General features: G+C 55.0%; 51 protein-coding genes (2 of these 51 cut by a window edge). 27 read left to right on the top strand and 24 right to left on the bottom strand.

Features of this window, described 5'->3' with window-relative positions:
• Both E1N14_RS21555 and E1N14_RS21550 read right to left on the bottom strand, forming a co-directional pair.
• Window positions 1-1,386, bottom strand: the 5' portion of a protein-coding gene (locus E1N14_RS21555; protein WP_025009097.1) for an alkaline phosphatase D family protein. It extends 96 nt beyond the left edge of the window; the window shows 1,386 of its 1,482 coding nt (coding positions 1-1,386); its start codon is at window positions 1,384-1,386; the stop codon falls past the left edge of the window.
• Between the two features lie 526 nt (window positions 1,387-1,912).
• Window positions 1,913-2,680 carry a hypothetical protein gene (locus tag E1N14_RS21550; RefSeq protein ID WP_152134847.1) on the bottom strand — a complete coding sequence of 256 codons (768 nt, stop codon included), beginning with the start codon at window positions 2,678-2,680 and terminating at the stop codon, window positions 1,913-1,915.
• 262 nt (window positions 2,681-2,942) lie between these two features.
• Here E1N14_RS21550 and E1N14_RS21545 point away from each other — a divergent pair, with 262 nt between their 5' ends.
• Window positions 2,943-5,039 carry a M13 family metallopeptidase gene (locus tag E1N14_RS21545; protein WP_062793663.1) on the top strand — a complete coding sequence of 699 codons (2,097 nt, stop codon included), beginning with the start codon at window positions 2,943-2,945 and terminating at the stop codon, window positions 5,037-5,039.
• Between the two features lie 83 nt (window positions 5,040-5,122).
• Here the strand turns inward: E1N14_RS21545 and E1N14_RS21540 are convergent, their stop codons facing one another.
• From E1N14_RS21540 to E1N14_RS21515, 6 genes are all read right to left on the bottom strand, one after another.
• A complete protein-coding gene (locus E1N14_RS21540) occupies window positions 5,123-12,079 on the bottom strand; it encodes an Ig-like domain-containing protein (RefSeq protein WP_152134848.1) in 6,957 nt (2,318 codons plus the stop codon).
• A 91-nt stretch (window positions 12,080-12,170) separates the two neighbouring features.
• The gene (locus E1N14_RS21535; RefSeq protein ID WP_025009104.1) at window positions 12,171-12,746 is read right to left on the bottom strand and encodes a phage tail protein; all 576 of its coding nucleotides are present in this window, start codon (window positions 12,744-12,746) and stop codon (window positions 12,171-12,173) included.
• Window positions 12,747-12,967: 221 nt separating this feature from the next.
• Entirely contained in the window at window positions 12,968-13,459 is a 492-nt protein-coding gene (locus E1N14_RS21530) for a GNAT family N-acetyltransferase (RefSeq protein WP_025009105.1), read from the bottom strand.
• Window positions 13,460-13,489: 30 nt separating this feature from the next.
• Window positions 13,490-14,383 (bottom strand): pirin family protein, encoded by an 894-nt coding sequence (locus tag E1N14_RS21525; RefSeq protein WP_025009106.1) that lies wholly within the window; start codon window positions 14,381-14,383, stop codon window positions 13,490-13,492.
• Window positions 14,384-14,452: 69 nt separating this feature from the next.
• The gene (locus E1N14_RS21520; protein ID WP_062793324.1) at window positions 14,453-16,003 is read right to left on the bottom strand and encodes an MFS transporter; all 1,551 of its coding nucleotides are present in this window, start codon (window positions 16,001-16,003) and stop codon (window positions 14,453-14,455) included.
• Window positions 16,000-17,016 (bottom strand): HlyD family secretion protein, encoded by a 1,017-nt coding sequence (locus tag E1N14_RS21515; protein ID WP_062793325.1) that lies wholly within the window; start codon window positions 17,014-17,016, stop codon window positions 16,000-16,002. The genes E1N14_RS21520 and E1N14_RS21515 overlap by 4 nt, the downstream gene beginning before the upstream one ends.
• A gap of 108 nt (window positions 17,017-17,124) precedes the next feature.
• On the opposite strand from E1N14_RS21515, the gene E1N14_RS21510 reads away from it, so the two are divergent.
• From E1N14_RS21510 to mog, 4 genes are all read left to right on the top strand, one after another.
• Window positions 17,125-17,745 carry a TetR/AcrR family transcriptional regulator gene (locus E1N14_RS21510; RefSeq protein WP_025009108.1) on the top strand — a complete coding sequence of 207 codons (621 nt, stop codon included), beginning with the start codon at window positions 17,125-17,127 and terminating at the stop codon, window positions 17,743-17,745.
• A 75-nt stretch (window positions 17,746-17,820) separates the two neighbouring features.
• Window positions 17,821-18,336, top strand: a complete 516-nt coding sequence (locus E1N14_RS21505; RefSeq protein WP_062793326.1) for an NlpC/P60 family protein — start codon at window positions 17,821-17,823, stop codon at window positions 18,334-18,336.
• 16 nt (window positions 18,337-18,352) lie between these two features.
• Window positions 18,353-19,192 carry a hypothetical protein gene (locus E1N14_RS21500; RefSeq protein ID WP_025009109.1) on the top strand — a complete coding sequence of 280 codons (840 nt, stop codon included), beginning with the start codon at window positions 18,353-18,355 and terminating at the stop codon, window positions 19,190-19,192.
• Between the two features lie 73 nt (window positions 19,193-19,265).
• Window positions 19,266-19,799 (top strand): molybdopterin adenylyltransferase, encoded by a 534-nt coding sequence (gene mog / locus E1N14_RS21495; protein WP_025009110.1) that lies wholly within the window; start codon window positions 19,266-19,268, stop codon window positions 19,797-19,799.
• 130 nt (window positions 19,800-19,929) lie between these two features.
• Here mog and E1N14_RS21490 read toward each other — a convergent pair whose 3' ends face one another.
• Genes E1N14_RS21490 through E1N14_RS21480 form a run of 3 tightly spaced genes read right to left on the bottom strand, consistent with a single transcriptional unit; the run spans window position 19,930 to window position 23,284 of the window.
• Window positions 19,930-21,066 carry an ABC transporter permease gene (locus E1N14_RS21490; RefSeq protein WP_371872533.1) on the bottom strand — a complete coding sequence of 379 codons (1,137 nt, stop codon included), beginning with the start codon at window positions 21,064-21,066 and terminating at the stop codon, window positions 19,930-19,932.
• Window positions 21,063-21,797, bottom strand: coding sequence for an ABC transporter ATP-binding protein (locus tag E1N14_RS21485; protein ID WP_028780402.1), 735 nt, complete (start codon window positions 21,795-21,797; stop codon window positions 21,063-21,065). Before E1N14_RS21485 ends, E1N14_RS21490 begins: the two co-directional genes overlap by 4 nt.
• The gene (locus E1N14_RS21480; RefSeq protein ID WP_025009111.1) at window positions 21,794-23,284 is read right to left on the bottom strand and encodes an alpha/beta hydrolase; all 1,491 of its coding nucleotides are present in this window, start codon (window positions 23,282-23,284) and stop codon (window positions 21,794-21,796) included. The genes E1N14_RS21485 and E1N14_RS21480 overlap by 4 nt, the downstream gene beginning before the upstream one ends.
• A gap of 83 nt (window positions 23,285-23,367) precedes the next feature.
• Here E1N14_RS21480 and E1N14_RS21475 point away from each other — a divergent pair, with 83 nt between their 5' ends.
• The 4 genes from E1N14_RS21475 to E1N14_RS21460 all read left to right on the top strand — a co-directional run bounded on the left by E1N14_RS21475 (window position 23,368) and on the right by E1N14_RS21460 (window position 28,686).
• Entirely contained in the window at window positions 23,368-23,751 is a 384-nt protein-coding gene (locus E1N14_RS21475; RefSeq protein ID WP_025009112.1) for a GntR family transcriptional regulator, read from the top strand.
• Between the two features lie 383 nt (window positions 23,752-24,134).
• On the top strand, window positions 24,135-25,928 hold the full coding sequence (locus E1N14_RS21470) for an AMP-dependent synthetase/ligase (RefSeq protein ID WP_025009113.1): 1,794 nt from the start codon (window positions 24,135-24,137) through the stop codon (window positions 25,926-25,928).
• A 127-nt stretch (window positions 25,929-26,055) separates the two neighbouring features.
• A complete protein-coding gene (locus tag E1N14_RS21465; protein WP_025009114.1) occupies window positions 26,056-28,260 on the top strand; it encodes a toxin-antitoxin system YwqK family antitoxin in 2,205 nt (734 codons plus the stop codon).
• A 27-nt stretch (window positions 28,261-28,287) separates the two neighbouring features.
• The gene (locus E1N14_RS21460; protein WP_025009115.1) at window positions 28,288-28,686 is read left to right on the top strand and encodes an acyl-CoA thioesterase; all 399 of its coding nucleotides are present in this window, start codon (window positions 28,288-28,290) and stop codon (window positions 28,684-28,686) included.
• 221 nt (window positions 28,687-28,907) lie between these two features.
• Here the strand turns inward: E1N14_RS21460 and E1N14_RS21455 are convergent, their stop codons facing one another.
• Entirely contained in the window at window positions 28,908-29,735 is an 828-nt protein-coding gene (locus E1N14_RS21455) for an AraC family transcriptional regulator (protein ID WP_247600983.1), read from the bottom strand.
• Window positions 29,736-29,821: 86 nt separating this feature from the next.
• Between E1N14_RS21455 and E1N14_RS21450 the strand changes: the two genes are divergently transcribed.
• The gene (locus E1N14_RS21450; RefSeq protein WP_062793327.1) at window positions 29,822-30,520 is read left to right on the top strand and encodes a glutamine amidotransferase-related protein; all 699 of its coding nucleotides are present in this window, start codon (window positions 29,822-29,824) and stop codon (window positions 30,518-30,520) included.
• Between the two features lie 109 nt (window positions 30,521-30,629).
• Here the strand turns inward: E1N14_RS21450 and E1N14_RS21445 are convergent, their stop codons facing one another.
• From E1N14_RS21445 to E1N14_RS21405, 9 genes are all read right to left on the bottom strand, one after another.
• Window positions 30,630-34,124, bottom strand: a complete 3,495-nt coding sequence (locus tag E1N14_RS21445; protein ID WP_025009117.1) for a hypothetical protein — start codon at window positions 34,122-34,124, stop codon at window positions 30,630-30,632.
• Between the two features lie 125 nt (window positions 34,125-34,249).
• Window positions 34,250-35,155, bottom strand: coding sequence for a D-alanyl-D-alanine endopeptidase (gene pbpG, locus E1N14_RS21440; RefSeq protein ID WP_081782865.1), 906 nt, complete (start codon window positions 35,153-35,155; stop codon window positions 34,250-34,252).
• Between the two features lie 91 nt (window positions 35,156-35,246).
• A complete protein-coding gene (gene flhA, locus E1N14_RS21435; RefSeq protein ID WP_025009119.1) occupies window positions 35,247-37,325 on the bottom strand; it encodes a flagellar biosynthesis protein FlhA in 2,079 nt (692 codons plus the stop codon).
• Window positions 37,326-37,336: 11 nt separating this feature from the next.
• Window positions 37,337-38,467 (bottom strand): flagellar biosynthesis protein FlhB, encoded by a 1,131-nt coding sequence (gene flhB, locus E1N14_RS21430; RefSeq protein WP_025009120.1) that lies wholly within the window; start codon window positions 38,465-38,467, stop codon window positions 37,337-37,339.
• On the bottom strand, window positions 38,464-39,243 hold the full coding sequence (fliR, locus tag E1N14_RS21425; protein ID WP_025009121.1) for a flagellar biosynthetic protein FliR: 780 nt from the start codon (window positions 39,241-39,243) through the stop codon (window positions 38,464-38,466). The genes flhB and fliR overlap by 4 nt, the downstream gene beginning before the upstream one ends.
• 1 nt (window position 39,244) lies before the next feature.
• Complete coding sequence (locus tag E1N14_RS21420) at window positions 39,245-39,514, bottom strand: flagellar biosynthetic protein FliQ (protein WP_025009122.1); 270 nt, start codon at window positions 39,512-39,514, stop codon at window positions 39,245-39,247.
• Between the two features lie 4 nt (window positions 39,515-39,518).
• Entirely contained in the window at window positions 39,519-40,184 is a 666-nt protein-coding gene (gene fliP, locus E1N14_RS21415; protein ID WP_229672027.1) for a flagellar type III secretion system pore protein FliP, read from the bottom strand.
• Window positions 40,185-40,251: 67 nt separating this feature from the next.
• On the bottom strand, window positions 40,252-40,605 hold the full coding sequence (fliN, locus tag E1N14_RS21410) for a flagellar motor switch protein FliN (RefSeq protein ID WP_028780412.1): 354 nt from the start codon (window positions 40,603-40,605) through the stop codon (window positions 40,252-40,254).
• The gene (locus tag E1N14_RS21405) at window positions 40,571-41,287 is read right to left on the bottom strand and encodes a flagellar motor switch protein FliM (RefSeq protein WP_051546781.1); all 717 of its coding nucleotides are present in this window, start codon (window positions 41,285-41,287) and stop codon (window positions 40,571-40,573) included. The genes fliN and E1N14_RS21405 overlap by 35 nt, the downstream gene beginning before the upstream one ends.
• 704 nt (window positions 41,288-41,991) lie before the next feature.
• On the opposite strand from E1N14_RS21405, the gene E1N14_RS21400 reads away from it, so the two are divergent.
• The 8 genes from E1N14_RS21400 (at window position 41,992) to E1N14_RS21365 (ending at window position 49,662) form a co-directional block, all read left to right on the top strand.
• Window positions 41,992-42,840, top strand: coding sequence for a MotY family protein (locus tag E1N14_RS21400; protein ID WP_025009125.1), 849 nt, complete (start codon window positions 41,992-41,994; stop codon window positions 42,838-42,840).
• A gap of 70 nt (window positions 42,841-42,910) precedes the next feature.
• Entirely contained in the window at window positions 42,911-44,155 is a 1,245-nt protein-coding gene (locus tag E1N14_RS21395; RefSeq protein WP_051546793.1) for a sigma-54 dependent transcriptional regulator, read from the top strand.
• 26 nt (window positions 44,156-44,181) lie between these two features.
• Complete coding sequence (gene fliE / locus E1N14_RS21390) at window positions 44,182-44,517, top strand: flagellar hook-basal body complex protein FliE (protein ID WP_025009127.1); 336 nt, start codon at window positions 44,182-44,184, stop codon at window positions 44,515-44,517.
• A 9-nt stretch (window positions 44,518-44,526) separates the two neighbouring features.
• Window positions 44,527-46,194, top strand: coding sequence for a flagellar basal-body MS-ring/collar protein FliF (gene fliF / locus E1N14_RS21385; protein WP_025009128.1), 1,668 nt, complete (start codon window positions 44,527-44,529; stop codon window positions 46,192-46,194).
• 10 nt (window positions 46,195-46,204) lie between these two features.
• A complete protein-coding gene (locus E1N14_RS21380; RefSeq protein WP_025009129.1) occupies window positions 46,205-47,191 on the top strand; it encodes a flagellar motor switch protein FliG in 987 nt (328 codons plus the stop codon).
• Window positions 47,191-47,919, top strand: coding sequence for a flagellar assembly protein FliH (gene fliH / locus E1N14_RS21375; RefSeq protein WP_025009130.1), 729 nt, complete (start codon window positions 47,191-47,193; stop codon window positions 47,917-47,919). The genes E1N14_RS21380 and fliH overlap by 1 nt, the downstream gene beginning before the upstream one ends.
• On the top strand, window positions 47,909-49,234 hold the full coding sequence (locus E1N14_RS21370) for a FliI/YscN family ATPase (RefSeq protein ID WP_025009131.1): 1,326 nt from the start codon (window positions 47,909-47,911) through the stop codon (window positions 49,232-49,234). The genes fliH and E1N14_RS21370 overlap by 11 nt, the downstream gene beginning before the upstream one ends.
• Entirely contained in the window at window positions 49,231-49,662 is a 432-nt protein-coding gene (locus E1N14_RS21365; RefSeq protein ID WP_025009132.1) for a hypothetical protein, read from the top strand. Before E1N14_RS21370 ends, E1N14_RS21365 begins: the two co-directional genes overlap by 4 nt.
• Here the strand turns inward: E1N14_RS21365 and flgN are convergent.
• From flgN to flgA, 3 genes are all read right to left on the bottom strand, one after another.
• Complete coding sequence (gene flgN / locus E1N14_RS21360) at window positions 49,645-50,097, bottom strand: flagellar export chaperone FlgN (RefSeq protein WP_062793328.1); 453 nt, start codon at window positions 50,095-50,097, stop codon at window positions 49,645-49,647. The genes E1N14_RS21365 and flgN overlap by 18 nt on opposite strands.
• 7 nt (window positions 50,098-50,104) lie before the next feature.
• Window positions 50,105-50,389 (bottom strand): flagellar biosynthesis anti-sigma factor FlgM, encoded by a 285-nt coding sequence (gene flgM, locus E1N14_RS21355; RefSeq protein WP_025009133.1) that lies wholly within the window; start codon window positions 50,387-50,389, stop codon window positions 50,105-50,107.
• Between the two features lie 77 nt (window positions 50,390-50,466).
• Window positions 50,467-51,213 carry a flagellar basal body P-ring formation chaperone FlgA gene (gene flgA / locus E1N14_RS21350; RefSeq protein ID WP_025009134.1) on the bottom strand — a complete coding sequence of 249 codons (747 nt, stop codon included), beginning with the start codon at window positions 51,211-51,213 and terminating at the stop codon, window positions 50,467-50,469.
• An 80-nt stretch (window positions 51,214-51,293) separates the two neighbouring features.
• Here flgA and E1N14_RS21345 point away from each other — a divergent pair, with 80 nt between their 5' ends.
• The 9 genes in view from E1N14_RS21345 to E1N14_RS21305 are tightly spaced (at most 17 nt apart) and all read left to right on the top strand, a layout consistent with a single transcriptional unit that may run on beyond the window.
• Entirely contained in the window at window positions 51,294-51,644 is a 351-nt protein-coding gene (locus tag E1N14_RS21345) for a flagellar basal body rod protein FlgB (protein ID WP_025009135.1), read from the top strand.
• Between the two features lie 2 nt (window positions 51,645-51,646).
• Window positions 51,647-52,057 (top strand): flagellar basal body rod protein FlgC, encoded by a 411-nt coding sequence (gene flgC / locus E1N14_RS21340; protein WP_025009136.1) that lies wholly within the window; start codon window positions 51,647-51,649, stop codon window positions 52,055-52,057.
• Between the two features lie 11 nt (window positions 52,058-52,068).
• Window positions 52,069-52,734 carry a FlgD immunoglobulin-like domain containing protein gene (locus tag E1N14_RS21335; protein WP_025009137.1) on the top strand — a complete coding sequence of 222 codons (666 nt, stop codon included), beginning with the start codon at window positions 52,069-52,071 and terminating at the stop codon, window positions 52,732-52,734.
• Between the two features lie 11 nt (window positions 52,735-52,745).
• Window positions 52,746-53,945 (top strand): flagellar hook protein FlgE, encoded by a 1,200-nt coding sequence (flgE, locus tag E1N14_RS21330; protein ID WP_025009138.1) that lies wholly within the window; start codon window positions 52,746-52,748, stop codon window positions 53,943-53,945.
• Between the two features lie 10 nt (window positions 53,946-53,955).
• Window positions 53,956-54,687, top strand: a complete 732-nt coding sequence (locus tag E1N14_RS21325) for a flagellar basal body rod protein FlgF (RefSeq protein ID WP_025888436.1) — start codon at window positions 53,956-53,958, stop codon at window positions 54,685-54,687.
• Between the two features lie 17 nt (window positions 54,688-54,704).
• The gene (gene flgG / locus E1N14_RS21320) at window positions 54,705-55,490 is read left to right on the top strand and encodes a flagellar basal-body rod protein FlgG (RefSeq protein ID WP_025009139.1); all 786 of its coding nucleotides are present in this window, start codon (window positions 54,705-54,707) and stop codon (window positions 55,488-55,490) included.
• 5 nt (window positions 55,491-55,495) lie between these two features.
• Entirely contained in the window at window positions 55,496-56,158 is a 663-nt protein-coding gene (gene flgH, locus E1N14_RS21315) for a flagellar basal body L-ring protein FlgH (RefSeq protein WP_025009140.1), read from the top strand.
• A gap of 11 nt (window positions 56,159-56,169) precedes the next feature.
• Window positions 56,170-57,291 carry a flagellar basal body P-ring protein FlgI gene (locus tag E1N14_RS21310; protein ID WP_025009141.1) on the top strand — a complete coding sequence of 374 codons (1,122 nt, stop codon included), beginning with the start codon at window positions 56,170-56,172 and terminating at the stop codon, window positions 57,289-57,291.
• Window positions 57,291-57,671, top strand: the 5' portion of a protein-coding gene (locus E1N14_RS21305) for a rod-binding protein (protein ID WP_025009142.1). 18 nt of this gene lie beyond the right edge of the window; only the first 381 of its 399 coding nucleotides appear in the window; its start codon is at window positions 57,291-57,293; the stop codon falls past the right edge of the window. The genes E1N14_RS21310 and E1N14_RS21305 overlap by 1 nt, the downstream gene beginning before the upstream one ends.

The raw sequence follows: 57,671 nt of genomic DNA, 5'->3' as shown, positions 1-57,671 counted from the left end.
GGCGCGGATATATTTGTTTGAGCCCTGCGGCTTCAACATGTCGGCCGTGATGGAGCGGGTTTCTTCCAAATATTCGAGGTCATCATTTGTGACGGCCAGTATGCCTAACCATTCTAGGTAAGTTGGCGCGGGATGCACAATGCCTGAAGACACCACTTGGTGAATACTTATAGGCTGCTGTGAACGTAAGTCCCGGATAATGCCCAGGCAGCCAACATGCACATCACCTGATAGCAGTACGGTTTTGGTATTTCGTATTTTCGCATTGTCCAAAAGTGCCATGATAAGTTTTAGGCGCTCCCCCTCATGCTCTTTAGCTCGCCAGTGGTCTTTTAAATCATCTGTGAGCTCTTCTTCCCACGGTGTAGAATCGACGACACTTTCTGCAAAAGAAAAATCCCGGTACACCACGGGTACCGCAGTCATAACCAGCAAGTCCCCGTGGTTGCAGTCGTTTTCTAAGTACTGTTTGATGTCTTTCCACTGCTCACTGCTCATGACCTGCAGCAGCGTACGCTCAGAACGATTGTCCAACGCGAGGATGTTATATCCTCTAAAGTGCACCGCCATTGAGAAATGTGTATTGTCCCCGGTTGCCAATAAGCTTGTGTTGTCTCTGCCCCGAACCTGAAGTAAAGAGAAGTGTTTTCTTGCTGCTGCAAAGATGGCTTGATATACGTCACATTTCTTCTGTAAATCGTCCGGGTAACTGCCCCAACCATCAAATATGTCGTGGTCGTCCCACATCATGATAGAGGGAATAGATGCCAACATATGAGCTATGGGTTCTTTGTTCCATCTATCGACATAAAGCTCACTGTAGAACCGATCTAACTGTGTTCGCATGTCTTTCGTTGCTTTGCGATTAACCTTCTCCTCCCGTGGAAGCTCATTCCAGGCTTTCAGCGTGCTCAGTGTCGTCCACATGGAATCGGCATATACCTGATCTCCACCTAATAACAATAGGGAGAACGGTTTAGTAAAGTGCTCTGTGGCCATGTCTTTCCATAAGCGATATGGCTGCTCTGTTGTTGTCAGCATTTTATAGTCGGAGAAACCGTTACATGAGGCGTATGCAAACTTGGGCTTCTCATTGGCACCGGGCACATAAAACGTCCAGAAAGTTCTGCAGGCTTTGTCTTCCGCAGGCTCTGCATCTACTGAAATACTGTAGTTGACGTGGCGCTTGTCCTGCATGGCTAAGGTTAATACAGCACGCCAGACATGCCCTGAGTAGATTTCGCCAATCAGCACCGCCTCTGTCTCTTGGCCATCTGCATAAGTTACAGATGCCTGGCTGGCATTTTTGTCAGAGATAAACGTAACGGTATAGAGCGTATCGGACTCAAGTCCCAGTACAGGGCCGAGTATTAGTTTTTTAGACATTTGTCATATCCTTATATACAAGATTAGAAATAATCCCTACATACAACCCAATTGTTTAAGCAAAGCCGCCGACGAATGCGGCGCTGGTATGGGAAAATTAAGCTTTTGTTTTAAAGTATCAAACGAAATAAAGCTAGCACAGTAACAATCATTGCGCTTGGCCGATTGCTCCATGATAAAAAATTAGTCGTGGCCAATTTTAGTTGACCACTACAATGCCAGCTTTCAATAATCGTAGAATGAAGTACATGTAAGCTCGCTTGCTTAGAGATCTGGAAAAAGTTATTAAAAATACTCACTGACGAGGACCATTTAACACAAACTCTGGAAACCCAAGATTCCGATATCAACACCAAGCATTGTAAGGGTTTCCAGATTTTCTGTGCCGTTGTAATGTGGGAGTAAGCCAGTACTATGCGTTAAGCTGTGACTCGTTGAGTCAAGCTTGTAAAAAAGCGCCCAAGGGCGCTTTTTTGTTGTCTGCGGCGGCTTCAATGTCATTGCCGAGGCGCCATTTTACTCGAGGCTAAAGGCTTTCCGCTTGTGTCGGTGCTTTCGAGCCCCGAGGTTCCAGACAAGCCAGTAATTGCTGTTGGGCTTCATCGCGCTGCGATTTATCTATCATGCCATAAAGAATTCTCAGTTCATGACTGACCCCTTGCTCGTCTCTAACCTTGAGCGCCAACTTGCTGCTGTCCTGATAACCCAGAGTGATTTTATCTAAGGGTAACAAGTAAAACTGTTTGCCACTGGAGTCGGGTGAGAAGGAGATCCCTTCATTGACTATGGCAAACAGGTAGCCGGATTTTTTGATCTGGTATTTGATCATGGCGAATAAAGCGGCGAAAGCCATAAAGCCCCCTACCGCCGACCCGAAGCCCATCATGAGCACGCCTATAGCCATCATGATTGCTGTGCCCCCGGTAATATCGGCATATTTAAACACTGTATGATGCTGCTTCACCTCCTCAGGGTCGCTCTTTTGCAGGTTGCGGAAGCGATAACGCTTCATATCGTTTCCTAGGCCATCGAGGAAAAATATACTCCAGGGAATAAAGGGAAGGCTGGCAATGATTGCCATGGTCAGCGTCAGTTTTTGATAACGACGGAAAGTAAACAAACAGAGGCACAGTACGATAAAGGCACTCAAGAAGAGTAGTTGCAGCTTTTCAGCGCCGCTTTGGCTCATCCCCACTTCTCGAATAAGTACTTCATCTATTATCACGGGAGTTAGGCAGAGAAAGAGTAGCGTGACAGCTAACCCGATCCAGGTTGTGGTTGAAATCCATTTCATGGTTATTTCCTTTGTTAAGCCATCTTGGCTTGAGGTTTCTACAGTAGGTTGAACAGCTTCTCCACAATAAGCCAGAAATCCGCCTTTGCCTATCGCCTTTTGGGTGGGAATTACCTCAGACGCTTTTGAGGTTAAGGGATGCGCTGGGGGCAATCTGCCTCATATCTTGTGACAGTTTTCTGCTTGGCCGCCAAGCGGTGAAATGAGATAGACTCGAAGATTAAACGCCTGAAACCCCATAAATAAGATCAAGGAAATTTGCATGTTCAAGCCCAATGCAATCGCGCTGTTTACCGCCGCGGCCCTGCTTGGCGGCCTGGCTGCTTGCCAGTCTCAAGAGACTGCTTCAACCAAGGTGCCGTCTGTAGCTTCCCGTCAGGGAGAGGCCAATATAGGCATCAATCTGGTGGCCATGGATACCAGTATTAAACCAGGAGATGACTTCTACAATTACGCCAATGGTCAATGGATGCGGGATACCAAGATACCTGCCGACCGAGCTTCCACTGGGTCTTTTCTGGTGGCTTTTGAATCGACCGAGCAGCACAAGGCCGAATTGATTGCTGAGCTGGTGGCCAAGCCCCATGCTGCCGGTAGTGATGAAGCGCGAATTGCCGATTTTTATCTGGCCTATACCAATACTGATACCATCGAAAAAGCCGGCCTGCAGCCATTGGCGAATTACCAAAAGCAGATAGCAGCCCTGCAAACCAAACAGGCGCTATCGGCGGCCTTGGGAGCCAGTTTACGGGCCGATGTTGACCCGCTCAATGCCACTGACTATCACACTGAGAATCTGCTGGGGGTATTTGTCACCCAAGGGCTGGCGACTCCGGGAGAGGTATTGCCCTATCTGTTGCAGGGCGGGCTTGGATTGCCGGAGCGGGAATACTATTTGTCGGGCGATCCCAAGATGCAGCAACTGCGGCAGGCTTATCGCCACTATGTCGAGACCTTGTTGCAAACCGCCGGCATAGACAATGCCGGTGAACGGGCCGAGCGAATATTCGCGCTGGAGCTGAAAATAGCTGCCGCCCACGTCAGCCGTGAAGACAGTGAAGACTTTGCCAAATCATCCGCAGTTTGGAGCCGGGCTGACTTTGACACCAAGGCCCCGGGTATCGACTGGCAGGCATTCTTTGAGGCCGCGCAACTTGGCCAGCAGCCACGCTTTGCCGCTTATCATGGCTCTGCCATCCGCGCACTCTCGGCCTTGGTAGCTTCCGAGCCGCTGGCGAGTTGGCAAGATTGGTTGCTGTTCCACCAGATCAATAGCCACACAGATGTCTTGCCTTCGGCGCTGGATCAGGCGCACTTTGCCTTCTATGGCACGACCTTGTCAGGCACGCCTATGCAACGCAGCCGCGATAAGCGCGCCTTGGAGGCGTTGGATAATTATCTGGGAGATGCTGTTGGCCGCGCCTATGTGAGCCGTTATTTCCCGGCGTCGGCCAAGGCCAAGGTCAGCGAGTTGGTGGATAACATAGTCGATGCCTTCCATGGCCGGGTTGAGGCGATTGATTGGCTGGCACCGGCCACCAAACAGGAAGCTCTGGCCAAGGTTGATACTCTGGTGGTGAGTGTGGGCTATCCGGATAATTGGCGTGATTACAGCCATTATCAGGTGGGGCAGAGTGCTTATGCCAATGCCGTGGCCGGTGAACAGGCCGAATACGCTCATCAATTGGCCAAAATAGGCAAGCCCCAAGATAAAGGGGAATGGTGGATGAACGCCCAGATAGTCAATGCGGTAAACCTGCCGGTGCAAAACGCGCTCAATTTCCCGGCCGGGATACTGCAACCGCCGTTTTTTGATGCCACGGCCGACGATGCCTATAACTATGGTGCCATAGGGGCGGTCATCGGCCATGAGATCAGCCACAGCTTTGATAATAATGGGGCGGCTTTCGATTCCAGCGGCGCTATGCGCAATTGGTGGACTCAGGCGGACTTTGAGCATTTCGCCGCCCAAGGGGACGCCCTGGCCAAGCAGTTCGACAAGTATGCGCCTTTCCCCGACTTGCATGTCAACGGCAAACTGACCCTGGGGGAGAATATCGCTGATGTAGCCGGATTGGCTGCCGCTTACGATGCTTACCGGGCGTCACTCAATGGCAAAGAAGCGCCTGTTATTGGCGGTTTTAGCGGTGATCAACGTTTCTTTATCGGTTATGCCCAAACTTGGGCAACCAAGATGCGAGATCAGGCCATGCGCCAACGCATTGCCACCGATGGTCATGCTCCCGGCAACTACCGGGCCCTGACTGTGCGCAATCTGGATGCCTGGTATAGCGCCTTCGATGTCAAACCCGCAGATGCGCTCTATCTGGTGCCAGAGGACAGAGTCAGGATCTGGTAAGCCTACCGATAAGAAGACCGCCATCAGGCGGTCTTCTTACATCTTGGCGGATCGCTTAAGCCCAATCCTGCGCTAATCCAAACTCAGAAAAAGAACTCCAGACCAAGAAAGACACCGTCTACCTGATTTCTGTCCAACATATAACGACGGTAATCGGCTCTGATCGCCCACTGTTCGGAGAGTTGATATTGGCCACCCAGACCCCAGTAGAAGTCGACGCCAGAGTCGTCATAACGCAACTCTTGCTGTTGCCACTGGCTGCTGAAGTCGCTCTCCCAGACAAATATCCCGCCGTTGAGGCTGAAAGACCAGTCGCGATATCGCCAAAAGCGGTATTCGGCTCCGGCAGTTACCCCGGAGGCCAGTTGCGGCCCAAGGTTGGCAAGTGATTGCTGCAAGGCCTGTGGGTCGAGTGTGCTGCCGGCCAGCATGAGTGAGGTTTCGCCCAAATCAAGATAGCCAAACTGCAGCGCCCACGCATCATTAACCTGGTAGTTCAGCGCCATTGACCAGGCGAAATCATCTTTGTCCAACTCCGTCAGTTTGACCTCTGCCGGTAAGGCTTGGTTGATATCCGACTCTGAGAGGCGGGCATGGCTGTAACCCAAGTTGAGGTTCACAGACCAGCGTGCCTGGGCATTGAAACTGACCCCAATTGCCAGTAGTAGCAACAGCGGCAGGCTTGCCAAACGCAGGCTTAAGCGCCTGAATCCTGCCATCAACAGCATTAGTGCCAAGGCCCAGGGGGCGACCGCCCCGCCGGAAGAGCGGTTTTCCACCACAACCTCTTGATAGGCTCTGACCGTCACCACTACCTGAGCGGTTGCCGAGGCGCCGTTGCCATCACTGACACTGAAGCTGATGATGTCTGTGCCCGCAAAGCCGGTCTTAGGTTGATAGCTCAGCGTCTGTGATGTGGTGATGCTGACGCTACCGGATTGAGCCACAGCGCTTTCCAGCGTCAGGCTGTCGCCATCCGGGTCACTGGCAGTGCTCAATACATCCAGCTCTATCGCCGTCCTGTCATCCGTGCTGGCGATGCTGTCATTCACCACTGGTGCCCTGTTGTAAAAGACAACCAGCTCTGCATGGCTCATTGCCGTACCACCCATGCCGTCGCTGACGGTATAACTCAGCTGCGCGTTGCCGATAAAGTCTTCCGGCGGCGTGTACATCAGGCTGAGCTTGTCGTCACTGACACTGATCTCACCGATAGAGACACTGGCCTGCACCAGATAGAGGCTGTCGTTATCGGCATCATTATCGTTGGCCAGTACGTCCAGCAGATGTTGCTGATTCCATGGCAAACTAAAGCTGTCAGCCTGGGCTATGGGGGCTTGGTTGGCTGACAGCTTCACGGCAACGCCGCCCGGGTCGACTATGGTGCCATTAGCTTGGCCGTCACCGTCGTTGGGGCCACCATCCTGAATAAGCAGTTGCACACACCAATGACCTTCAGTAAGGCCACTCTGCCAGCTGGCATCACCCATTGGTGGACAATATCCGGGTTCTCCCGCGCTGCTAAATATCTGGTTGTTGGCATCTGTTACAAACTCCTGCCAGCCGGAAGCGACATATTTACGGTATTGAGCTTGTGCCGGTATCGCCTGAACTTGCGGGATCACTATGCTGACATTGCCGCCATACTCACTGCCCTCGAGTTCGAAGTCGAATAAACCTCCGACAATTTTCCCTTCACTGTCATCTGGCAACATTGAGCCATCTTCCAGCTCAATACCGTTATCCAGCCGCTGTAGACTTAGCAGCCCCTTACGGGAGCAGATGCCGGGTTGCGCCTCGGCCAGGTAGCTATTGGGACGGCTGAGCTGTTCGGGGATTACATTACAAGGGTGATCGCCCTGCAGATAGGCCGGAATACCATTGCCGTCCGGATCGCCATAGCCTTCGGCACTATCCGGTAAACGGTTGTTGTTGGCGTCTGTTTCCCCAAGAGCCGGTAGCTGTGCCAGCAGCAATAGCTTGAGACTCTTGCTGCTTCCCAGTTGGGGGGAACCATCATCCATGGCGTTCAATGTCAGAGTCATAATCCCTGGAGCCAGCGTTGCGGGGTCAAAGGTGAACTCGTTTGCAGAGGTCGAGAGGTTTGTCATCGCTGGCTCGCTGGACCAACTGAGGCTGATATTGTCTGCCGGGTTGGGGTCAGCGACTTCTGCCGTTACCGTTACCAAGCCATCCGAGCTGCTGACACTGGAGCGCATTTCACCCTGTTGACTGGCGCTCAAGCTGAGGTTGGGCGCCAGATTATTGTTACTGATGCGTATTTCAGTAGCGGCGTTGTGCCCGGGGTTTTGGCCGTCGTCCAGGGTGATTGTCAGCGATTTTTGTTGCCCGGCGGTCAAGTCGGCAAAAACATTGAACTCCAGGCTGGTGGACATTCCCTGACTCAAGAGCAGGCTTCCGCTTGCGAGATCATGGTCTTGACCTGCAATCGCATCGCCGCTGACACTGTAGCGGATTTCCATCGGATACTCGGGGGCCGAGCCGTTGAGTAAAACCGGCACCTGCACCCGAGTGAAGTTGGCGACAGTTTTTGAGGCTCCCAGGTTAATCCTGGGGTACACGGTAACCAACTGCGACGCTGTGGCACTTACCCCCTTACCATCTGTGGTTTTCCAGTAAGCCAAATGTTGGCCGGGAGCAAAAAACGGGAAGCCGTTCAACAAGGATACCGGAATGGGGTTGTCATCGCTGTCGATGGCGCCGACCCGACCCAAGTTTACCCGGGTAAACAGACCTGTGGCGTTGGCTGTGACATCGGCCGGGATATTGATGACAGGGGCTTCTGGATTACTGCCTTCTATGCTGAAGCTTACCTTGGCACTGTCATAAAACTCTCCGTCCGTGATGCTGTAGCTGAGTCGCACCTGACCATTGAAGTTTTCCGGCACTGTCAGTTGCAGCTTATCTCCCAGTACAGTAGCAGTGCCCAGACTGGTGCTGATATCCACAATCGTCAGTGGATCGTCATCTGGGTCACTGTCGTTGGCCAGTACATCGAGCAAATAGATATTTTCCTGGCTGAAGTCTTGGGTTATCCGGTCGTGGTTGGCCTGTGGCGCTTGATTGACAGCCTTTACTTCCACACTAAAGGGCGCCAAATCTGTACTGAGCGCACCATCCGTGACTCGGATAATGATGTTGTCACTAACGCCTACATGCTCCCGCAGTGGAGTACCACTGAGCTCGCCGCTTGCCGTGTTGAAACTGGCCCAGGCCGGTTTGTTGCTGATGCTGAACGTCAGAGGATCCTGATCCGGATCTGTGGCCGTGGGGATAAAGCTGTAATAGCTATCCTGATCTACGCTGCCGGCTGGAGTACCTGAAATACTGGGGGCCTTGTTATCCGGCTCTGGGGTTACCGTATTGGAGGGGCTTGAGGCCGGGCCTGTGCCTGCGATGTTGCTGGCGCTGACGGTAAAGCTGTAGCCGGTGCCGTTGCTCAGACCGCTAACCGTCAGCGGTGAGGTGGTGCCGCTGGCGGTGAGGCCGCCCGGGCTTGAGGTGACTGTGTAACTGCTGATCGCCGCGCCGCCGGTACTTGCCGGGGCACTGAAACTGACTGTGGCGCTGGCATCAGAGGCAACGGCGTTGACAGACATCGGCGCGCCGGGCACCACAGCATTGACTGTAAAGCTCTGGGTCACAGTAGGCGCCGCATTGTAGCCGCTGTCCCCGGCTTGGTCGGCGTTAATGCTGCAACTGCCCGCACTGACAAAGCTGAGAGTGCCGGTAGTTGTGATGGTACAGACTCCAGTGCTGTTGGAGCTGAACACTGGCGTCAGCCCTGAACTGGCTGTGGCCGTAAGGGTTGGCGTGGTACCAAAACTCTGCGCCCCCGGGTTGTTGAAGCTAATGCTCTGGCTTGCCTTGGGGGTTACGGTATTGGAGGGGCTTGAAGTCGGGCCCGTGCCTGCTGTGTTGCTGGCGCTAACCGTAAAGCTATAGTCGGTGCCATTGCTCAGGCCGCTGACTGTCAGTGGAGAGCCGGCGCCGCTGGCGGTGAGGCCTCCCGGGCTTGAGGTGACTGTGTAACTGCTGATCGCCGCGCCGCCGGTACTTGCCGGGGCGCTGAAACTGACCGTGGCGCTGGCGTCAGAGGCAACGGCGCTGACCGACGTGGGCGCTCCGGGCACCACGGCATTGACCGTAAAGCTCTGGGTCACTGTGGGCGCCGCATTGTAGCTGCTGTCTCCGGGCTGATCGGCATCGATACTGCAATTACCCGTGGTGACAAAGGTTAAGGTGCCGGAGGCCGAGATGGTACAGACCCCAGTGGTACTGGAGCTGAACACAGGTGTTAGCCCTGAGCTGGCGGTGGCTGTGAGTGTGGGCGCGCTGTCAAAGCTCTGCGCCCCCGGGTTGCTGAAGCTGATGGTCTGGTTTGCCTTGGGGGTCACAGTATTGGAGGGGCTTGAGGCCGGGCCCGTACCCGCTGTGTTGTTGGCGCTGACAGTAAAGCTATAGTCGGTGCCGTTGCTCAGGCCGCTAACTGTCAGTGGCGAACCAGTACCGCTGGCGGTGAAACCACCCTGGCTTGAGGTGACTGTGTAACTGCTGATCGCCGCGCCGCCGGTACTTGCCGGGGCACTGAAACTGACTGTGGCGCTGGCATCAGAGGCAACGGCGTTGACGGACGTGGGCGCTCCGGGCACCACGGCATTGACCGTAAAGCCCTGGGTCACTGTGGGCGCCGCATTGTAGCTGCTGTCTCCGGGCTGATCAGCATCGATACTGCAATTACCCGTGGTGACAAAGGTTAAGGTGCCGGAGGCCGTGATGGTACAGACCCCAGAGGTACTGGAGCTGAACACAGGCGTCAGCCCTGAGCTGGCGGTGGCCGCAAGGGTTGGCGTGGTGCCAAAGTCCTGCGCCCCCGGGTTGTTGAAGCTGATGGTCTGGTTTGCCTTTGGGACTACCGAGTTGGATGGTGCGGATGGCGAGCTTGTACCCACGGCATTGATGGCCTGCACAGTAAAGGTATAACTCGTGCCGTTGGTCAGTCCTGCAACCCCTATTGGCGAGTTGGCGCCACTGGCGGTGATCCCGCCTGGAGATGAAGTCACTTGGTATGAGGTAATCGCAGAACCACCATCACTTGCCGGCGCCGAGAAGTTGACCACGGCTTGACCATCCAAGGCAGATGCTGTGCCTATGATGGGGGCTCCGGGAACAGTAGGGACGGCAACAGTATGAACATCGCCAGAGGTGTAGGCTGCCGGCCCACTGTTGGCCTGAGCATCGCTGATGTTGGTTGCTGCTTTCAGATCCAGGCGCAGCGAACCGTTACCGCTGATATTGTTGATAGTTACAGTAACGCTGGTGCCTGAGCTGGCGGATACCGACGCAATATTACCTGCGGCAGAGCCAGTGTTGGTCAGGTTAAAGTCGTCGGTCGAGATATTATTGGCCAATTCATTGAAACTAACTGTGTAACTGATGCTGGTTGCGGTATCTGCGGGTGAGCCATCGATAGTAATTCCGGTCACTTCCGGAGCAAGGTCATCCACCACTGTGATGCTAAAGGCTTTTTCAAATGTGGCATTGCCTGAATCTGTCGTCTGCACCCGGATGCTATAACTACCGCCAACCAAGGTGGAGGCATTGTTGGCTCTGAGGGAATCACCACTGAGATTGAAGCTGCCATTGTTGGTGTCACCACTACCGGCAATCAAGGCATAACTGAAACTGTCACCAACATCGGCATCCGTGGTTGTCAGGGTGCCCACCACAGCATTGCTGCCGCCGCTTTGGCTGACGGAGTTGTTGGAAAGCGAGATATCTGTTGGGCTTTGATTACCGCTGAAGGCTCCAGTGACACCCAATGTAACACCACTGCTGCTTCCCTGGAGTATGGAACCATTGGTTTGGCTGTCATTGACAACTGTGCCGCTGGTTTCGTTGAGTTTCCAGTAGCCAATCAAGCCGGTTTCATTGCCCGCCAGCTCGAGCTGGCGGTTATTTTGAATTTCGGTTTGAGTCCGCGCCGTGCTCCAAAGGCGGATGTCATCTATTTTGCCGGTAAAGTTGTTTACCGCACCATGATTTTGACGACCGGCGACCAGGTTGTTGACGTTTGCCGCTTGATAATCCGGCACTGTGTTGTTGCCACCCATGTCGGCAACACCAATACCTGTGGCTTGGCCATCCAGATAAAAATCCCACTGGCCGTTGTTGAAGATAAAAGCAAAGTGATACCAGACATTGGTTGAAATAGTGATTGGATTACTTTGGGTCAAAGAGCTGAAGTCGCCGCTCAGATCAACCGTCATTGTATTGTTATATATGATAAAACCACCGGCATCGAGTGAGCCGGTAATATCCATCAGATTGATGATGCCTGAGGTGCTGGAAAAATTGGCCCACATTTCCAGGGTAAAGGTGCTGTCATTGGCGAGTGCAGAGGCGGCATTGGTGAGGGTAACCGCATCACCGTCGGAGAATTCGTAAGCTGTGTTGGACAATAGCGTATTAAATCCTCTCACGTCACCGGAAAACAATGTTCTGGCAGCCATGGTCGAGGAGGTGGAGTATTCGAGTTGCCAATCACCGCCAAGACGCTTGTTGCCTGTGGCGTTGGTTGAGGCCAATACGGGCCGGGCTAAAATCGAGGCCAGATTATCGACAAAGGCTTGGCCCTTTGGATCCTGAGCCAAGTTACAGGCGTACAGATAGAGGGGGGCACCCGGTAGTAGCAGTTGATCCAACTGGGTGGCTAGTTCCCGCGGCGCCAACTTGTGGCCTGCCAACAGTATTTTGCCGCTTTGACCGTGAGTGATCAAGTGTAAACCCGAGTACTTCTTGTCTTGGGCTATCAAGGCGTTGAGTTCGGTCAGTTCGGTAATGGGTTTAGAGGTGAGGGCCGTGGTAGATGCCTGTTCCAGCAAGGTTTGATATTGAGAGATTGTGGCATCGACCAAGATGAGCTCAGCCTTTGTCCCTGGTTCGGTGACACTCTTTGCTTGTACAAATGGCAACAGCAACAATGTCACCAGGCTTAATATCCGTATTAAAGAGTTCATGGTTTTGGCAGCCCTGAATAGTCCGGTGTTAGCTTGAGCAATTCAACGGCAGCAGGAAAGCACACTTCCAACTGCCGTTGATTGTGATGCTTTATGTTCTGGGAGGGTAAATGCCTTGTAAGGCAATGATGAAGTTCACCACGGTTAACGGCTGGCGCAAGTCGACAGTGTCACTGTTGCCCGTTGTGTTTGTGTTGCCATCCAAGCTGACTGGTGACGGTTGCATACTGGTGTCCGCCGTGGTGCTGTATGCTTCCAGCGCATTGAGACCGCTGGCAATCTTGGCCGGTACCGTATTGGGACCAGGCTCATCAGTGGTGCCGCTGCCGGTGGATGCCAGTGGGCTGACACTGGCATTGATTGAGTCAATGGCGTGGTTATGGGCGGGCAACTGGGCTATTGTCAGATTGGTATCCTCGGCTCCAAGCATCTGCCCTTGGTTGTATAAACTGGTGCCTGGACTCTGGCCAAAGCTGACGGGTACCCGGCCGCGAAGATCCGGCAGCTTAAAAGTGCTTACTCCATCACCGCCATACATAGTGCCCAATAAAGAGAATAAAGCCGTATTACTGGCAATGCTTATTGTCTGTCCGTCGCACAGTGCCCAACCTGGCGGAGCATAGTTGAAGCCCACCATACGAATTTCGCCGATAAAGTTGTCTGCCATGATATTCACTCCTTGAAAATGAAGGCTTGGCTTGAGCAAGCCCTCTTGATGATGTCCATTTACCTAGAGGTGTCGCTGCGAGGCAGTGACTGGTCTCCATAAACACTGGTACACAAGTCTGGAAATAACAAGTTTGTTACTGGATTTTAACTTTGATTGGGTGGTTGGCAGAGAATTGCGGAGGGAGGTAAGTTGTATCTTTGCAGGCCAGCAGCTGGTACTTAGTGGCAGTGCCAGCGCATCAATTCGTGAGTCTCGGTAACATCCTGGGTAACAAAGCCTTTGTTCAAGTACAGTTTTTTCGCTTGCGGATTGTCCCTGGCGACCATCAGGGATACCGCCAGTTGTTTTAGCTGGGCCAGAGATTGAATGGCGTTCAGCAATTCGCTGCCCAGGCCTTGTCCCCGATACTCAGGTAACAAAGCCATATCCAGAATATGCAGTGCATCAGTACCCGTGTTTAGGGTGAGTATTCCTGCCGCTTGCTCTTGCACCCGGAGTATTTGGGTAATGGCATTGGGATAGTGATTCTGGAACCAGGCTTGTTGCAGCTGAAACTGTTGTAACAACAGCACCTGAGCCATCTCCTCGGGTAGGCTCAGATGCAGAAAATAACTGCGGCAGGAGTTGAAGACTTTTTGGATAAAAGCTGTGTCTGCGGCCGTGGCCATTGAGGCCGACAATTGGGACTGAGGTGTGAATTCAAGCATCATAGTGTGCCCATCCTTGAGCCAAAAGATTGATTACCAGGGGATCGCCGGGGGTAACAGGCGTTTACCCCGGTAGCCGGGCACGGCTGCGAAGCGGGGATCTTCGGCCAGCCATTGCGCTTGAGCCGCGGCAATTTCAGCCTTGCTGTGACCAACAAAATTCCACCAGATGGTGATGGCTTCTCCCAGCGGCGTACCGCCAAGCAGCAAAATCCGACTTTCGGGCGCCAATTCCAGACTAACCTCGGTGCGATTCAATCCAAGATAGGCCAAAGTGTCTTGGGCAAAGGGCTCACCATCAACTTGCATGCAGCCTTCGAGTGGCATCAGGCCATACTCGAAATTGGGATCCAAAGGCAGATTCAATAAGGCGGAATCATGGCTCAAGAGATCCAAACCTATGATGGGAGAGAAATGTACTGCCGGAGACTTGCGCTGTAACCACTGACCTATCAGCAGGGTGAAGTCGACCCCGGCTTCGGTCCAACGAGGCAAGTCGGCATAGTGATCGAATCTGGGCTGGGTATCTTTGTGGGCTTCGGGAAGGGCAATCCAGAGCTGGGCCGCATGTAACTCAGCATGCCCCGGCTGCGCTTCTTCGGTATGGGCAATGCCGTGACCAGCGGTCATCAGGTTGACTTGTCCAGGGCGGATAAGTTGCTGACTTCCCAAGCTGTCGCGGTGCAATATTTCGCCGGCCAGCATCCAGGTGAAGGTTTGCAAACCTATGTGCGGATGGGGGCCTACATCCATCAAGGGGCCTGAAGATGCCGGGCCAATATGGTCGAGAAAGCACCAAGGACCTATCAGGCGCCTGGCTTTCTGGGGAATGGCCCTGGCAACCGGAATGCCGCCGACATCACTTTCTTTTGCCTCCAGGCGTTCTGGGGCGCTTGGTTTGGCTTGCTGCTCTTCTTTTGGCTTCATTGGGTGACTCCTATCTGTTGTCACCCACCCAGATTCGACTATTTCTCGGCCTTTGGCAACCACTCTGTTTCAGCGCAATGAGGGGCTGCGTTTCAGTCCCAATTTGAACAAAACAACCAGTGGCAGCGCACAGAGAAACATGATCACCAAGGCAGTAAATCCTTGGTTAAAAGCGATAATTTTTGCTTGGTGCCACAATGTACCCGCCAATTGTACCTGGGTTAACTGTTGGGCATAAATACCCTCCATGCCCTCGGCTGTCAGCTGTCCCATGGCGGCCAGTTGCTGCTTGGCCAGCGGAGCACTGCCAGATGTTACATGAGCAGAAAGGGCTGTGGCACCGGCCTTGGTTTTGACTTCCAATAAGCGATTCAGCACGGCTATCGCAACCAGTCCACCCAATTGACGACTGCAATTGAACAGAGCCACTCCTTGAGTCATACGGGCCTTGGGCAAAGAGGAAAGGGCGATAAGTGTCAGCGACAAAAACAGGCAGCCCATGGCGAATCCGCGTAATAAGACCGCCGGGAGCATATCTGCTATTCCGCTCTGTGGGCCTGAGTTTGCCAGTAACCACATGGCCAGCATGAAACCTAACAATCCAAAGGGGATTGTGCTTATTGGGGAAGCTCCCCGTGCTTGTATCACAAAGGCAGCAACGCCCAGGGTAAACAAAAAGGCAAAACCACTCTGAACCAACATGCCGCCGGCTTCTGTGGCCGTAAGCCCGAGTACACCTATACTGAATCCCGAGATCAGGCTGGCACTGCCGAATAATGCCGCTCCGGCTATCAGGCTGACTCCAAGCCCGAAGGCAAAATCACGATATTGAAACACAGACAGAGACAACATGGGAGTGACCAGACGCTGCTGCCGGACAAAGAAACCCAGCAGCGACAGGCTTCCCAAAAGTAACAACGGGCCTATGTGAGCTGAGTCAAACCAGTTCCAACGGTTTCCCTGCTGCAATACATACATGAGCGGAAACATTGCCAATGGTGCCAGCAACAGGCTGGGGAAATCTCCTGGTGTATGGCGGCGCCTTGTTTTTCGTCCGCCATTTGCGGTGGTGGGCAGCAGCTCGAGTGTCAACAGAGCCATCAATGCCAGAGGCACAGCAGCAATAAATAGCCAATGCCAGGAGAGGCTATCTATCACCCAGCCTTGACCACCGCCAATAAAAGTCGCAGGGGCCACTACGGCACCACAGGCAAAGATGGCTTGCAGCGAGGGTTGGTGTTGTCTGAGACAATGGCGGAATAACATACTTTGAGCGTTCACCAGTAACAGACCACCGGCAGCGCCCTGAATGAGTCGCAGCAGATAGAGCCAGGAAAGTGCCGGCTGCAATGTCATCAACATGGCCGTCAAGATTAACAGCAACAAGGTGAACTTGAGGCACACCAAGGGTCTGACATTACTCAGTAACCAAGGCGCCAGCAAAAAGCAGCTCAATCTGGCTCCCAGATAACAGATTTCCAGCATGTTGAACTCGTCCAGGCTTGCCTGAATATCACCCATGAAATCCAAGCGTCCCATGTTCAGAGCAGAGCCCAACAGGGCATCGACCAATACCGCCAGCAATAGTGCCAGGCTCAGTTCCCAGCCTCTGGCTTTCATTGTGTGCTTCCTGTTATCAGAGTAACTCTGGCCGATAGCCCAGGCAGTAATGCTTGGTTCTCCAGCATGGCATCGAAACGGATTTTTACCGGCACTCTCTGGACTACACGGACAAAGTTACCTGTGGCGTTATCCGGTGGTAAAAGGCTGAAACTGGCTCCACTGCCGGGAGCCAGGCTATCTATGCTGCCTTGAAGCTTAAGCTCAGGAAAGCCATCAACGGCTATGTGCACTCTTTGTTTAGGTTGTAGCTTGGCAATCTCGGTTTCCTTGAAGTTGGCTACCAGCCATAGTCGGTCGACTCCGACCAAATCCAGCATGCTGGCCCCGGGTTGCAGGTAACGGCCCACCCTGAGTTGGCGATTGCCAACGACTCCGTCGCAGGGAGCCAAAACTCGGGTGTTGTCCAGATCCAGTTGGGCCAACTCCTGGCTGGCGGTAGCTTGCTGTAGCTGTGCTCGGGCGCTGGATTGTTTGGCAGTCAACAAAGCCAGTCTCTGGGTCTGGGCCGATATTTCCGCCTTGGCTGCGACCAAAGAGGCTTCACTTCCGGTAATGGCGGCGCGGCTTTCATCTACCAAGGACTGGCTGACCGAGTGACTCTTGAGCAATCTTAGATGGCGTTCGTGTGTCTGGCGTGCCAGTGTTTTCTGGGCATCAGCGGCTTCGGCTTTTGCTCTGGCTTGGGCGATCAGGATTTTCTGCAGCCGCAACTCTTCTTCCAGGCTGGTCAATTGGGCCGAGGCGGCGGCAACACTGGCCTGGGCCTGAGCCAGGCGGGCAAGGTAGTCTCTGTCATCAATACGAAACAGTAGCTCACCGGCCTTGACTCTTTGGTTGTCATCCACCGCAACTTCCACTACATAGCCGGCAACTTTGGGGGCTATCGGGATGATGTCACCCTGGATATAAGCGTTGTCAGTAGTTATCTGTTCCGCCTGATGCCAGCAATAAGCGCCAAAAGCCAATAGCAAACAAGAGAGCAAGAGTATGCCGGTTAATTTGGATTTCATAATGGGTTCCTTTTTTGGTAATCACGGTTACCAATTGCTCGAAAGGATATGGTAACGTATATTACCAAGTCAAGTGTTTGTAGATTGTTTGAGAAGTGGAATATTAATATGTCTCAGTTAAACAATAGGTTAAGTTCTGATGAGCGTAGAAAGGCAATATTGGCTGTGGCCAGTGAGCTGTTCTTTGAGCTGGGTTATGCCGCGACCAGCATAGATGCCATCATTGACAAGGTTGGTGGCTCCAAGCGCAGTATCTATACCGAATTCGGCAACAAAGAGGGTCTGTTCAAGGCTCTGGTAAATGACTGTGCCAGCGAGATGATGGCAGCCATGAGCATTCCGGCTTCAGAGGAGCAAAAGCTGGAACCCTTGATGCGACAGTTGGGGCTGAGGCTGCTGGAACTCTATAGTCGCCCGCAGATGCTGGTGATGTACCGCACAGCCCTGCAGGAGTCCCAACGTTTTCCGGAACTGGGACAACTCTTCTTCGAACAGGGGCCAAAACGGGCAGTGCAACAGCTGGCGCAGTTGCTGGAGGCGGCTGCCAAACGTGGAGAACTCAGGGAGATTGACTGTCATCTGGCAGCTGAACATTTTGTTGGTACTTTGCGCGACAATCTTTATTTCAAAGTGGCTTTGGGACTGAGGCAACCTTTGACCGGCAGTGAGCGTGAAGTCTTGGTGGCTTCGATAGTGGATATTTTCCTTGGTGGTATTCTCAAACATTAGTCGGGACTATTTTGCAAATATCGGCGGCTTATTGCACATTAGGGGTTCTTCAATGGCATCTGAGTTGGAAAGTGCATGCAGCTGTGGCAGATATTGGCGACATTCCTGTTGTTGGGCGCCCTGAGTGGCTGTTCCGGTCGTCCCGATCCTGTTTCCGCTCCGGCTACTGTGGCTAAGCCCCAAGACGGCACAGAGTCCGAAGCCAAGCGCTCTGACCAAGCGCCCCTGTCACAGCAGCAGCTGCTGACGATGCAGCGAGAATGGCATGGGGTTCCCTATCGTTTGGGAGGCATGAGCAAGCGAGGTGTCGACTGTTCGGGCTTTGTCAGCCTGACTTACCGGCGATTGAGCGACATCATGCTGCCGCGCACCGTGGATGAACAGCGCAAGCTGGGGTTCGCGGTCAAGAAAAGTCAGCTCAAGGTGGGCGATCTCCTGTTCTTCAAGACTGGCTGGAGTAGCCGCCATGTGGGGATCTACATAGGCAACAATGAGTTTATGCACGCTTCTACCAGTCAGGGGGTGATGATCTCATCGCTGGATAACAGCTACTGGAAGCAAAAATATTGGCAGGCCAGGCGTCTGCTCTAGTGTCGGGAGAAGGGAGATGGATAGCCTGTTACTCGCCAAAATAGCTACCGCCATTATAGCCGTGGTGGGCCTGTCGCTGGTGGCCGAGCGGGTCAGCCCCAGAGTGGCGGGTATTTTATCCGGCTATCCACTGGGTACGGCTATCGCGCTGTTTTTTATCGGCATTGAATTGGGTGAGCCCTTTGCCGCCGCCAGTGCCACCGCGGCCTTGTCCGGTTTTATCGCTTCGTTGCTGCTGATTTGTGGTTATGCCCTGGGTATTCGTCTCGGCGGCGAGCGGCCACTGCCTTTGGTGGCGCTGCTGGGTTCAGGGCTGGGATTGCTGGCCTTTGGCCTCAGTGGCTATCTTCTGAGTCTGTTGAATCTTAATCTCCTCGGCGGAAGCCTGGCGCTGCTGCTGGCGATAGTGCTTGTGGGCTTGGTGCTTGCCAAAATACCGGACGCCACTGTGGCCAAGCCCGTTCGACTCAGCCCGCTGGTATTGCTGCTTAGGGCTGCGGCGGCCGCCATGATAGTGCTGTTTGTCACGGCGGCAGCCAAACTGTTGACGCCGGCTCAGGCCGGTATTCTGGCCGCTTTCCCCATTACGCTTTATCCTTTTCTGTTGATCATTCATCTGGCCTATGGTGCGCCGCAGGCGCAAACCATTATCAAGCATTATCCCAGAGGCCTGGGGTCGCTCATGTATTATGTGATTGCGGTGAGCTGGCTCTATCCGCTGCTCGGCATTGCCTGGGGAACTGTGCTGGCGTTTGTGGTGGCGACCCTGTATCTGCTGGTATTGAGCGCCTGGCACCGCTTGAGAACCAAGCCTCTTGAGACTCCCGCCCCCGAGACGACAAAATGCTCCCGCTGATGGGGGCAGGAAAGCCTAATTGTGGTATGTTAGGCGCCACTGCAACACAAGCATTTTTGCCAAGGGGAACAGCATGGCCAAAGCCAAAATCGGGATAGTAACCGTTAGTGACCGTGCCAGCGCCGGAGTCTATGAAGACATTTCCGGTAAGGCGATCATAGAGACTCTCAATGCTTATCTCACCAGTGAGTGGGAAAGTGTTTATGAAGTGATCCCGGACGAGAGGGCGGTGATTGAAGCCACCCTCAAGCGGATGGCCGATGAAGACGGCTGTTGTCTGGTGGTGACCACTGGGGGAACAGGGCCGGCCAAGCGCGATGTTACGCCCGAGGCGACCGAAGCCGTGTGCGACCGTATGATGCCTGGCTTTGGCGAGCTGATGCGCGCCGAGTCACTCAAGTTTGTTCCAACGGCGATTCTGTCACGGCAAACCGCCGGGCTGAGAGACGACACCCTGATAGTCAACTTACCGGGTAAGCCCAAGTCGATTCGTGAGTGCCTGGATGCGGTATTCCCGGCGATTCCTTACTGCATAGATTTGATGGAAGGCCCCTTCCTCGAATGCGACGAGACAGTGATCAAGCCGTTTCGTCCCAAGGCGAAATAAGCGCCACCCCGGTTTTTATCCTGCCGATACCCTTGGGTTTCGGGGGGCGGGTTTCGGGGTTTCGGCAATCGAAAGGCAAGCCAACACTGAATCTCGGCTTGCCTTTTCTTTTGCGGCCTTGGGGTTTGGATCAGAGGCCAAACACCACCTTTTCGCTCTTGAGGGAGCGCTCCAGCCCCAGCACCAGGGCTGCGGCTATAGCCAACGTCAGCAAGCTGGATACCAACAGCTGCAGCAGCGGCAACTCCTTACCCTTGATAAAGGCCATCAATGCCTGTTGCTGCCCCGAAACCGGCAACCACTGCAAGGTGTCCGGCGCTATGTCGTAACTGGCGGTCATTGCCAGGGCCAAGGGCACGAACAGCACTATGGTCAGATAGGACTGGGCTTCCTTGAAGGTCTTGGCCAGGAAGGACACAAACAGCTGCATGCTGGCGGCCAGCAGGGCGACCGGCAAGCCTATCAACAGCATCAGGGCGATAAACTCGGCGCTGATACTGATGCTGAAGCCGAGTTCCTGCCAGGGCACCATGGGATAGGCAAACTTGGAGATCAGCAAAATCAGGATCAAGCCCAACATGGCAAACACTGTCACCGCCAGCAGCTTGGAGATCACCAATTGCCTCGGGGTGACAGGGTGACTCAGCAACAGCGCCAATGAGTTGCGTTCACGTTCGCCGGCACTGGTATCTATCGCCAGATTCATCCCGGAAATAAATACCGAGTAGATCATGGTGAAGATGGCGATTCCGAGGATCATTCCGCCCTTGGAGTCTGGCGTGGCCTGATCCTGCAATTGCACCTTAATCGGCTGCATTATCCTGGGATCTATGCCGCGGGCCAGCAGGCGCAGGCTGCCCATTTCGGAGGAGTAACCCTGCAGCGCCCGCTCCAGACGGCGAATCGATTTCTGCAGCTTTTCATCCGAGTTGTCGGCTATCAGGATCACCTCGGCCCTTTCGCCTTTGGCCATCTGCGCCCGATATTGCTCGCTTATCTGCAGTATCAGAGCGCCTGCCTGCTCGCCGCTGTCCTGATTGATCCCCTTCTGGCCGAGATAGCGCACCAGATCCGGCGCCTGTTCGGCGTTGTCTATGCGAATTTGCAGATCATCCGGGCTGGAGAGCTGACCAATCAGCACCACAAACAGACCGCACATGATCAACGGCGTGCCTATGGCATAGTAGAGACCGGCCATCACAGAACGCTTGTCGCGGGCGGCATCCAGCAGTTCTTTGCGAACCAGTGTCAAGAGTCGACTCATCATGCGGCTATCCCCTCATCCGTGCCTATCAGTTGTATAAAGGCATCTTCCAATGACTCCTTACCGGTTTGACGGCATAGATCGGCCGGGCTGCCAACGGCCACCACGCGTCCCTGGGTCATGACTATCACCTTGTCACAGAGAGCGGCTACCTCCTGCATCACATGGCTGGAGAACAACACACAGTGGCCCTGGCGTTTGAGATCCAACAGTAGCTCCCGCAGTACCCGGGTGCTCATCACATCCAGCCCGCGGGTGGGTTCGTCGAGAATAATATTGGTCGGTTGATGCACTATGGCCTGAGCCAGTGCCGTCTTCATCCGCTGTCCCTGGGAAAAGCCCTTGCAGTGGCGGTCGGCAATATCGTCCATCTTGAGTTTGCCGAGCACATCGGCAGTCGCCTGCTTGGCGGCCTTGCTCGGCATGCCGCTGAGTTCGGCGAAGAAACGAATATATTCCCTCGGACTCAGGCGTTCATAGAGGCCGAAGGGATCCGGAAACAACCCCAGTTGCTGCTTGGCCGCCAGTGGATTGCGGCCGACATCTATACCGTCGACTTCGGCTATGCCTTCATCCGGTTTCAGCAGGCCAAACACAGTGCGCAGGCAGGTAGTCTTGCCGGCGCCATTGGGGCCGAGCAGGCCGGTAATCATGCCATCTTCGGCGCTGAAACTCAGGCCATCCAGGGCTTGAACCTTGCCAATACGCTTACTCAGATTGGTCACCTTGATCATTTTGTTCCTCCTGGAATGGCTTCCACTGTGCTGGCGTTGAGATAGAAACTGCGACGCACATCTTTGTTGAGACACTCGCCGTCCAACTTGTCCGGCGCCGTGCCCTTGACCAGCTCGGCGATCAGCTCATTGGCGCAGGACTGGGCGGCAACACCATGGGTGGCATAGGGGGAGATCAAGTGTCTGGCGTTGCTCAACTGAGCCATGGCCAGCTCACCCCAGGAAGGCGGCGTGGCGGGGTCCTTGGCTCCGGAAAGCAACAGAGTGGGGATATCGCTGGCTATCGGCTCGGCAAAGGTGGCCGCCGCGGCCGGGACATTCCAGATAGGGCAGCTTCTGTCCAGGCTGCTGAGCATCTCTTTGCCTATGACGCTGGCCTCTGCCTGTTGGCGCTCGGCGGCGGTCAATCTGGGCCAATCTTCACCGCAAACCACGGCGGCGTGCATGCCCATGGCGATACCTGTGCTATCGACACTGAGAGCCATTAATCCCAGCAGAGGTTGGTATTCCTCCATGGCCGCCCGGTGGATGGCGTAGGGCAGCAGAGCTCTGACCGAGGGGCTGTAGAGCGCCATTCTCAGGCTGCCAAGCAGCTTGCTACGGGTCAGGGTCAGCATGGCGATATCACCGGTTACCGGATGAGGCACCTTCTTCATCACCGCATGTTGCCCCAGGCGCTCGGCCAGCTGGTTCAGTTCCTGACGCAGCTGTGGGTAGGTCTGAGCGCACAAAGCGTCCTGCTCACAATCGCTCAGCAGCAGATCCTGGGCCCGGCCAATGGCGGCACCTATGGCCAGCACACTCTGCTGCATAGGCACGACGCCATCCAGGGTCACTGTCTTGAGTGCCTCGGGATAGTGGCGCATATAGAGCTGAGCCATGCGGCTGCCGTAGGAGATGCCATAAAGGTGCAGCTTCTGATAACCCAGATGCCGGCGAACTGCTTCGAAGTCGTGCAATGCCTGCTCGCTGCCGTATTGGCTGATGTCGGCATCCAACTTACTCAGGCAGTTACGGGTTTCCTGTTCGACATCGAGCGCTTCGTCGTTATAGGCCAGGGTTTGTTCCAGATCCAACGCCGCACACTCAAGGGCGTTGGACTGGCCGGTGCCGCGCTGATCTATCAGCAATATGTCCCGGTTTTGACGCACTTTGCTTAAGATCAGGTTGAAGGTGGCGGCATTTTCGATGGCCGACTGTCCCGGCCCGCCGGCGATGGCCAGTACGGCTTCATTGGGGGCGGTATTCTTGATTGCCGGCAAGACGGCATAGTGGATTGCCAACTGGCGCCCTTCGGGCTTTTGCGGATCCTCCGGTACTCGAATCGTGCCGCAACGCAGACGTTCAGACAGACCATCGACATAACAGCCCGTGCTTTCGGAAGCTGTCTGTGCCTGACTCAGCGGCGTCCAACAAAGCCCCAGTGCCAACAGCAGCATGCTGGTTACGGCAAGCCTGTGGTGCCGGCCAAAGTTCCTTTGCTTCATGCTTGTGTTCCTTTTTGGCATTCCTGCCGGAGTGTGTTAGTTTTATTGGTGTATCAATGTATTAATACAGTGTTTCAAGGCTAATGTTAGAACTATTGCATGTCAACCCCGGCAGCGGCGAACCCATCTACCGTCAATTGAGCGAGCAGATTATCCATCTGATTGTCGGCGGCCAACTGCCCGAGGAAACCGTATTGCCCTCGGTGCGGCAGATGGCTGAGCATCTGGCTGTAAACCCCATGACAGTTTCCAGGGCGGTGAAACAGTTGGTGGAGCAGGGATGGCTGGAGCGGCGACGCGGCCAGGCAACCCGGGTAGCCCAGCGCCGGGCCCATCAGAATTTGTCGGCCGAGGCCATTATAATGCCGCAGCTTGAAGACTTGTTGGCAACGGCGCAGCAATTGGGGTTGTCGCAACAGGGGCTGCAACAGTTGATAGTCAAACATTGGCCCCGAACCAAGGAATAACAGGGAACAAGTATGAAGCAGCCGGCCGGGCGATTATTGCATTTCGCCAAGATTGGACTGTGAGTCTTAGGGAAGGTGCGAATAAGTCCTCGTGGCCTTCTCTTTTGTAGAGAGTGGCTTGCACAGCAATTGGCGTTCAAGGCACCTTCCTTAGCTGCGGTGGCGCGGGTCAGGCTGCTCTTTACCAAGGGCGTTGTTTCATCTTGGCCGCAATAGATTATGGCGTACAGAAGTACTGGAACCCTGATATAACAACTGGTCTGATCTCTATGAGTGGAGCGTGATACTGTACGGAATTAGAGCAAAAGCTCTTATGTTTGCCTGAGCCTTGGGGTAGAATCTCAAAAGCGGAACAGCTGTAAGCTAAAAAGGTAAACCGAGTTATGTCTCTAGAGCAGTACAGAATCACCCATCTCTTGCGCCAGCAGCTTAAAGCGCGCGCAGAGCATATCGCCCTGGAAGGCTTCGAAATGGCTGCGCCTTGGGATAAGGTCAGCTGGAATGAATTTAACCGTATCAGTGCTGCCATTGCCGGAACTCTGATTGCCAATGGCTTTGAGGTTCAGGATCGCGCCGTGATCTTGTCCCACAACTGCCCGCAATGGACCTGTGTCGATGTCGGTGTGATCCGTGCCCGCGGTGTTGTGGTGCCGGTTTACCCTACCTCCACCCTGGAGCAAGCTGCTTATATCATCAATGATGCCGGTGCCAAACTATTGTTTGTGGACAACAAAGCTCAGTATGAACTGGCTTGTGAGTTGGAGTCCTTGTGCCCGACACTGAATTGCGTGGTGGTGTTTGACAAGCAAGTCACCCTCAAGCAGCCCCATCATCAACACCTGGACACCCTGCTAGAGCAAACAGTGCCCGAAGAAGCGCGCACTGAGCTGGCCTCCAGGGAACAGAGCGCCACGCTGGATGATCTGCTGACTCTTATCTATACCTCAGGTACGACCGGCGATCCCAAGGGGGTGATGCTGGATCAGCGTAACTTCGCCTCGGCCATGCGCCAGCATCAACAGAAGATCCCCTTCAGCAGTGACCAGGTGTCACTGGTTTTCCTGCCCCTGAGCCATGTTTACGAGCGGGGTTGGAGCTTCTATGTGCTCAGTCGTGGTGGCCGTAACGTTTATCTTGCCGACACTCAAAGAGTCAAAGAAGCCATCGCCGCCGTGCGTCCTCACACCCTGTGTGTGGTGCCCAGATTCCTGGAGAAGGTATACAGCGCGGTGCAGGACAAAGTTGCCCGAGCCGGAAATGGTCGCCGCAAGTTATTTGCCTGGGCATTGTCAGTGGGCGAGCGCCAGTTTGAGGTTATGCAGGGCCGGGCCAAACCCAGTGCCTGGTTGTCGTTGCAATGGCGCCTGGCCGACAAGTTGGTTTACGGCAAACTCAGAGCCGCTCTCGGTGGTCGCCTGCAGCTGATGCCCTGTGGCGGCGCGGCTTTGGATGCCAAAGTGAGTGCGTTCTTTGCGGCCATTAACCTGCCGGTACTCTGTGGTTACGGTATGACAGAAACCACGGCAACCGTTACCTGCAATACATTGGACAACAGGGTTACAGGTTCCAACGGCCGCTGTATGCCTGAGGTGGAAGTTCGTCTCGGGGCCGAGAATGAGATTTTGGTTCGCGGTGATACCGTGATGCGCGGTTACTTCAACCGTCCCAAGGACACAGCCGAGGCCTTCGAAGATGGCTGGCTCAGGACTGGTGATGCCGGCTACCTGGATGAACAGGGCAATCTGTTTATCACCGACAGGATCAAAGAGCTGATGAAGACCTCCAACGGCAAGTACATTGCGCCGCAGCGGGTTGAAGGCAAGGTGGGTTGCTGTCCCTTTATCGAACAGGTGGCGGTGGTTGCCGATGCCCGTAACTATGTGACTGCGCTAATCGTTCCTGCCTTTGAAGCCCTGGAAGCCTGGGCCAAACAAAAGGGACTCAGTTATGAATCCCCGCTGGAGCTGATACGTCACAGCCATGTGGTGGAGCATTTTGAAGAAAGGCTCAAACACCTGCAACAGGAGCTGGCGGGTTTTGAACAGATCAAGAAGTTTACCCTGCTGCCGGAAGCCTTCTCTATGGAGGCGGGTTTGATTACCCCGACTCTCAAGCTCAGACGCAAGATGATCTATCACAAATATTCCCGCGAAATTAACGCCATGTATGGTGGTTAATTCTGAAAAAGGCTGCCTGGGCAGCCTTTTTTAATAGCATGATTCCTTTAGATTTAATACCGGCTGTTGTAGTATTGGCCCCCAATCTTGGCCGGGTTGCCAAGGTCATTTCTCAAGGAAGCAGTATATGGAACGACTATTCCAACCGGGCTTGCTCACAGGCTTATTTCTCCTTATTTTTTCCCCGCTTTCTTCAGCCTCTGAATTGGCTCACGGTCCGCTGACACTACCGGCAGGAGACAATGAGCAGTTGTCTTTCTTCCGGGATGGCGAGCAGCTGCTGGCCCAGATAAAGGGCGACAATGACAGTGAAACACTGGACAGCTTCCCGGCAGCAACTCAGGTTGTCGCCGTCTTTTATCAGGATCTCGATGGTGATGAGCAGCGGGAAGTCCTGGTGATGCTAAAGAGCGGCTCAGAACTTTTCATCAGGGGATATGGCCGGGACTACAGCAATTGGCAGTGGCTGCAGCGCCTGCAGCCCAGGCTTGACCGGCTGGCTCCTTCCCTCAAACACTTCACAGTGGCCGAAGTGCGCAAACAGTTGAAGCGCTGGCCACCGCAACAATATTTGATGACTTACGATATTGACGCCACTGATGACGCCAACATCAGGGCCTTGCTGCAAGGTACCCTGGAGAGTGACGGGCAACTCTTGGGTTACCGGGATGAAGAGGGGCGGGCAGTGAAGCGCGCCGAACAGGCGTACTCCTATCGGCTCAAGTATCCCGTCAGAATCAAAGAGGGACAGACAGCATTCTTCCTGACAGCCAGCTTCGAGCGGCTCAGCTTTGGTATTGGTGAAGCTGAAGGATTTATGGTGACCGAAGTGGCTTACCAGCGCGATGATATCGAGGGGGAGGCTGGTCGCAGTGGCCCGCTGTTGGGGTTTACTCCTACCGGTGGCACCTGGGGCGGTGTGACACTGAGTGCCTATTACCAGGGCGGTAAGTTGCATGGTAGTTGGGCCAGCTATAGCCCACGTAATGGCCGTATCAACGCCGCCGGTGACTATCGAAATGGCTTGCAGCAGGGCGAGTGGATAGAGGCTGACTTCGATGGTCGTTTTTGGCGGGGGCAGTACGTCGACGGCAAGCAACAGGGCCTGTGGAAGCTGGAATCCGAATATGACGAAACCTTGTCGCTGGGGTTTGCGAACTACAAAGATGGCTTATTGCATGGTGAATACGAGGAGCTTCTGGCCGATTTTGGCAGTGACGCCGAACCCACACCCACAAAAATCTGGCTCAAGGGTGCGTACCTTGACAACAAACGCCATGGCCCCTGGATTGAAGATGGCAACCGGGTGACTTATGACCATGGCTTGAAAGATGGCCTCTGGGTTGAGATGGATGGCGAATCTGAGCTGCGGACCCATTACCATCAAGGTAAGAAACAGGGACTGCGGCAGCGACTGGATAGCAGCGGTAAACTACTGCTGGAAGAAAATTATCTTGCCGATCAGCTTGATGGCCAGAGCCGTTACTTCTATGCCAGTGGCCAGTTGAAAAAGCTGTCGCAGTTCAAGCAGGGTAAGCAAGATGGCCAGCAGCTGTATTTCCATGAAAATGGTCAACTGAGCAGTTTGTATGATTATCAGGCGTACCAAGATAAAGAAGGTCGTTGGTATGAGATCCTTCAGGGAAAGGTTCTGCGATACAGTGAGCAGGGGCAACTGCTGGAGGTGCAGCAGTATCGTGATGCTCGCGCCGAAGGCCGCTGGTATCGCTTCGATAAACAGGGGCAACTGGAGCGCCTGCAAAACTTCAGTCAAGGGCTGGATCAGGGAATGCAGGCCAGCTTCAGCCCCCATGGGATCTCCTCTTTTCGGACCGTAGAAAAAGGGATATCCATAGGCGATGGCTATCGTTTTCACCGCAACGGCCAGTTGCAGGAGATCAACTTCTATTGCGATTATGACGGCGCGGCAACCAGCAATAACCTGTGCGGTTGGCAACACAGCTTCTATGAAGATGGTCAGGATGCTTGCTTCAGACGCCTCAGCTACGGTTATGAACAGGAATATATCTGCTATGACCGTGAGGGACGGCTGCTCAAGAGCCAGGAGCTGACGGCGGCCAACAAGATGGTTGAACGCCGTTACATCAATGGCAAGCTCCATAAGGAGGAGCCGAGGATCTCTGTATACAACCGGATGATCAATGGCGAACAGGTTTACAACTTCAATGGTGCCCGTTTCGATGGCGTGGTCATAGGCATCTATCACGATGGCCGCTATGAAACCCTGTATCGGGACGGCAAGAAAATTTGCGGCAAACAGTTTGATCCTCAAGGTAAGCTGAGGGCCGGCAAAGACAAGTGCGAGTTTTAATCAACAATAATAACAATAGGATACCCTATGGAAGCGTTAAGCCTGGATATTCAACCCAGATTCAATGAAACCGATGGCCTGGGCCATATCAATAACACTGTGCTCCCCGTGTGGTTTGAAGCCGCCAGAGAGCCTGTGTTCGAAATCTTCAACCCAGGTCTGGATCTGACCAACTGGAACCTGATAGTGGCCGGATTCACCATCGCCTTTAAGGCGCCCACCTATTACGGTAAGACAGTCAGAGTATTGACCTCGGTCAGCCGCATAGGCAACAGCTCGTTCGAAGTATTGCAGCAGAGTTGGCAGGGAGAGCTGCTTACCGCCGAAGCCAAGACCACCCTGGTGCACTACGACTACAGCTGTGAGCAGAGTCGACCTATTCCTGATGAGATCCGCCAGCGTCTGCAGCCTTTGCTGCGGGAGTGAGTCGGCGTTTTCCAAGTACAGATTAAGCCAGCGTCTTCTACGTTGGCCTATTCTGGCTGCGGTATTGGTGTGGTGTCTGGTCAAAGAGTCCTTTGAAGGCACAAGTAAGGCAGCGTCGGACTGATACCCCGGATGAGATCCGTCAGCGTCTGCAGCCTTTGCTGCGGGAGTGAACCAGCACTTTTCGAGCTCAGCCACTATTGCCATTAGGCCAGCGTCTTCTACGTTGGCCTATTCTGGCTGCGGTATTGGTGTGGTGTCTGGTCAAAGAGTCCTTTGAAGGCACAGATAAAGGCAGAATCGGACTGATAGCCCGCCTGAAATGCCACCTGTTGCACTGTTTCACCTTGCTCCAACTGCGTCAGCGAACTCAGCAAACGTAGGTGCTGGCGCCAGAGTGGATAGCTGCAACCCAGCTCCCGGGCAAACAGCCGGGAAAGAGTGCGCTCGGACGCGCCCACCCGCTCGGCCCATTGGGCCAGAGTCATTTCCAATGCCGGTCTGGCAACTTGTTCATCAAAAATCCGCAGCAGACGTTTGTCTTTTGGCAGCAGTAACCCCAAACGATAGGGCGCCGCCTGGATCACCTCATCCTTGAGAACCACCAATAACCTCAACCTTGCGTCTGAGGCTTGCGGGCTGGGTGCTTGTGTCAGATGCAGCAGCAATTCCCTTAGAAAGGGAGATACTGCCAAGGGTTTGGCCTGAGTGGGAAAGCCCTGGCTATATGCGGGATCCAGGTAGAGACCGATGAACTGGGTATCCACCAGGACTCTGGACTCATGTTCCTGGGTTGCCGGAATAAACAGGGCGCCGTTATGGGGCAGTATAAAGCGGGTATCCCTGACCTGAGTCTGTAACAGGCCGCTTGCCGGAAACACCAACTGATGCCAGTTGTGGCAGTGCCAGCTATCGACATGCCCTCTGGGCATCCACAGCACTTTGCTGAGCACCCGGGCGTCGGGATAAGCCGCTATCAGCCCATTGGCATCGAACCGTGCTTCTGAAGCTAGGGTATCTGTTGGGGAAATAGCTTGGCGGTTTGGCAATGTTATCTGTCTTTATGTCGATATCTATCGGTTTGCTGTCAAGGCTAACATGACGGCCAACTGAACAACAAACGCGGGAGCGACAGGTGAAGGTACATTTTATTCAACATGAGTCTTTCGAAGGGCCGGGGGTTTTGGCGAACTGGTGTCGCGCGCGCGGCTATGAAGCCAGCTATACCCGCCTCTGGCTTGGTGAATCCTTGCCGCAGAGCCTCCAAGGCGTAGGTTTATTGGTTGTGCTCGGAGGCCCACAGTCACCGGCAACCGGCATTGCCGAGTGCCACTATTTTGATGCCCGGGCGGAACAGGCCTTGATAGCCAGAGCCATTGCCGGGCAGGTGGCTGTGTTGGGTATCTGTTTGGGAGCACAGCTGATTGGCGAGGCGCTCGGTGCTTCTTTCGAACCCAGCCCAGAGGTTGAGATAGGCTTCTTTCCCGTGACCTTAACCGCGGCCGGCAGGGTGCATCCAGGCCTGGAAAGCTTCGGCGACAGTGTCACTCTGGGGCATTGGCACCATGATATGCCTGGGCTGACGGCCGATAGCAAGGTGTTGGCATTCAGTGAGGTATGTCCGAGGCAGATAGTGGAATATGGTGCCAGAGTGTACGGCTTTCAGTGCCATCTGGAATTTGACGCCGAGGCGATAGAGGCGCTTATCAGTCACAGTGCCGCCGAGTTTAGTCAGCCCCATCCTTGGGTGCAGCCACCTGATGTACTGCGCCAGGCCGAGACTCAGGAGATGAATGTCTTGCTATGGCAATTTCTGGACTGGCTGGTGCGCTGAAGCGGGCAGCATAGACAGCCTAAAAGGCGTGCCCATGCTGCCTGGCGTCTATGTGGCCCATAGCCTATATAGCCCGCCAAACCCCTTGCCTTACCCAAATCGGCGGCGGTTAGGCAAGCTCTGCCATGGCGTCTCTGACCCGGCGGGAGTCATCGTTGGCCAGTGCCGAGAGCAACTCGGCCGCGTCGGGATAGTCGCCTTCCAAACAATCGATCAGCTCGATTTTCTCATTGACAGTCAACTGAGTAATAAGGGGCGTCAGCGTGCCGTTTCTCAGTTGAGCGACTAGCCAGTCACAGGGAGCTTCATATTCCCCCTTGCCGAGGCAAAAACGCAGCAGTTTCATCGGCTCAAGCCGCAGCGGCTCCAAGGTTTGCAGCAGCCAGCTCAGCGCGGCTTCCTGCAGCTCATCGCTGTCCTGGTATCTCCTGTCTATGTATCGTGCCGCTGGCCAGTCGCCGCGGCGCACCTTGTCGGCCATAAAGGCCCGCAATAGCTGCTCATCGAACAGTTCAAATCCCAATTGGTAGCCAAGCAGGAGTTGCAGCAGTCGCTGCCGGGTTGGGGTGGGAAGCAGCCACAGGCACTGCTTGAGATCATAACGCTCGAAGGATGAGTAGATACTCAGCTCATCAAGGGCGAACAGGCGTTGCAGGCAGGCTTGCATGGCTGCCAGCGGCAATTCACCACTCAGGTATGCTTGCAGTCGAGCATTGACCAAGGCGACCCTGGCATCGACCGAGTACAGGGCCTTGAATGCCGCCAAGATCTCCTCGGCGCTGACACTCTCGTCAAACAACAGCACCTCGCCCGGAACACCTTGGGGCAAGCCCTCCGGCGGTATCGCTTGGGTCAGCAATAATGCTTGTAACTCTTCACCCTGACGCCGAAGCAGGCTGACGTTGAGCCAGTCCCATCTGTCATCTTTGGCCTGCTCGCAAACCACAAGTTGCGGCGCGGCAACCACAGGCTGCTTTATGCCCCGCTCCAGCAACTCGCAGCGGCCATCAAAGTCTTGAGCCAGTATCCGCTGCCAACTCTTGAGGTTGTCGCGAATAAAATACTCGAGGCAGAGTGAGCACTCCCGCTGCAGCTCGGGGTGTTGGATAAAGCCTTGTCCGGGAAATTGCAGCTCCAGCAGTTCGAAGGCATTGAGCTTCTCTCTATCCGGCAGTCGTCTCAGTGCCTGTAGCAGTGAATCTGCCTGGCTCGATGAGGCCTGGGCCAACTGGCTCAGCTGCGCTACCGCGCGCAGGGTGTTGGCGCCATCGCCGCTGCTCAGCGACAGTTGGAAGTCAAACACTGTCAGCAGGGCTTCACTGACGCCGAGTGATTGCATGCTGCTGACAAAGCCCTGGCGCTCGGTATCAGAGTCAAACTCAGGGTCGAAATTATCGTCACTGTAAGGCATGGCGGCATAATGCAAGAGCTTGAGTGGCGCCAGTTCCAGCAGCCATTGCCATAGGCGCCGGGCCAGTATGAGAGCCGGTGCTTGCGGCTCATTTGGCTGAGCCGAGGAGTGAGTGAAAGCCTGCTGCGAGGCCAGCAGGAAATAGCACAGCATGGCACCGCGGCGAAAACCGTCTTGTTTGTCGAACAATAGGTATTTGGGCTGGAAGTCACTGATGGGTTCCAGGGTCAATTGGCGGCCAACATCATCACGCCCTCTTCGATAGAGCTGGTCTTGTGCCAGTTGCAGCGCCTCAAGCTCACAAAGAGAGGGGTCGGGCCGACAGATAAACGCCTTGAGCGGCTTGGCATCGTCTGCGGCCTGTTTGAGCACTTGCCCGGCAAGCTGTTCCCATGGGCTATTAGCGTTTAATCTCTCGCTCAGCGCCCGGCTGGTGGCGTCATGGCACCCGGCCAGACAGTCCTGTTGCCAAAGGAAGGCCAGCAACACATAGTGGCCGAGTTCCATCTGGCTCAGCGGCCAGTTATCCGGGTTGGCAAGCTGCCGGTGTTGCCGGAACAAGGCCAGGGTCTTGTTCAACAAGGGGCGGTTGTAGACCTGGCGTTTGTCGTTCCATTGCTGCAACAGTTTAGCCAGTTGCGCCTCGAGCAGCGCCTGCTCACTGGTGTCACTGAGGTTGCCGTAGCGCTGCAGATATTGGCCGTCATCGAGCAGTTCTTCATCGTCGACCAGGTTTTCGCGGATCTCTTCCTGCTCGGGTTTGCCAAGCCAGGCGAACCAGATATCCAGCAGGCGTAAATACTGCTGTTGCCTTTGCTGCAGACTCTTTGATGGCAAAATATCGGCAAAGGCTTCGACATCTTCTTGATCACCATAGAGCAGTTCATAACGGCTATCGCTGAGAATACTGCTCAGCTCTTCGGCAATATGCCGATTGGATTCTGCCGTAACGCAGTAGTCGACTATGTAGTGATAGAGCCCCAGGGCTTTGGCCTTACAAGCGGGAATTAATGCTATTGGTTGCTGAGCCGCCAGCGCCTGGGATTGGCTGCCATCATGCAGATATTGCCACAATGCCGCGCCTTGGGGTTGCGCCAGTGCCAATGGCTTTAACAGACGCAGCAGCTTGCCCGGCCGCTCATCGTCCTCATCCTGATAGCTGCTCTCTTGTTCATCTGCGTCGGTTTCGGCGCTCCCGGTTATGCCGCATCTGTAACAGGCCAGCGCGCCACTGGCCTGGCTCTCTATGGCGGCGCGCAGGTCGCTTATCTCCTCTTCGAGACTGGCGCGGATAAACTGGCTCTCAAGCAGGGTATCCAGCCCCTCGCTCTGTTCAACTTCAAACCAGGCAAACTCAATCGGGTACATGCTGACAAAGAAATGCAGCACGGCATCGACTCTGCCGAGTGGGCGGTCTTCGGCGGCGAGCAGTTTCGGGCTATTGAGTAAACGCTCGCTCAACAGCTGTTTGAATAGAGGATATTGCTGTGGATTTTGCTTGAGGAAGTCGGCCAGTGGCTGATGACTCTGAATGCCGGTTTCGCCGCTGTAGAAGAAGCCCTGGCGCAAGTGGTCGCTGTCGCACCAGACAAAGGCCCGCAGCATATCCGGGCTCCAGCCATTGAGTTCGAGCAGCCGTGCCATATATTGCTCATAGCCATTGCTGTAGACATTGTCCCAGGCGGGGATAAGAAAGCGTGCCAATAGCCAGGCCAGTTCGGGCATGCGCCGGGCCAGCAGAAACAGGGCCTCGACACCGAAAATGCGGCTGTCGTCCAGCCACATGCGCTGCAGATCATTGTGCCTGCGGGCGAAGTCTATCATGACCTCGGCGGTGGCCAGCAGTTCGGGTGCCAGGCGAGAGTGTTGCATGGTAATGGCGAACAGCAAGGGTTCAGAGAGATAGAGGTCACACTCATCGCTGATGAGTGGCGGCAGCGTGAATACTTCGCCATCCGGGCCCAGACTCAGGGCTTCCTGCAGCAGGCTGCGCAGTGCTGAATCTTGCAGGTCATCGATTTGCAGGCGGCGGTTGCCGCTGTCTGTCACGGCGACAAATTCGATATCGAACATGCCCTGGCGCAGAATAGTACCTTGCTGCAGTTGTTGCCGGTATTGCGCCAGTGCCTGGCTGATGGAGAGGGGATCCCGGGGATCCAGCGGGATAAGGGTGTGCTTTTTAAATGACTGCATCTTCCTGACTCAGTAACTGCGAAGGCCAAAGGCCTTTAAACGAGGCGGGATGATAACAAAAGTTGTTGTGGATGCGGCTACGCAAGCGTGAAAACCTGCGCTGAGTCACCGCTGTTTGCCGAATATTAACGGGTGGCGGCCAAGGCCTGACGTTCTGTTTGCTTTTGCTGTTTATAGTCCAGTGCTTCTTGGGGAACCGGACTGACTTTGCCGGTTTCCAGCCACTTCTTCAGGCGGCCGGCATCGGCCAAATGGGTCAGCTTGCCGAAGGCATCCAGTACCACAAAGGCGACTTCCCGCTTGGCCATTTGGGTCAGCATAACCAGACAGTGGCCGGCGTCATCGGTATAACCCGTCTTGGTGAGGTGGATCTGCCAGTTTTTCTTGTTCACCAGGCGATTGGTGTTGTAAAACGCCAGGTTATATCTTGGCTTACGAAACATGACGCTACGGTTGGGGACCGAACTCAGTTCGCCGATCAGAGGGTATTTCCTGGCTTCACGCAGCAGTTTGACCAGGTCTCTGGCGCTGGAGACATTCTGCTCCGACAGCCCTGTGGGTTCGACAAAGCGGCTGTCAGTCATCCCCAGTTCTGCCGCCTTGGCATTCATCGCTTTGATAAAGGCCTGGTAGCCGCCGGGGTAGTGATGTGCCAGGGTCGCGGCGGCGCGATTTTCCGAAGACATCAACGCCAGCGCCAGTGCTTCTTTGCGTTTCAACTCACTGCCGATACGGATACGGGACACCACGTTTTGCATGATATCGGCCTGACTGACATCCACGGCAATCCGCTCGTTGAGCGGCAACTTGGCATCCAGTGTCACCAGCGCCGTCATCAACTTGGTTATCGAGGCTATGGGCTGTACCTGCTGTGGGTTGTCCTCATAGAGGACCTCGCCGGTTTCCAGATCCACTAGCATGGCGCTGGCCGAGGCCAGCTGTTGCAGCTCGGCCCTGGCCGGTAATTTTTGCGCCGCCCAAACCGGCAGACAGCAGCACAGCAATATTATTAAGCTGGTAAGTCTTCGCATTACCTTAATCTTCCCGCAATCATTTCTCGTAGGACTTTAGTATAAGTTTAAGGTGAATTACAACGATTTACTCCATGCCAATAATGCCCGTTTATCCCAACTGACCGGCGACCATAATGTCTTTGTTTTCAGAAATCTCATTGTAAGACAACACATTAAGACCTCTTGAAAATGCCAGAGCATAACGGCCCAGCAGCGGGCGCAACTGAGGCGGCACCAGTAGGATAGGGTGATGTCCGGCGGCCTTGGCCTCGGCCAACAGCTGGGGCATTTTTTGCTGCAGCTGCGCCAGCAACTGTGGATCCACAGGGAAACCATCCAGTGACACGCTGCCTTGCTGCTGGGCGGTGCTCAGGGCACTCATCAGTTGTCGCTCAAGCTCTGGGGTCAGGGTCATCACCTTGAGCTGAGGCACATCTCCACAGATGGCCTGTACTATCGCCTGCCTTAGCGCGCAGCGAACATCTGCCGCCAACAGCACGGGATCTTTGCTGTTTTCACTGCAATCCAGCAGTGTGGTGCCTATGGTCAATATATCCCGCAAAGAAACCTGTTCCCTGAGCAGTAGCCGGTAGACCTTGAGCTGTTGAATCGGCGACAGCGCCTGGCTCAGTGACTCGGCCAGCTTGGGGGCCTGGCGCGCCAGTCGTTCATTGAGTGAAATCACATCATCGTGCTGCAATAGCTCGGCCATTCGCTCCCGCAGCAACTTAGCGACATGGGTGGCGATCACAGTGGCGTTGTCCACGACGGAATAGCCCAGGTTCAGCGCATTGGCTTTCTTTTCCTGCTCTATCCAGACCGCCTCCATGTTATAGGCAGGATCCCGGGTGATGATGCCGTCCAGCTCACCAAAAACATTGCTGCTGCGAATCGCCAGCAGTCGCTCTGGGTCCAGTTCTGCCGTGGCCACCAAGGTACCCATTATGCAGATTTGGTAGTGAGTGGGGCTCAGCGCCAGGTTATCCCTGACCCTGACTTCCGGCAGCAGATAGCCCGCCTGTTCCGACAGAGTGCGGCGAATTCCGGTCAGGCGTTTCATCAGTTCGGCGCCGCGCTCTTTTTCCACCAGAGACACCAGGCGATAACCCAGCTTGACCTCTATCGCATCGACATAGGGCAGGCTGTCCCAGCTGGGCGCTTGAGGTTCGCTCAGGGCCTCGCCGGCCTGTTTGGCCTGTGGCGGTGGCATGATTACCGGCTTGGTGCGGTACTGTCTGTAGGCGACAAACCCCAGCAACAACGCGGCACTGAGGAATACCCAAGTGGGCATGCCGGGTACCAGACCCATGATCAACATCACCAGCGCCGCAGTCGCCAGGGTTTTGGGATTGGCCAGCAGTTGTTCGTTGAACTGGGCCGGCATCTCTTCGGCATCTGAAACCCGGGTGACTACAATCGCCGCAGCAGTTGCCAGCAGCAGCGATGGGATCTGCGCCACCAGACCGTCACCTATGGTCAAGAGTGCATAGGTCTTGAACGCCTCTGTGCCGCTGAGATCATGCATAAAGATGCCGATACAGATACCGCCTATGATGTTGATTGCCAGGATCAACAAGCCGGCAATGGCATCGCCGCGAACAAACTTGGAAGCACCGTCCATAGAGCCATAAAAGTCAGCTTCCGCGGCGACTTCTTTACGCCGCTCCCGCGCCTGATCCTGGGTCAGCAAACCGGCATTGAGATCGGCATCTATCGCCATTTGCTTGCCGGGAAGCGCATCCAGGGTAAAGCGGGCCGATACTTCGGAGATCCGCTCGCCACCCTTGGTAATCACCACAAAGTTGATGATCATCAGGATCAGGAACACTACGGCGCCAACCACATAGTTGCCGCCGATCACCACTTCACCGAACGCCTGGATCACCTTACCGGCGGCATCACCGCCTTCATGGCCGCGGATCAGCACCACCCGGGTCGATGCCACGTTCAGTGTGAGTCGCAGCAGGGTCGCCAGCAACAAGAGGGTCGGGAAAATGGAAAAGTCCAGCGGCCGCCGAATCGACACACTCACCAGCAACACCATGATGGCCAGTACTATGTTGAAGGTGAACATCACATCCAGCAGCCAAGGCGGCAGCGGCAGAATGATCATCGCCATCAGGGTCAGTAGCAGCAATGGCACCATGGCATGGGACTTATTGGCGGTAAGTAATCGCAGCCAGTTCATTGGGTTATCCTTTAGTCATGTCGCAAGTGGGGTGGAATATGAAATTCCGGCAGCGGTGCCGGCATGGGTTTGCGTCCGGCCCGGGCCGCCTGGATCTGCAAGACGTAATTGAGTACATGGGCCACGGCCTTGAACAGCGCCGCGGGGATCTGTTGCTCCACTGCCGTCGAGTGGAAGATGGCGCGGGTCAACGGCGGGATCCTGAGGATTTCGACGCCGTGCTGCTTGGCAATCTGTTGCATATAGAGGGCGACTTCATCGCGGCCCTTACAGAGAACGAAGGGGGCCTCGGCCCTGGCTGGGTCATACTTGAGTGCCACGGCATAGTGGCTGGGGTTGACCATCAACACATCGGCCTGAGGTACGGCGACTGAAGCGCGGGAACGGGCAAACTGTTGTTGCAGTTGGCGTATTCTGGCCTTGATTTCCGGCTTACCCTCCATCTGTTTATGTTCATCCTTGACCTCCTGCTTACTCATCCTCAGCTCTTTGTAGTGCTGCCAGAGTTGGTAGGGCACATCGACCAAGGCTATCACCAGCATTCCCAGTCCCAGATAGAGGATGTAGTCACTGAGCAGTTGCAGCCCTGTGCTGGCACCCTGCAGCAGATCCTGCTGACTCAGGTAGAGCAAGTGATCAAAATCATGCTTTAAAAACAGCAGCATGATCCCGATAAGCAAGCTGACTTTCAGGCAAGATTTCCCCAGCTCTACCAGGGAGCGGGTGCCACACATGCGCTTGAGACCGCTCAAGGGGGCGATACGACTCCACTTGAAGCCCGCATTGCCTAGGTTGAAGACATGGCCACCGGGCAAGCCGCCCACTATGGCGGCCAGCAGCAGTATCATCAGAAACAGCGGTCCCAGCAGCTCGAGTATCCCCAGCAGCGCAGCAGCCAAGTGACTCTGCATCATTCCCGGGGTATCCAGGTTTTCGCGGCTGACCAGCATATGCAGCTCAGTCTGTTGCATCAGCTGCTGCGCCAGCCAATCGCCGCTGTTGCTCAGCAGCAGGGAACCGGCAATCATCAGCACACAGGCGCCGAGATCCTTCGAGCGCGGGGTTTGGCCTTTCTCTCTGGCCTTGCGCAGCTTGTGACTACTGGCCTTTTCGGTTTTATCCTGGGAGGATGATTGACTCATTGGCTCCCTCCCAAAAACTGATGCATGGCAAACAGGGCGTCGAGGCAAAAGTTGCTATACCTGTCCGGCAGGGTCGAGAACGACAGCAGGACACAGACAAGCCCCATGATCATGGTCATGGGAAAACCCAGGGCAAAGATATTCAAAGAGGGTGCCGAGCGGCTGAGCACCCCGAATGTCAGGTTGACCACCAACATCGCCATTACCGCCGGCAGCGCCAGCATCAAGGCGGCGGCAAACATCCAGCCAAACTGGCCGATGAGTTGCATCAAGGGCAGGTCGAACAGGCCGTTGCCTATGGGCCAGAGGCGGAAGCTGTCCACTATGACGCCGATGGCAACCAAGTGCCCGTCCAACGCCAGAAACAGCAGGGTGCCGTACATTACCAGCATCTGCCCTAGCAGAGGTTGGCTACTGCTGCTGCCGGGGTCGTTGGCCAGCGCCATGGAGAGCCCCATCTGCATCGACAAAATGGTACTCAGCAGGCTGAGGATATGCAGCATGATGCTGAGAAACAGTCCCAGCATCATGCCCAGCAGCAGTTGTTCCAGCGCCAGCAATACTGCCCTGAATGAGAGTGCGTCGAGGACGGGAACCGCCGGTAGTATCGGAATGATCAGCGCCGCCAGCAGCAGTGCCAACAATACTCTAATCAATACGGGGACATGGATATGGCCGAGGAAAGGCATCACCAGAAAAGCCCCCAGAAGACGACTGAAAGGCCACCAGAAAGAGCCGAGCAGTTGCTGCAGATAGTCTGTCGTCAGGCTCAGCATTTTAGCCAATCACATGGGGGATAGAGAGGAACAGCTGGTTGAACAGATCGAGCAGCTTCTGCACCAGCCACTGGCCGGCGAACAGCACCATTAGCAGAGTCAGTACCAACTTGGGCAGAAAGCTCAGGGTCTGCTCATTGACCTGAGTGGCGGCCTGAAAGATGGCGATCAACAGACCCAGCAATAGGCCCGGGCTGATCAACACCAATACCATCAATACCGCAAGGTAGATGGCATCGGAGAAGAAGCTTGTCAGTTCACTCAGCTCCATGGCGCTATCCGAAGCTGGCCGTCAGGGTGCTGACAGTCATAGACCAGCCATCGGCCAACACGAAGATTAACAACTTGAATGGCAAGGAGATAATCAGCGGCGACAGCATCATCATCCCCATGGACATCAACACGCTGGCCACCACGAGATCTATCACCAAAAAGGGCAGATACAGCAGGAAACCAATCTGAAAGGCGGTTTTCAGCTCCGACAGCACATAGGCCGGCAGGATCACAAAGAAGGGGATCTGCTCCTGGGTCAGGGTCAAGGGTTCCTGGGCGATTTTCAGCATCTGCTCCAGGTCGGTTTCCCGGGTCTGCGCCAGCATAAAATGCCTCAGCGGCTGCTCGGCAATCGCAATCGCCTGCGGCAGCTCTATCTGCCCCTGATCATAGGGAAGGTAGGCCTTTTGATAGATCTCCTTGCCCACGGGTTGCATGATAAACATGCTGAGTACCAGGGCGATACCTATCAATACTTTGTTGGGCGGGCTCTGTTGCAAACCCAAGGCCTGACGCAAAATTACCAGTACTATGATGATACGGGTGAAACTGGTCATCATCAGCAGCATGGCGGGTAACAGGCTCATCACTGTCATCATCGCCAGAATTTCCAGCTTGATGTTGACCTTTTGTGCCTGTTGACCGTCGTCTAGGGTGAAGAGTGTCATGCCATCGGCGGCAGACACGGGAAGGGCCAGCAGTGACAGCAGCAATAAACCGAGCAGGAATAGGCCGCTATTCTTTGACCAAGGTTGCGCCACTGGCAACGACCTCCAGCAGCCGCACACCGTAACGACCATTGACTTCAACCACTTCGCCGCGTCCGAGCAGGGCGCCATTGACCCGGATATCCAAAGGCTCACCCACCATGCGATCCAGGGCGATAACATCCCCCTGTCCCATATGGGTGAGTTCGCCGAGTGTCATCTCAGTACTGGCCAGTTCCAGAGTGACCTGCACAGGCAACTGCTTGAAGAAGCTCATATCCCGGGAGGGCTTTACCTGTACCGAGGTCAACGGCTCTTCGAGCAGTTCATTGTCGAGTAAAAAATCATCACTCAGCGATGTTTGTCCATCCACTTTGATCATCCTCATTTTGTTGGAAAGCATCTTGATTCAGGCGAGCGACCAACTTGCCTTGGTGGCTGTGTACCGAGCCGTAGAACAAAGTCAGCCCTCCCAGTGAAATCGGGCAGCGTTGATGCAGATTCAGTGGAATGATTTCCCCGGGCTGCAGTTCGGCCAGAGCTTGTACCGGCATGGGTTGCCAGCCCAGCTCCAGCTTGAGCTTGACCGGGATCTGGGTCAGTTGTTGTTCCAGTGCCTGTTCGAGATTGTCGGCTTGTTGATATTGGGGGGCAGCCTGACCGATACGTCCCAGCAGTTCGTCTGTCATGGCAAACAACATAGGACTGGTGTAATGGCTGTCCGGAAAGCTCATCGACCAAAGGGCCGCGACCCTGTATTCAGTCTCGGCACCGGACAGTTCTATCTGCAGTTCGTCCGGCTTGATGGGATCAAAGGGCATGCTTTCCAGCACCGCCTGCATCAGTTTGAGCCCCAAGCGAAATTCCGACTGAGTCGGCGCTCCCAGCGGCGAGTACAGCTTGCCGGATTGACCGCCATAGTAGCTGCTGGCCAGCTGTTCGAGGGTACAGCGATCAATTCGCAATAAACCCAATAGCTTGCGTTGATATTTAAAGGCAAACCAATGATGTTTATTACAACTTTTCAGCAGAGTTTCACCGGGCGTTAATTCGGTACGAATCAATGCCGGAAGTCCCTGTCTTGTCAATGGTTTGAGTATTTGATTTAGCGCTTGTAATAATCCTTGATTACAGTTATCCAACTGTCCGAATAAACGACTACGGGCTAATTTTTCTCGAATTAGAGCAATCGGCCTACAATCATGAGTCTGATCTGATTTTATTAGCTCTGCCCGTGCAGTTATCTTCATTCCATTATTACCGTGCAGTTATTTTCATTAAACCATTACCGCGCAGTCGCCGTTCGCAACAATACAGCTACAAAATAAGTTAATTTTTTGATAAAAAATAACCAATGACATATTAGACGTAGGGGGCAGAATATTATCAAAGTCTGGGCATCATACAAGCTGAAAAGTGTGTATTTATTCAGTGTCAAAAAATGGTTACAAGACAAAAAATTGACACATTGATGTTAATCAAAAAAAGCGCTTTGTAATTTGACAGGATACATTTGTATGAGCTATTTTCGCCGTCAATTTTCTCGATAGAAAAATGATTGTTTAATATTCTAAGAGATTTTTAACTGTTTTAAGGTTAATCGAATTGGCTATATTAATAGCGATTAAAATAGCGCCTACCTCTGGGTTTTAGGTGCTTGGAGTATATTTAGTTCAATTCGAATTCATCGCTGAAATTAAGGGTAATAACAAAGGAATTTACATTGTAATTATTCCATCTATTTATCCTTCACTAACTGGAATTTACTGTGTTGAAGCCTTTGACCCTAGCCCTGTGTTTCTTGCTGTTCAGCGCTATCAGTTTCGCAGAACCCATCACGCAGACGGTGACCTACAGAGTGGCCGCGGACGATGATGCCTGGCAACTGAGTAGCAGCCCCTTTGGTTGCCGGCTCAGCGTTGCTGTTGCCGGAGCCGGCTTACTGCAGCTGGAACTACTGCCAGGGCAACATTCCAACTTGTCCCTGATCTCCTCCTGGCTCAATCAAGCCCACAGCGTAAACGCCAGCGTTGGCTATCCGGCATGGGGCGAGGGATTTCCGGGCAAGGTGCAGAGCCGGCAGATGCAATGGCAAACAGGAAAGGCCAGCCTGAGAAGCGGGGAACTGGGCGTCTTTATCAAGGGGCTGGAGCAGGGATGGCGCTGGACATTTGAACTTGGACAAAGTGATGGATTCCTGCTTGAGGTCGATACCCTCAGTGCCCGAAGCCAGTTACAACCCTTGCGCCAGTGCCGCCAACAACTGCTCCCACAAGATTATGACTATGTTCATGATTTATCTATTTTTTACCCCTCAGGAATCGCTGGAATGGATTCGTCCATGCAGGCCGATATTCAAGCCGTGGCCCGTTATGTGGCGGTGGATCGCAACATCAAAAAAATCCTGATCGATGGTCACGCAGACGACGGCAGCTCCAGGCTGGCGGATCTGGTATTGAGCAAAGACAGAGTGGAAAACGTGGTGGCGGCTCTGGTGGAGCTGGGGGTGAAACGGCAGATGATAGAAGCCAGACATCATGGCAATCGTCAGCCCTATTCCAAGGAACAGTCCGAAGTGAATCGTAGAGTACGGATTCGACTGGTCAAAGCGGTATGAGGATAGAGTCTTGAAAAACTACAGCGTGGTTGGCTGCAAGGGGCTGGTCAGTACTCAGACAGCCCAGCTCATGGAACAGGAAGGGTTTAATATCATTGAAGGGATCAGCAGCTGGCTGGCGCTGGTCGATGTTTCTGCCTGCAGCCCCGAGCAGGTAGCCGGACGTCTGCATCGACAGCGGGCCCACAATTTGGTGGCGTTGCTGCAACCTGAGCAGACTGAGCTGGCGGTCAAGGCCATGCAGGCCGGGGCTCAGGACTACCTGCTGCTGCCCCTGGATGAAAGCCAACTGATCAAGCTGCTGTTTCGCCTGAGGCAGATGGAGCAGGAAGACAGCGAATTGGTGGTGGCTTCTCCCCTGAGTCGGCAGCTGTTGATGCTAGCCCACAGAACCGCCAAGGCGGATACCACAGTTTTGCTCACCGGCGAGAGTGGTACCGGCAAAGAGCCGCTGGCACATTTCATTCATCGCCATTCCAGTCGCAGAGAGCAGCCCTTCGTGGCGGTGAACTGCGCCGCCATTCCTGAGCAGATACTCGAGTCGGTACTATTTGGCCATGTTAAAGGTGCCTTTACCGGGGCCAGCGCAGATCAACCGGGCAAATTCGAGTTGGCAGAAGGTGGCACTCTGTTGTTGGATGAAATAGCGGAACTGCCTTTATCTTTGCAGGCAAAACTCTTGCGGGTATTGCAGGAGAGAGAAGTCGAAAGAGTCGGCGGTCATAAAATCATTCCTTTGAACATACGCGTTATTGCAGCTACCAACAAAAATTTAAAAGAAGCTGTATCTCAAGGCCGATTCCGGGAAGATCTTTATTATCGTTTGGATGTGTTGACACTGGAATTAAAACCCCTTAGGGAAAGGGCGGAAGATATTATTCCGCTTGCGGAACATTTTATTCAGCTTTATGGCTATTTGACCAATGGTCAAGAATGTTATTTAAGCGATGCGGCTAAAAATTCGCTAATTAATTATAACTGGCCTGGTAATGTCAGAGAGCTGGAAAATGTCATTCAGCGGGCATTGGTTATGCGTCATGGCACTATTTTACAGGTTGTCGATTTAGGCATCAGGCTGCCGGAAAATATTGCAAGTGTAAATTCCATTCCGGAACCTTCCAATGGGCTTAAAGCCTCCAAGAAACATGCAGAGTTCCAATATGTGATTGAGATTTTGAAGCGTTTTGGCGGTCACCGCAGTCGCAGTGCCGATGCTTTGGGAATGACCACCCGGGCACTGCGCTACAAGCTGGTACAGATGCGGGATGCGGGCATAGATATCGACAGCCTTTTAGCCAAGGCCAAGGCCGCCTGAATGGCTGACAACAGAGAATGGCAGCAATGAGCAACAATAGTATTTCCGCCGGTTTTAACAATATCCAGCAAACACTGGCTATCCACAAGGAGATTGCCCAGGGCGCAATCATGCCTTCCATCGATGGCCATACTCCCCAAGTCGTCTCCTTTGGCAGCCTGATGAAGCAGAAGCTGCAGGAGATCAATCAAGATCAGCTGACATCATCAATGCTGACCCAAGCGGTCGACAGCGGCAGGAGCGATGATCTGGTGGGCGCCATGGTGGCGTCTCAAAAGGCCAGTCTGTCGTTTTCGGCCTTGATGCAGGTGCGTAACCGCCTTGTTCAAGCCTTTGATGATGTTATGAAAATGCCCATTTAAGGACAATAGATGTCAACGAGTTTAGCTCTACCGGCAAAACCGTCTGCCGCCGGACAGAAGCCCATGCTGGAAGCGATCAAGGGGAAGCTATCCCATGTAAACCAAATGCTGTTGCTGGCCATACTGGCCTCGGCAGTGGCCTGTGTGCTGGTGTTGTTCCTCTGGAGTGGTAGCCAGGGATATCGGCCCTTGTACGGGCTCAAGGAAAAGGTCGACAGCAGCCAGATCATTGAAGTGCTTGAGGGTGAAGGCATTGACTATCGCCTGGAAGCCAATTCGGGACAGATCCTGGTGGCGGAAAACAAGTTGAGTTCGGCGCGGCTCCTGCTGGCGGCCAAAGGAGTACAAGCTCAACTGCCGGAAGGACTGGAAAACCTGGCCAAGGCGCCCATAGGTACCAGCCAGTTTATGGAGCATGCCCGCTATCTTCATGGTTTGGAAGGGGAACTGGCGCGCACCATAATGGCGCTCGAAGCCGTACGTTATGCCAGAGTGCATCTGGCGATTCCCAAGCGAACCCTGTTCATCCGTGCCGAGCCGGAAAAGCCGACCGCTTCTGTGTTGTTGGAACTCTATTCCGGGGCGCGTTTGGATGAGTCACAGGTCAGCGCTATTGCCAACCTGGTTTCCGGCAGCATTACCGGCATGACCCCGGCACAGGTGCAGATAGTCGACCAGGCCGGCAACTACCTGAATGCCGATATGGCCTCCGGCCAGGACATCAGCCAATCCCGCAGCAAGCAGCTCAAGTATACCCATGAGCTGGAAAACAACCTGATCGCCCGCGCCGAATCCATGTTGAATCCGATTCTGGGGCGGGACAATTATCAGGTGCAGCTGGTCGCCAGGGTGAACTTTAACCAGATAGAGGAAACCCGCGAGTCTGTGGATCCCAATCCTGTGATGACTCAGGAAACGCTCAACAAAGACCAAACCAACGGCAACCTGGCCTTGGGGATCCCCGGCGCTCTGAGCAACAAGCCTGTGTCCGGCAAGAAGGGCAAGAAAGAGGACAATCAGGAAAGCAGTCTGCGGCAACAGGAAACCCGCTCATACGAAGTTGGGCGCTCGGTGCGGCACACCAAATTCCAACAGATGCAGCTGGAAGGGCTGTCGGTAGCCATCCTGTTGAACCAACAGGCGGCAGGCAAAGAAGGCTGGCAACCGCAGCAGTTGCAGCAGATAAGCGACATGGTTAAAGACGCCATAGGTTTTTCCGAGGCTCGTGGCGATCAGATCAATATCAACAGTTTTGACTTCGTGGTGCCGGAAAAGCCCGTGATAGAAGCTTTGCCCTGGTGGCAGAACGAGCATCTGCGTGAATACCTGAAATATGGCATAGGCACTCTATTGGCCTTACTGCTTATTCTGTTCGTGTTGCGCCCCCTGGTTCAGCACCTGACCCGCGGTGATTCAGGCTCAAGACACTCTGGCAACAAGGCCGGTGACAAAGCCGCTGAAATGGCACTGGAAGCCGAGCCCCTGACACAAGCCATTGAGCCGCCTCAGCTGGCATTGCAGGCTGAGGACAGCAAGGCCTTGCCGCAGTCGAATCTGCCACCGCCCGGCTCGCCACTGACGGTGAAAATGCAGCACCTGGGACTGCTGGCAACGGAAGAACCCGCCAGAGTCGCCGAAGTGATCAGCCATTGGATGAAGGACAAAAATCGTGACTGAACAAACGACTCTGGACAATCTTGAGCAGGCGGCCATGTTGCTCTTGTGTATGGGTGAGGAAGGTGCCTCTCAGGTCATGGCGCACCTCGACCGCCAGGATGTGGAACAACTGAGTTACAAGATGGCACGCCTGTCTTCGGTGACCCAGCAGGAAGCGGAATCTGTACTGGATCGCTTCTTCAACCGCTACAAAGAGCAGGCAGGTATCGCCCGGGCATCGAGAGCCTATCTCCAGAAAACCCTGGATTTGGCACTGGGTGACAGAGTCGCCAAGGGGCTTATCGACAGCATCTATGGCGATGAGGTCAAGATGTTGGTGAAGCGGCTGGAGTGGGTCGATGCCAAGCTGTTGGCGCGGGAGCTGCAGCACGAACATGTGCAGCTGCAGGCCATTATGTTGGGACTCTTGCCACCGGAAATTGCCGCTCAGGTATTACAACATCTGCCGGGAGACAACCAGGACGAAGTGCTGGTACGCATAGCCCGCCTCGGCGAGCTGGATCGGGATGTGGTGGAAGAGCTGCGGCAACTGGTGGAGCGCTGCATGGTGATGGCGATGGAGAAAAGCCATACCCAGGTGTCCGGCGTGCGTCAGGTGGCCGACATTCTCAACCGCTTCGATGGTGACCGTGAACATCTGATGCAGATGATACGCTTGCAGGACAAGCATCTGGCCAATGATGTTACCGAAAACATGTTCGACTTTATCATCCTGGGCCGTCAGAAGCCGGAAACCCTGCAGGAAATCCTCGGGGCGGTCGAAGCCGAGTCGCTGGCACTGGCACTCAAGGGTATTGATGGCGAACTGAAACGCACTCTGCTAAACGCCCTGCCCAAGCGTATGTCTTCCGCCATTGAGACCCAGGCCGAGGCCTTGGGCGCTGTGCCGCTGAGCATGGCCAATGAGGCGCGACGCAACATTATGGAAACGGCCAAAGAGATGATGCAGAACGGCGAAATCGAGCTGCAACTGTTTGAAGAACAGGTGGTTGAATAATGGGTGCAGATAGTCGCCTTTGGCGCATAGGTGCATCTCAGGTGCGCCGTTATCAATTTGCTCCCCTGGAAGGGGAGAGTCCTGAACAAGGCAACTGGCAAGACTTCCAGCAAGCGTTGGAGCGGGGCTATCAGGAAGGCTGGGAACAGGGCTTTGAAGCCGGCAAGACTCAGGGCGAAACCGAGGGGCGCCAAGCGGGTCAGGAATCCGGGCTGCGGGATGGGCTGGAGCAGGGGCGCAGCCAGGGGTTGGCACAGATAGATGAGCAGTTGAATCAGCTATTGACGCCCATGACGGCATTGCAGCAGTTGCTCGCCGAGAGCCACGCCGAGCAGATCCAGGCGCAACAGCAGTTGATTGTCGACCTGGTCAGAAGGGTGGCACAGCAGGTGATCCGCTGCGAGTTGTCGCTGCAGCCACTGCAGATCATTGCCCTGGTTGAAGAAACCCTGCAGGCACTGCCCAAGGATGCCAGCGATATCAAGATCCACCTGGAACCCTCAACCATCAAACAGCTACAGCATCTGGCGGCCGACAAGGTGGCTGACTGGCACCTGGTGGCCGACGACAGCCTGAGCCAGGGCAGTTGCCGGGTGGTTTGTGATCAGTGCGATGCCGATGCTTCCATGGAAACCCGCCTCAACAACTGTATGGATCAGGTTGAAGCTCATTTGAACGACGACCTGATTCCAGAAGCCGAGGCCACAGTCGCCAGCAATGAAGACTAATGTCCTGGCCGGAAACTGGCCCCGGGTACCGGTAGCCCAGATATACGGACGCCTGACCCGCGTGAGTGGCCTGTTGCTGGAGGCGGTCGGCTGCAACCTGGGGATTGGCGATCGCGCCATGGTGGAGCGGCGCGATGGCGCCTATGTCGAGGCCGAGGTGGTGGGGTTCCATCAGGGGATCCTCTGCCTGATGCCTATCACAGACACCCAGGGGCTGAGCCCTGGCGCCCGGGTCATTCCCCAGACAGAGACCCATAAGATCCCTTTGGGTGCCGGCCTGCTCGGCCGGGTACTCGACGGCCTTGGCCAGCCGCTGGATCAGCTCGGGCCGCTGAGTGGCGTGCAGTTTTGTCGCCCGGTCACTCAGGTGCCCAATCCTCTTGCCCGGCAACCCATTACCCGCATTCTTGATGTAGGGGTCAGAGCCGTCAACGGCTTGCTGCCGGTTGGCTGCGGTCAAAGGGTAGGCTTGTTTGCCGGTCCCGGGGTGGGCAAGAGTGTACTGCTGGGGATGATGACCCGCTTCACCGAGGCCGACCGCGTGGTGGTAGGGCTCATCGGCGAGCGCGGCCGTGAGGTGCGCGAGTTTATCGAGCAGGCCTTGGGCGAAGAGGGGCGCCGCCGCGCCGTGGTGGTTGCCGCTCCGGCAGATACTTCCCCCTTGATGCGCCTCAGAGCCATGCGCCTGTGTCACCAGATAGCCTGTGGCTTTCGCGACGAGGGCCATAGGGTGTTGCTACTGGTGGATTCACTGACACGTTACGCCCAGGCACAGCGGGAGATAGCCCTGAGTCTGGGGGAACCGCCGGCCACCAAAGGCTATCCGCCTTCGGCCTTCGCCCAACTGCCTTCATTGGTGGAGATGGCGGGCAACGGCACTCATCCACAGGGAACCCTGACGGCGTTTTACACTGTGCTGACCGAAGGGGAAGATACGCAGGATCCCATCGCCGATGCGGCCAAGGCGATACTGGATGGTCACTTCTTCCTGAGCCGCCGCTTGGCTGAGGCCGGGCATTTCCCGGCACTGGATTTGGGAGCCTCTATCAGTCGTTTGGCGCTGCAGATTGCCCCCAAGGAACAACAGCAGGAGATGGCACTGGTTCGGCGTATGTTGGCGCGTTATCAGGAAGTACGTGAGCTCTTGCCGTTGGGCGGTTATCAACCGGGGCAGGATCCCGAGTTGGATGCCGCCGTGAGCCATTACCCGAGGATTGCCGACTACCTGACCCAAACCACAGACGAGGCGGTTGACCTTTCGGGCAGCCAACAACAACTGCAATCGCTGACCCGCGCACTGCGAGGTGAGTCATGAAACTGTTGCAACGCCTGAGCCATCTTGAGCAGCGTAAGCTCAGCGAGTTGGCGGAGCAAAAACAGGCGCTGCAGCAACGTCAGGCCCAGGTACAGGGGCAACAGCAGCAGGTGGCGTTACTGGAGTCCCATTACAGCCAGTTTCGTCAGGGCTCAATAGTGGGGCTTTGCAACAGTCAGGCCTTGCTGCAAAGGCTGCAACCATTGAAGCAGAGTCTCAATACTCAGCAGCAGTTGCTCGGCAATGAACAACAAAGGCTGCAGGGCTTATGGCTGCAGCAGTTGGGGCGTTATCAGCGGGTGAATTGGTTTGACGGGCAGCAGCAACAGCGACAGCGACGACGGCTAGAGCAGCAGGAGCAGTTTCAGCTTGATGAGTTGGCGGGCGGCAGTACGGCGCGGCTTAAGGCTTCAGGGAAACTGAGGTGAGGCGAGATTCTGTGGGTACTCATCGGCATTTCCCAGCCCCAGAATGCCGCGGATGATCTCCTGTTGGCGCACCAGCAGTTGGCCGTTGAGCTCGTTGAGTCTCTGGCTCTCTCTGGCCTGTTGCAGCAGTTGCTGCCACAGTTGTTCCAGTTTGTGAGCTGCCTGCTCGGGCAGTTTACTCTGCAGTTGGCGTATGCCCTGATGATCATTGCTGACACCTATTTGTGCCAGATGTGCGGCGCGCTGCAGCGAATTGTGCTGTAACTTGGCAACTAACTGATCCTGCTGCTGGTTATGCTGGATAAGCCCTTGATTGTCATGGCGCAGCATCAACTGGCGCTGCTGTTGCAGCAGCTTCTTTAACTCCCGGTAGTCCAGTATGTCCTGGCGGATCCCGGCGACCAGACTTTGCAGTGCTTCGCGTTTATTGCTCATGGATGGCTTACTTGTCCTGTTTCCCGTGCTGCTGCAGCATCGCTTTGGCCATGGCCTCGACATCCAGTTCAAAATTGCCCTGTTGCAGTGCCTGACGCAAGCTGGCCACCTTGAGTTGATCTACCTCGCTCTCCTGAGCCAGTTGAGTCTGGGCCTGATTCAGCCAGTGATACTCAGGGCTGACCTTATCCTGCTGGGCTGCGGATACCGTGGTTTCCTGGCGTTGACGCCGATTCGCTGCGGTGACGCCGCTGTCGCTGACAACCGCATGCAGACGCTGAGTGATTTCCATTGAACCCCCGAAATAATGTGCTCTAGTGAGTAAAGGCGACCGGATCCGTAAAAAATAAAATTATTTTTGTGATGTAATTACTTTTGTGGTGTGACTATGCCCTGCGCTATCGGGTAGGCCTTGATGACCTTCTGCGAGCTTAAGTTTCGCACCCTAATCACTTCTCCCCGGGAGGCACTTTCCAGCGCGGTACCCGGCATTTGAGCTTCAAAACCCTCCTGGCTGACCTGGATGATCACCTGTTCACCGGCACGCACCCAATCACTCTGGCTCAGCTGGCGCAGCAAGATGGCTTCACCTGCGCGGATCCTGCGCGCCACCTGTTTGCCTATGAGATCGCGTTGGCTGCTGACAATGTCTCTGTCACTGGCCTGCAACTCCAGCCAGCGCCACTCTATGTTCTGCGCGTCGATTATGCTGCCTCTGTGCAGGGTTTGTGTTAGCACAGGCAATTGGGCCTTGGCTTCGACCCTGGCCCGTAGAAAGAAACGCCAGTCGGCCGCCGGACAACGCACCTCCAAAGATACCCGTCCCCAGAGCGGCGCCGAAGGGTTGGCCAGGCTGATGTCCGGCTTTTGCGGGCAGTCGGCCAGGCGCTTGACCCCAGATGGCAGTGTCATTCGAATCTTGCTTTGAAGCGGTTTCATCTGTTGCGCCGCAGCAAACTGCTGCAGTTGCTGCTGCAGATATTGTCTGGCCGCTTGCTCGACCTGGTTGGCCGAGGCGGCCGCCGGCAACGGATGCAGCGGAAACAACAGCAAAAGCAGCAAGGCAAAAGGGGAAATCAGGGTTCCGCAATTATTGATGGTTGGCTTGTTAGTCATTGTATTTTAAGGATAAAAACTATTGGCATGGTATTTGTTACAAGGAGCGAAAACCTATGGATACCTTACTAGGAGAAACCATGGCTATCAAGCTCGATGCGGCATTGGGTCTGCATCCTCAATTATTGGATTTCAGGGTTGAGCGCAGCAAGGTGCTGGCCGGAAACCTGGCCAACGCCGAAACACCCGGCTACCAGGCCAGAGATCTGGACTTTGGTGCTCTGATGGCGCAGCTGGATGCCGGCATCCCTTTTGGAGGGCAGTATACAGTGGGGTATCGGGTACCTTATCAGTCCAGTGCCGATAACAGCACGGTTGAACTGGGGCAGGAGCAGGCGCGTTTTTCACAAAATGCCATGGACTTTCAGACCAGCCTGACCTTTCTCAACATGAAAATCCAAGGCCTGAAGGCCGCTATCGAAGGGAAGTAATCGTGTCATTTGTAGAGATATATCAGGTTGCCGGCAGTGGCATGACGGTGCAGACCCTGAGACTGAACGCGATCGCCAGTAACCTGGCCAACGCAGGTGTGGCTGCCGAGTCCAGTGATAGCGCCTACCGGGCGATAAAACCGGTATTTTCCACCCTCTATCAGCAACAAAACAACAGCGTCAGTGCCAAGGTGCAGATCAAGGCCCTGGTGCAGTCCGATGCACCGTTGGAAACCCGTTATGAACCCGGCCACCCGCTGGCCAACGCCGATGGCTATGTGACCTATTCCAATGTCAACACAGTGGAAGAGATGGCCGACATGATGGCCGCCAGCCGCGCTTTTGAAACCAGTGTCGAAGTGATGAACCGCGCCCGCTCCATGCAGCAGGGACTCCTGGCTCTGGGTAAATAAGGGAATAGAGGATGCAACAGGTACAGAACGTCAATACCCGCGAAGATGGCCAGAAGACAGATGCCATCCGTGCCAACGGCAATGATCCCGCTTCGCTGAAGAACGAGTTTATGTCGTTGATGATAGCCCAGATCAAGAACCAGGACCCTACCAACCCCCTGGATGCCAGTGAGTATCTGGGCCAGTTGGCGCAGTTCTCCCAGGTGGAGAGCCTCGAGGCGATGCGCCAGAACCAGAAAAACCAGATGACCATGATGGAAAACCTCGGGCTGGTGCAATCGGCTTCCCTTATCGGTAAGCAGGCTATGGTGCCGGCAGACAGCTTTACCGCGGCCGAACATGTGATAGACGGCAAAGTCTATCTGGAGCACAGCGCCTCGGCGGTGACTGTGGAGATCAGCGATAAAAACGGGGAAGTCGTCAAAACCCTGGAGCTCGGCAGTCAGGCGGCAGGTGATGTCAGTTTTCAGATAGATCCCGAAGGACTGGGGCTTCCTCCGGGGGAATACCAATTGAAAGTTCAGGCCAGCGACGGTGAAAAAGCATTGAAGGCTCAGTCATTTCTCGCCGGTGAAATCAGCAAGGTTCATTTCGTCAGTGCCAAGGGCATGATGATGGCTGAGCTGGCCAACGGTTTGGGCACAGTGTCTGTGCTGGATATTTCCGAAGTTTCATAACAGGAGACAAGATGTCTTTCAATATTGCGCTAAGTGGATTACAGGCCACCAGTCAGGACCTCAACACCATAAGTAACAACATTGCTAACGCCTCTACCTGGGGCTTCCGTGGTGGCCGCAGCGAGTTTGCCGCCATCTACAACAGTGGCATGGGTGCCGGTGTCAATGTGATGAATACCAGCCAGAACTTCTCCCGTGAGGGCACGCTGACCTACACAGGCCGTGAGCTGGATATGGGGATCCAGGGCAGTGGCTTCTTTATGTTGCGTGGCACCGATGGCTCCAATCTTTATGCCCGCGCCGGGATTTTCGGCCAGGATGCACTGGGCTTTATCACAGATCCTGTCGGCAACCGTCTGCAGGGCTATCCGGCCACGGCCGATGGCGTGCTGCAAACAGGCACCATGGGTGACTTGCAGATCAAGACAGGTTCTCTGCCGGCCAAGGCGTCGACTCTGGTCAATCAGGTGTCCAACCTGGATGCGCGTATGGAAGCCATAGATCCTGCAACGACGCCATTTTCGCCCACAGACCCGGCGAGTTATCACTCCTCGGGTACTGTCAGTGTGTTCGACTCACTCGGCAACCAGAGATCCCTGACCCAGTACTACGCCAAGACAGGCGACAATGAATGGAAAGTCTACTTCGTGCTGGACTCGGCCGTTCTCGAACCCAAAGACGGCCACAACCTGCAGTTTGACAAGAAGGGCAGCCTGAGCGGCGGCGACAAGCTGAGCCTGACTCTGCCCGCCAAGGCCGGTGCCGAGGATGTCAGCCTGGCGGTGAACTATGAAGGGTTCACTCAATATGCCAATGACTATAACAACTCCAGCCTGAGTCAGGATGGTTATGCCGCCGGTGAATTCAACAAGATACGCCTGGATGACAGCGGGATGCTCTTTGGTACCTACACCAATGGTCAGGAGTTGCTGCAGGGCCAGGTGGTGCTGGCCGATTTCAACAATCCCAACGGTTTGACGCCTGTGAGCAACAACGCCTGGCAGGCCTCTGCCTCAGCAGGACAGGCCACAGTCGGCGCGCCTGGCAGCGGTACTCTGGGCAGCCTGAAGGGCGCCTATCTTGAGGGTTCCAACGTAGATACCACGGCCGAGATGGTGAGCCTGATGACGGCGCAGCGTAACTATCAGTCCAATGCCAAGGTACTGGACACCAACTCGACCATGCAGCAGGCGCTGCTGAACGCCATCTGACGGATGACTCATGGATAAGATGATTTATACCGCGGCCCAGGGTGCCAGCCGCATTCTGCAGTCCCAGGCGATTCGGGCCAACAACCTGGCCAATGCCGATACCCAGGGCTTTCGTGCCGATCTGGAGCGGGTTGCTGCGGTTCCTGTGCCTGAGACCCAGGGAAGCTTTGCTTCGCGGATCTTGCCGCAGACCCAGAATGTCGGTTTCAACAGTCGCCATGGAGAGATAGTCAGCACTGGGCGCCGGCTCGATATGGCGATTAAGGGCGATGGCTATTTCACAGTGCAAACACCTCAGGGCGAAGCCTATACCCGTAACGGCGCCATCAGCGAAGGTGCCAACGGTGAACTGACAGTGGCGGGGTTCCCCTTGATGGGCGCCAATGGGCCTTTGGTGCTGCCTCAGTATCGCGAGCTGATTGTCAGTGAAGACGGCCGCCTGTCGATAGTGGCCGAACAGGGTGGGCTGATTGAAGAGGTTGCCCAGCTCAAGCTGGTGAACGCTGCCCAGAATCAGCTGCACAAGGGCGCCGATGGTTTGCTGTATGCCAACAACGGCGAGGCCCAGGTGTCCGAGCAAGTGCGGCTGGCTTCCGGCGCGCTGGAGAGCAGCAATGTCGATGCCGTTGGTGAGTTGCTAGCCTCCATGGATCTGGGACGTCAGTTTGAAGTGCAAATTAAGTTAATGAAAAGCGCAGAGAAGTTGGCTGAGGCGGGTAATCGCCTGCTGCGTGACGCCTAATATTGAGGAGAGTCTAAATGCAATCGGCATTATGGGTGAGTAAGACAGGATTGACTGCTCAGGATGTGAAGATGACGACCATCGCCAACAACCTGGCCAACGTTAATACCACAGGTTTCAAGCGCGATAGAGTCGGTTTCAACGATCTCTTCTATCAGGTACAGCGCCAACCAGGTGGCCAAGTAGACGAGCTCAATGAGTTGCCATCAGGGCTGCAATTGGGCACGGGCGCCCGAGTGGCCAGCACCCAGAAGGTGTTCACCACAGGCGACATACTCACTACCAATCAGCAACTGGACATCGCTATTGAGGGCCAGGGGTTTTTCCAGATTGAAGAAGCCAATGGCGAAGTGGCATACAGCCGTGACGGCCAGTTTTATCGTAACAGCGACGGCATTATGGTGACCTCCCAAGGGCTGCCCTTGGTGCCCAACATCCAGATCCCCGAAACCGCCACCGGGATCACTATAGCCGAAAACGGTGTGGTGAGTGCCAAAGTGGCGGGTCAGGCAGAGGCGATGGAGCTGGGACAGATCACCCTGGCGCACTTTGCCAACCCGGCCGGGCTCGAGTCCCGAGGCAATAACCTGTACCACGAAACCGCGTCTTCCGGTGTGCCGATAGAAGGAGTTCCCGGCGAGGAAGCGTTGGGCAGTTTACGCCAGGGGGCGCTCGAAGGGGCCAACGTCAATGTGGTCGAAGAGATGGTAGAGATGATCTCGACCCAGAGAGCCTACGAGATGAACGCCAAGGTGGTCTCAGCCACCGACGATATGCTCAAGTTCCTGAACCAATCGGTATGAAGACCATGAGACTCTTGTTGGCGCTGCTGATGCTGTCGCTCAGCGGCTGTATCTCCCACTTCCCCGACGCAGAACAGCAGCCGGGCAACAAAGAATGGGCGCCGCCTGAGGTGGACTACTCCTTGCCGGAAGCCAAAGACGGCAGCCTGTATCGCCCCGGTTTTATGCTGACCCTGTTCAAGGATAAGCGGGCCTTTCGCGAGGGAGACATACTCACAGTCTCCCTGGATGAGAAAACCTACTCCAGCAAGAAGGCCAATACCCAGACCAATAAGTCTCAGGATCTGAACTTTGGCGTTCAGGGCGGGGTGGATGACAGTAGTTTCAGCGCCAATGGTGAGGGCAAGTTTGGTCGTGGCTTCAATGGCAGCGGCGCCACGACTCAGCAGAACCAGCTTTCCGGCGCCATTACAGTGACAGTGGCCAAGGTGATGCCCAACGGCGTGCTGCTGATCCGCGGTGAGAAATGGCTTCGCCTCAGTCAGGGGGATGAGTATCTGCGTCTGATCGGGCTTATCCGCTCCGACGACATAGACAACCAGAACACCATCTCATCGCAGCGGATTGCCGATGCCCGCATTATCTACGGTGGCCAGGGCGCCATTGCCGACAGCAATGCCATGGGCTGGGCGGCTCGCTACTTCAACAGCCCCTGGTTCCCTATGTAACAGGAATGAAGATGACAAGACTGCTTTTAGCTCTGCTGTTGCTGGGGCTTACCATGCCGGGCCAGGTGTTGGCCGAGAAGAGTCGCCATCTGCTGGATATGGTAGATGTGCAGGGGATCCGCGAAAACCAACTGGTGGGCTATGGCCTGGTGGTGGGTCTCGACGGTACAGGTGACAAGAACCAGGTGAAGTTTACCGGCCAGTCGGTGGTGAACATGCTGAAACAGTTTGGGGTGCAGATTGATGGCAGCATGGATCCCAAGCTGAAAAACGTTGCCGCCGTGGCCGTGGTTGCCAATGTGGCGGCGCTGGCAAGCCCGGGGCAGACTCTGGATGTGACCGTCTCCTCCATAGGGGATGCCAAGAGCCTCAGGGGCGGCACTCTGTTGATGACGCCTTTGCGGGCGGTCGACGGTGAAATCTATGCCGTCGCCCAAGGGAATCTGGTGGTGGGCGGCGTGTCGGCCCAGGGCCGCAACGGCACCTCCATGACCATCAATGTGCCCACTGTCGGCAGTATTCCGGGGGGCGCCTTGCTCGAGGCTGTCATTCCCAGCTCTTTTGCCAGTAATCCGCAGGTGATACTCAACCTCAAGCAGGCTGGCTTTCGCAGTGCCCGCAATATTGAGAAGGCGATCAACGCCGTGTTTGGCCCGGATGTCGCCAAGGCCGAGAGCCATGCTCGGGTGAGCGTCAGGGCGCCGCAATCCGAGCGGGAGCGGGTAATGTTTATGTCTATGCTGGAAGACATCATGGTCGAGCCCGGCCGCATTCCTCCCAAGGTGGTGTTCAACGCCCGCACAGGGACCGTGGTGATGGGCGGTGATGTGGTGGTGCGCAAGGCCGCCGTCAGCCACGGCAACCTGACAGTGACCATTACAGAGAAGCAGCAGGTGAGCCAGCCCAATCCGGGGATTTTTGGCGATGCCGCCGGTCAGACCGTGGTGACCAATGACTCGGATGTGGATATTCAACAGGAAGACGGACGTATGTTTGTCTGGCCAGAGGGTAGCTCTTTGAATGATATCGTACGTGCCGTCAATAGCATGGGAGCCTCTCCCATGGATCTGATGGCTATCTTGCAGGCACTGGAAGAAGCCGGTGCCCTGGAAGCTGATCTGGTGGTGATCTGATGAAAGTAACCCAAACTCCGGGGCTGCTGGGGCGGCTCGATTCGGGCGAGCTGATTAAGGCGCATGGCGAAAAGGGCGCCCTGAAGCAGGTCAGCCAGCAGTTTGAAGCCATGTTTTTGCAGACTGTGCTGAAACAGATGCGTACCGCCAGCGATGCCATTGCCGATGAAGAGAATCTGCTGTCATCCAGCAACGATGGCCTGTATCGGGATTGGTATGATTCCGAGCTGGCACTGAGGTTGTCGCAGATGCAATCGACCGGGCTTGCGGATGTTATGAGTCGACAATTGGGGGCAAAACTTCAGTTTAGTGCCGAACCGGTCGCTTCTTCTGAGAAGACGACCATGGCAATGCAACCTGCACTCCTGGTTCCGCCAGTA

It is taken from the genome of Shewanella algae, from assembly GCF_009183365.2.
GTDB lineage: Bacteria > Pseudomonadota > Gammaproteobacteria > Enterobacterales > Shewanellaceae > Shewanella > Shewanella algae.
The sequence above is the reverse complement of the archived record's forward strand: the minus strand, read 5'-3'. Positions and strand labels throughout refer to the sequence as shown.

What these genes read in the sequence shown, in the direction of transcription:
- pbpG (WP_081782865.1), bottom strand. Translation starts at nt 35,155, where the DNA reads ATGCGAAGACTTACCAGCTTAATAATATTGCTGTGCTGCTGTCTGCCG.
- flhB (WP_025009120.1), bottom strand. Translation starts at nt 38,467, where the DNA reads ATGAGTCAATCATCCTCCCAGGATAAAACCGAAAAGGCCAGTAGTCAC.
- E1N14_RS21520 (WP_062793324.1), bottom strand. Translation starts at nt 16,003, where the DNA reads ATGAAAGCCAGAGGCTGGGAACTGAGCCTGGCACTATTGCTGGCGGTA.
- E1N14_RS21485 (WP_028780402.1), bottom strand. Translation starts at nt 21,797, where the DNA reads ATGATCAAGGTGACCAATCTGAGTAAGCGTATTGGCAAGGTTCAAGCC.
- fliR (WP_025009121.1), bottom strand. Translation starts at nt 39,243, where the DNA reads ATGCTGAGCCTGACGACAGACTATCTGCAGCAACTGCTCGGCTCTTTC.
- E1N14_RS21540 (WP_152134848.1), bottom strand. Translation starts at nt 12,079, where the DNA reads ATGAACTCTTTAATACGGATATTAAGCCTGGTGACATTGTTGCTGTTG.
- flgH (WP_025009140.1), top strand. Translation starts at nt 55,496, where the DNA reads ATGAGACTCTTGTTGGCGCTGCTGATGCTGTCGCTCAGCGGCTGTATC.
- flgM (WP_025009133.1), bottom strand. Translation starts at nt 50,389, where the DNA reads ATGGAAATCACTCAGCGTCTGCATGCGGTTGTCAGCGACAGCGGCGTC.
- E1N14_RS21325 (WP_025888436.1), top strand. Translation starts at nt 53,956, where the DNA reads ATGGATAAGATGATTTATACCGCGGCCCAGGGTGCCAGCCGCATTCTG.
- E1N14_RS21465 (WP_025009114.1), top strand. Translation starts at nt 26,056, where the DNA reads ATGGAACGACTATTCCAACCGGGCTTGCTCACAGGCTTATTTCTCCTT.
- mog (WP_025009110.1), top strand. Translation starts at nt 19,266, where the DNA reads ATGGCCAAAGCCAAAATCGGGATAGTAACCGTTAGTGACCGTGCCAGC.
- flgG (WP_025009139.1), top strand. Translation starts at nt 54,705, where the DNA reads ATGCAATCGGCATTATGGGTGAGTAAGACAGGATTGACTGCTCAGGAT.
- E1N14_RS21525 (WP_025009106.1), bottom strand. Translation starts at nt 14,383, where the DNA reads ATGAAGCCAAAAGAAGAGCAGCAAGCCAAACCAAGCGCCCCAGAACGC.
- E1N14_RS21310 (WP_025009141.1), top strand. Translation starts at nt 56,170, where the DNA reads ATGACAAGACTGCTTTTAGCTCTGCTGTTGCTGGGGCTTACCATGCCG.
- E1N14_RS21445 (WP_025009117.1), bottom strand. Translation starts at nt 34,124, where the DNA reads ATGCAGTCATTTAAAAAGCACACCCTTATCCCGCTGGATCCCCGGGAT.
- E1N14_RS21550 (WP_152134847.1), bottom strand. Translation starts at nt 2,680, where the DNA reads ATGAAATGGATTTCAACCACAACCTGGATCGGGTTAGCTGTCACGCTA.
- E1N14_RS21490 (WP_371872533.1), bottom strand. Translation starts at nt 21,066, where the DNA reads ATGATGAGTCGACTCTTGACACTGGTTCGCAAAGAACTGCTGGATGCC.
- E1N14_RS21530 (WP_025009105.1), bottom strand. Translation starts at nt 13,459, where the DNA reads ATGATGCTTGAATTCACACCTCAGTCCCAATTGTCGGCCTCAATGGCC.
- E1N14_RS21545 (WP_062793663.1), top strand. Translation starts at nt 2,943, where the DNA reads ATGTTCAAGCCCAATGCAATCGCGCTGTTTACCGCCGCGGCCCTGCTT.
- E1N14_RS21395 (WP_051546793.1), top strand. Translation starts at nt 42,911, where the DNA reads ATGGAACAGGAAGGGTTTAATATCATTGAAGGGATCAGCAGCTGGCTG.
- flgN (WP_062793328.1), bottom strand. Translation starts at nt 50,097, where the DNA reads ATGAGCAATAAACGCGAAGCACTGCAAAGTCTGGTCGCCGGGATCCGC.
- E1N14_RS21535 (WP_025009104.1), bottom strand. Translation starts at nt 12,746, where the DNA reads ATGGCAGACAACTTTATCGGCGAAATTCGTATGGTGGGCTTCAACTAT.
- fliF (WP_025009128.1), top strand. Translation starts at nt 44,527, where the DNA reads ATGTCAACGAGTTTAGCTCTACCGGCAAAACCGTCTGCCGCCGGACAG.
- fliH (WP_025009130.1), top strand. Translation starts at nt 47,191, where the DNA reads ATGGGTGCAGATAGTCGCCTTTGGCGCATAGGTGCATCTCAGGTGCGC.
- E1N14_RS21420 (WP_025009122.1), bottom strand. Translation starts at nt 39,514, where the DNA reads ATGGAGCTGAGTGAACTGACAAGCTTCTTCTCCGATGCCATCTACCTT.
- E1N14_RS21470 (WP_025009113.1), top strand. Translation starts at nt 24,135, where the DNA reads ATGTCTCTAGAGCAGTACAGAATCACCCATCTCTTGCGCCAGCAGCTT.
- E1N14_RS21475 (WP_025009112.1), top strand. Translation starts at nt 23,368, where the DNA reads ATGTTAGAACTATTGCATGTCAACCCCGGCAGCGGCGAACCCATCTAC.
- E1N14_RS21370 (WP_025009131.1), top strand. Translation starts at nt 47,909, where the DNA reads ATGAAGACTAATGTCCTGGCCGGAAACTGGCCCCGGGTACCGGTAGCC.
- flgA (WP_025009134.1), bottom strand. Translation starts at nt 51,213, where the DNA reads ATGACTAACAAGCCAACCATCAATAATTGCGGAACCCTGATTTCCCCT.
- E1N14_RS21505 (WP_062793326.1), top strand. Translation starts at nt 17,821, where the DNA reads ATGCAGCTGTGGCAGATATTGGCGACATTCCTGTTGTTGGGCGCCCTG.
- E1N14_RS21365 (WP_025009132.1), top strand. Translation starts at nt 49,231, where the DNA reads ATGAAACTGTTGCAACGCCTGAGCCATCTTGAGCAGCGTAAGCTCAGC.
- E1N14_RS21515 (WP_062793325.1), bottom strand. Translation starts at nt 17,016, where the DNA reads ATGAAATCCAAATTAACCGGCATACTCTTGCTCTCTTGTTTGCTATTG.
- E1N14_RS21500 (WP_025009109.1), top strand. Translation starts at nt 18,353, where the DNA reads ATGGATAGCCTGTTACTCGCCAAAATAGCTACCGCCATTATAGCCGTG.
- E1N14_RS21335 (WP_025009137.1), top strand. Translation starts at nt 52,069, where the DNA reads ATGCAACAGGTACAGAACGTCAATACCCGCGAAGATGGCCAGAAGACA.
- E1N14_RS21345 (WP_025009135.1), top strand. Translation starts at nt 51,294, where the DNA reads ATGGCTATCAAGCTCGATGCGGCATTGGGTCTGCATCCTCAATTATTG.
- E1N14_RS21460 (WP_025009115.1), top strand. Translation starts at nt 28,288, where the DNA reads ATGGAAGCGTTAAGCCTGGATATTCAACCCAGATTCAATGAAACCGAT.
- E1N14_RS21480 (WP_025009111.1), bottom strand. Translation starts at nt 23,284, where the DNA reads ATGAAGCAAAGGAACTTTGGCCGGCACCACAGGCTTGCCGTAACCAGC.
- flhA (WP_025009119.1), bottom strand. Translation starts at nt 37,325, where the DNA reads ATGAACTGGCTGCGATTACTTACCGCCAATAAGTCCCATGCCATGGTG.
- E1N14_RS21510 (WP_025009108.1), top strand. Translation starts at nt 17,125, where the DNA reads ATGTCTCAGTTAAACAATAGGTTAAGTTCTGATGAGCGTAGAAAGGCA.
- flgE (WP_025009138.1), top strand. Translation starts at nt 52,746, where the DNA reads ATGTCTTTCAATATTGCGCTAAGTGGATTACAGGCCACCAGTCAGGAC.
- fliN (WP_028780412.1), bottom strand. Translation starts at nt 40,605, where the DNA reads ATGATCAAAGTGGATGGACAAACATCGCTGAGTGATGATTTTTTACTC.
- fliE (WP_025009127.1), top strand. Translation starts at nt 44,182, where the DNA reads ATGAGCAACAATAGTATTTCCGCCGGTTTTAACAATATCCAGCAAACA.
- fliP (WP_229672027.1), bottom strand. Translation starts at nt 40,184, where the DNA reads ATGACACTCTTCACCCTAGACGACGGTCAACAGGCACAAAAGGTCAAC.